Below are 57671 nucleotides of genomic sequence, written 5' to 3'. Positions count from 1 at the left end.
GTAAAGTACGCAGCAAAGCGTTAGCGCGGCTAACACCCTCGTATAGAGCCTGCCAACGGGCGTTTAGTTCACCGTTTGCGGGCGTAATCAAGTACGTTTGCAGCGGTGTGATGGCGTTGAAGTCACCGGCATTGGAGCCTTTGTTGGCATCGCCGCCCATAATGCTTCCGTACACCCAGTTGGTTGGACTTGCCGTCTGCGAATAGCCTCTACCGTTCAACTGAGCATAAGTTCCGATAAGCAGACCTTCCAGACCAGCTTTGGTGGTTAGGTCAGCATTTTGCAACTGACTAGGCGGCGGAACTTCCAGAAAGGAGTCTTTACACGCTAGCGCAATGAAGGTGAAAAGTAACGTCATCAACGTCCCTTTCGTAATCATTTTTTTCATATCGTAATCTTCTTCGATTAGTATTACTAGTTGGTATGATCAGCCTCGCTTGTTCCGAGCGAGGCTGGCTGTTTTGCTTTTAGAATCCGATGCTCAGACCGGCGTTGTAGCTCCGTGTGATTGGGTAGTTACCAAGATCAAGACCAAAGTTTTGGTCAGCTGCACCACCTACACCCGGATCCAATCCTTTGTATCCAGTAACGGTGAAAAGGTTGTTGGCACCAACAGAGATACGTACACGGCTCATACCGATCCGGCTCAACAAAGGAGCAGGCAGGTTGTAACCGAGCGTCAGGTTTTGCAACCGCAAGAATGAGCCGTTTTCTACGTAGAACGAATTTGGTACCGTGTTGGTACTTTCATTCGAAACATCCTCAAAAATTGGCTGGTCAGTATTCGTGTTCGTTGGCGTCCAAGAATCTCTTACCCGCGCGCTGATGGCTGCTCCCGGGAATGACGGATAGAAGTCGGTATACCATTTCGAGTAGTTGAAAATTTTGCTACCCAACGAAGTATACAGGTATGTTTCCAGGTCAAACCCTTTGTAGTTCAGTTTCAACGTAACACCACCCGTGAATTTCGGAACCGGGCTACCAATGAACGTCCGGTCATCGTTGTTGATCACGCCATCGTTGTTGATGTCAGCATACCGGAAACGACCCAGGCCAGCGCCCGTTTGCTTCGGAGCTCCATCGATTTCTTCCTGGCTATCGAACAAGCCAATTACCTGGTATCCAAAGAACGAGGCGATGCTCTGACCCGGTGCGTTACGCGTTGGCGCTAAGCCCAGACGGTTGGTTGGCGGCGTCAAATCGAAATAAGGAACACCCGGAGCCAAGGCTGTAATCTCGTTTTTCAGGAAGCTACCCGTCAGGTTTACTTCATACCCTACGTCTCCGGCTGCTTTTCCACGCGTGATAACCTGGAAATCAAGACCTTGGTTACGCATGCTGGCAATGTTTACTGAAGGAGCCGTTGCGCGTTGACCGACAACACCAGCGATAGGTACCTGGAACAGAAGGTCTCTGGTATCTTTCCGCCATACGTCCAAAACAACGTCCAGTCGGCCATTCAGGAAACTACCATCAATACCGATGTTTGTTGTTGTACTGGTTTCCCATTTCGCATTGGCATTTCCGATCCGGCTCCGGAAGAAGCCAGGGTCTACGCTTGAGTTTGATCCACCGATGTCGTATGAGTTAGCAATGTTCGACTGGAATAATGTAAACTGGTTGCTTGGGTTAACGTTGTTTGAGTTACCCATTTGTCCCCAGCCACCGCGTACTTTCAGGTCTGTAATGAACGGTACACTTTTCAGGAATTCTTCGCCCGTTAAGCGCCACGCTGCCGAAAGCGCCGGGAATACCCCGTAGCGGTTGTTAGCCCCAAAACGTGATGATCCATCCCGACGAATAACCCCGGTAAAGATGTATTTATCAAGCAGGATGTAATTAACCCGACCAAACATTGAATAGAAGTTAACACCGCTAAACAAATCGCTGTTTACCTGCCGGCCACCCGAAGCGGCTGTGCTGATGCTGGCGTAGTTTGGATCCGTCGAGAATGGATTGATCCCTGAACCGCTCAGGTTACGGCCCTGGCCATCGTTCAAGGCTTCGATACCAGCCAATAAATCAAGGCTGTGGATACCGAATTTCCGGCGATACTGAGCGGTGTTTGTGAACGTCCACGTCAGGGAGTAACCAGCGCCTTCATTGATCTGGAAGCCACGTCCGTTTCCTTCTGCGTTTTCGTAGGTATTGCGGTTCGTTGTTTTGTTATAATAATTGTAGAACGCACCACCAAGGCTGCTCCGAATTGTTAAATCCTGAATAACATCATATTCCAGATAAGCATTTCCGAAAAGACCAACGCCGAAGTTGCGGTTGTTTCTAGCCCCTTCCCGAGCGGCAACCGGGTTGGCCGGGTTGTTAAACCCTTTGGCAGCCGTACCGGCATATCCACCAAACTCGTCATATACTGGGATAATCGGGGCCATCCGGAAAGCCGTCAAGATGTCGCTTTCTTCCTGCGCTAAGTTCTGACCGGCGCTTCCTCCAACCTGACCGGAAGTATTGATGTAGGTTAGCTGTACGTTTTCTCCGAAGCGAAGTTTTTTGTTCTTCAAAACGTCAAATTCCGTGTTAATACGGAGCGAATACCGGTTGAAGTTGTTGTTCAACAGAATACCCGCCTGATTTTGCTGGCCAAAACTTACAAAATAACGGCTGCTCTCGGTTCCGCCTGAAAAGCCGAAGCTTTGACGCAGGATCGGTGCCGAACGCGTGATGGCATCATACCAGTTTGTACCTGCCCGGTTAGCCCGAACAACCTGATAAATACCGCCTAGCGAATTATCAACATTATAGTTAGCGCGTTCTGCAGCCAGGTCAACGCCGCCGGTAACCCCATAGCGATTACCAACCAGAATGTACTCGGGTAGTACCGGCGTATTTCCTGAACCGTACTGGCCATTGGCAATACCCGTGAAGCTTACTGGCTCACCCAAGGCAGTTTGCCGATTCCGAACGGCGTTCCAAGTCCAGTCAGCCTGTTCCTGGGGCGTCAATACTTCCGGTGCCTTGCCTGGATCTGTGAAACCGTAAAGACCATCATACGAAACGGTCAGTTTTTGCGGCGTCCGCTGTCCTTTTTTCGTCGTTACAACAATCACCCCGTTGGCAGCCCGCGCACCATATATAGAAGCGGCAGCCGCATCTTTCAATACGGTTGTGGTTTCGATGTCGTCAGGATTAATAAAGTTGATACCACCGGTAGGAACCCCGTCAACAATATAAAGCGGCTGGTTACCTCCGAATGCACCAAAACCACGCACCCGGATTGTGTTGTTTGCACCCGGCTGACCACTGGCAATAACGGTTACCCCGGCCACGCGACCCTGTAACTGGGTTTCCACGTTTGCCGATGGAACAGCCGCCAAGTCTTTTGCTTTTACGGTGGATACAGCGCCGGTATTGTCGCGTTTGCTGTCCGTTGTATAACCCGTTACGATGACTTCGCTCAAGGCCGTAGCATCTTCCTGAAGACTAATCGTCAGGGTTGACTGTGAGCCCACCGCTACTTCCTGCGTCTTATAACCAATCGCAGAGATAACGAGCACTGGATTACTGGCATTCACTGAGAGCGTAAAATCACCGTTTGCATCCGTAGCCGTTCCGGTAGTCGTTCCCTTCAGCACAACGTTAGCTCCTGGCAACCCCCCTTCAGGGCTGCTAATGCGCCCCGTAATTCGTCGGTCCTGAGCAGAAGCGCTCCCGCACCACAGCACAATTGCTACTACAAAAACAGCCTGAAAGAGCCTGTAGAACATTGCTTTCATAAGGTTAATATTATTAGGTTTTAATTTTGCACTAATTTTATAGCTTTTTAAGATATTTAAAAAATATGTTACTATAGTTCTATCAAAATATACCCTTTCTTCTATCAAATGATACCCTTGGGCCTAATTTCTGAGCCAGTTATTTAGTTTAAATTGCTCAAGTTTACAGTAGCTTAAAATACCTAGTCGACAAACCCTTTCTGTCTGAACAGCCCTGATTTTCAATTCAACTATTTGCCTATTTTTTTGTATTTTAGCCCTCCAATATTTTTAGGTCAATGATACTCCGCCGTTCCCTCTGCTTTTTAACTGTAGCTTTTGTTAGCTGGCTGATTTCTTCTTGCCAGTTCTCGCGTCAATCACTTTTTAGTTTGCTGCCCGCCGACGAAACTGGAATTACGTTTTCCAACCGGGTCACCAGCAACGATACCATGAGTATTCTGAATTTTGAATACATGTATAATGGTGGTGGCGTGGCCCTCGGCGATTTCAACAACGATGGCCTGGAAGATATTTTTTTCTCCGGGAATCAGGTTGCCAACAAGCTTTACCTCAACAAAGGCAACTTTAAATTCGAAGACATTACCGAAAAAGCGGCGGTCGGCGGCAGCGGAAAGTGGTGCTCCGGCGTGATGCTGGTCGATATCAACAACGATGGCTGGATGGATATTTACGTGGCGGCTACGGTAAGCCGAAACGCCGCCATGCGCGAAAATTTGTTGTACGTCAATCAAGGGGCCAGCAACGGAGCCGCGCCGGTTTTCAAGGAAATGGCCAAAGAATACGGCATCGCAGATGACAGCCATACGACCTGCGCCGCCTTTTTCGATTACGACAAAGATGGCGACCTGGATTTATACGTGGTTACCAACACGATTGAGCTTTACCCCAATGCCTACCGGCCTAAAGTAAACGACGGCTCCTCCCCCACCACCGACCGCCTGTACCGCAATGATTTTGACGCGAAGCTTGGTCATCCGGTTTTTACCAACGTCTCCAGACAGGCCCACATTCTGGAAGAAGGCTATGGCTTAGGCATTAACATTACCGACATCAACCGGGACGGCTGGCCTGATGTTTATGTTACCAACGATTACCTGTCGGATGACTTATTATACATTAATAATCAGGACGGGACGTTTACCAACAAAGCCAGCCAAACGTTCAAGCACACCAGTAATACGGCGATGGGCAACGACATCAGCGACATCAACAACGATGGGATGATGGATGTCGTTGTGCTGGATATGTTACCGCAGGACAACTACCGCAAGAAAATGTTCCTGGCGCCCAACAGTTACCAGACCTACCTGAACAACGATGAGTTTGGGTACAACCACCAGTATGTTCGGAATACCTTGCAGCTTAATCAGGGATTTCAGCCCGGTACACGCCAGCCCATTTTCAGCGACATTAGCCTGCTGGCCGACGTGGCCGAAACCGACTGGAGCTGGACACCCATGGTCGTTGATTTTGACCACGATGGACACCGGGATATTATCGTCACGAATGGCTATCCAAAAGACATTATTGACCGCGACTTTATGCAATTCCGGGCCAGTACTTCCTCCGTGGCAACGCAGGAATATATTCTGTCGCAAATCCCGGAAGTGAAGATCAGCAATTACGCCTTTAAAAATAACGGTGATCTGACGTTTAAAGATGCTACCTCGGATTGGGGCCTTCGTTCGCCTTCTTTCTCCAACGGGGCCGCTTACGGAGACCTTGACAACGATGGCGATCTGGATTACGTGGTCAATAACATCAACGACTCCGCCTTTGTCTACCGCAATAATTTAATTGAGCAGAAAAAACCAGACGCCAATTTTCTGCGGGTCAAATTTAAAGGCTCCGACCAAAATAGCATGGGGCTTGGTGCCTGGGTTGAGCTTCGTTACGGTTCCGGTAAGAAACAGGTTTACGAACATACCATTTACCGCGGTTATTTATCGACGGTGGAAAACATGGCTCATTTTGGTCTGGGAACCGAGGCTACCATCGCAGAGATGCGCGTTACCTGGCCGAATGGCAAAGCCCAAACGCTGCGAAACATTAAGGCCAACCAGGTGCTAACCGTGGATATTCGCCAGGCTACCGAAGCCGCGACTTTCCCCACAACTCCATCGGGCCAGTTTTTTCGGGAAGTTACCGATTCGCTGAAATTCAATCTGGTGCATCAGGAACCCGAATACATCGATTTTAATCAGCAAAAGCTTCTTCCTCACAAGTTATCACAATACGCACCGGCGATCTCAGTGGGCGATATCAATGGGGATGGGTTAGACGATATGGTAATGGGTGGTTCTCAGCAAAACGCGACCATGCTGCTGCTGCAATCCAGTTCGGGCACGTTTCAGCAGAAGCCCATTGACAACCGGGGATTGGATAAACAAGAGGAAGACATGGGAACCCTGCTCTTCGATGCCGACGGTGATGGCGATTTGGATTTGTATGTCGCCAGCGGTGGCTCGGAAGGCAACGCCAACACGGATGTTTTTCAGGACCGGCTTTACACCAATGATGGAAAAGGCAACTTTACGCTCGTTGCCAATGCCTTACCGCAAAATTTTACCAGCAAATCCTGCGTCAAAGCGACCGATTTTGACCACGATGGCGATTTGGATTTATTCGTGGGCGGGCGTGTGGTTCCGAACCAATATCCGCGCCCTGTATCCAGCTTTATTCTACGGAATGACTCCAAGGCGGGGCAGGCCAAATTCACGGACGTTACGGCTACGGTTGCCAATGGCTTGCTGAATCTGGGACTGGTTTGCGATGCACTCTGGACCGACGTAGACAACGATGGCTGGCAAGACCTGATGCTGGCGGGCGAGTGGATGCCAATTACGCTTTTACGCAACGAAAAAGGCAAATTTACCGCCCCGACGCCCGTTAGTCTGGGCTCTAGCGCCACTCCATTAAGTGGCTGGTGGAATAGCCTCATCGCTGCCGACTTTGATCAGGACGGAGACATGGATTATATCGCTGGTAATTTTGGGCGCAATTCGCTTAACCGAGCCAGCGAAAAACAGCCGATTTCGGTTTATGCCAAAGACTTTGATAACAACGGCTTTTACGACGCCATTCCCACGGCTTATTTCCCGGATGAGCGGGGCATACGTCGCGAATATCCTTTTCACGGTCGCGAAGACGTTATCAAACAGATGATTTCGATGCGGGGGCGTTTTCCTTACTTCAAGGATTTCGCGATGGCTCCGATGGAGAAATTATTGAAAGAAGAAGAATTAAAAGATGCTATTGTCCTGAAAACCAACTACCTGAATTCGACTTACCTGGAGAATAAGGGTACCGATTCCAATGGCGTTCCTCAATTTGAATTGCATGATCTACCGACCGAGGCCCAGCTAGCGCCCATTTTTGGGATGCTTGCGGATGATTTTGATAAAGATGGCCATATTGATTTGCTCGCCGTTGGCAATGATTTCAGCAATGAAACCTTTACCGGGCGCATGGACGCCCTCAATGGTCTGCTGCTTCGGGGCAATGGCAAAGGCGGGTTTGCGGCCCTGCTTCCTTCAGAAAGCGGCTTCTTTGTGCCGGGAAATGCGAAAGGACTCGCTCGTTTAACGTCTGCCGATGGCTCCCCTCTGATTGTTGCCACGCAAAACCGGGGGCCTGCCAAGTTGTTCCGTTGCCCCAAAGCGGCATATACCTTCCGTCTGCAACCCACGGATGCAGCAGCACTCGTTACATACGCTGGCTCTAAAGGAGCACCCGACCGAAAACAACGCCTGGAATTTGGTTATGGAGAGTCGTTTTTGTCCCAATCAGGCCGGAACGTAACGCTAGGGCCTGATGTGAAATCCGTTGAAGTCATTAATTACAAAGGACAGAAACGCTTGATTCCCTTAAAAGCGCTGGCTAGCAACTAACAAAAAGACCCGCCTTCTGGCGGGTCTTTTCTTACTCGTTCTGAGCAATGACTTCACTCAACGGTCGCAGGTTGGGCGGCAAAGCTGCTTCCTCATCCGTCATATACGGGAAAATATCCAGAATCTTTGTGGTATTTACATCGGTAATTTCAAACGGAATCAGCATGGTTTTCAGGCTCTGCTCCACTCGCTCGTAAGCCTGTTTGGCATTCTCAGCGTTTACCAGCATCATGTTAACGATGCGTTTCTCGCGGCCTTTGTCATCCTCTGTTACGTAAACAACCTTGCATTTATACCAGGTGTCACCGCCTTCCTCAAAATGGAAAACATCCGCCAGACGCATGGGACTGATGGTCGCTACCGAAAAATTAGGCGTATTAGCCGCCACTTCTTTGTACAGTCGGGCTTCGGCATCGGTATACGAAACAGCATCCACCAGATAGGACTCGTTGATTGTCTTCAACTTAACCTGATCTCCCCGGCGGTCCGTAACAATTTCTTCTTTTTGATAACGAATTTTTCCTTGATACCAACTAGGCATTTGGCTGATAAATAATGGATCGCAGCGCAGGCGGCCAACGATCCAGAATGAATAATGAATGAGCTAGACAAAGGTAACTTTTGTGTATTTGTTACGGAAGCAGATAATCAAGTATCTTGCTTTAACGGACACCCCATCAACGTAATCCGACGCTTCGTCAGAACGGCCTTGGCAATCCTTCTGTAGACGTCCAATTTTGCTTCATCGTTTTTTGTGTAGATTTATATGGATACTGTTTTGACCTGGTTACTTGCTGTCGATCTGGCTCCTACCGGGACTGTTCAGCCAGCCGCCGTTAATGCTTATTTTCAACTGGTTATTTTATCAGTTGGTCTGGTCGCGCTGATTACGACCGTTTGGTGGCGGGCCGATATTGCGTCGAATGAAGAAGTTTCCGAAGGCGTAACCATCACGCGCTTCGACCGACTGGAAATCAGCGGTGCCCTGAATGTGCTGGTTACTGCCGGCGTTGAACCGTCGCTCATTACCCGGGGTCCGAAGCAGGTGATCAATGGGCTGCGCATCCGGCAATACGGCAACACCCTGAAAATCAGCCAGCGTTTTCGTTTCTGGCACTGTTCGCGCGATTTACTCCTGACGCTTACAACACCGGACATGCGCAGTGCCGAAATTTCCGGTGCAAATCTGGTGCAATTCAAAGAATTTAAAAACCTGGATATGTTTGATCTGGAAGTAACCGGCGCGTCGAACGTGACGTTTGAGGGCGAACCCGCCTCGATCAACGCCGAACTAACCGGCGCATCCCGCCTCACCATGATCGGGCACAGCAACCATTTAACGGCAGAATTAACCGGGGCATCTTCGCTTCACGCTTTTGACTTCCCGGTTGAACACGCCACCATCGAGTTGACCGGGGCTTGCCAGGCCCATCTGTATGTTCACCAACAGTTGGCCGCCGAAGCAACCGGCGCCAGTCGGATTCAGTACCGTGGCGAACCCATCATTCGCATTCAGAGTGCAGGAGCCAGTTCCATTAATCGGGTCTAAGTCATGAAACCAATTTTTCGCCGCCTCTTTCTGCTCCTGCTATCCGGTTGCGTTTTAGCTGCTATTCTGCTTAAAGTAGATTCACCTTTGTCGATCAGCTTCCGCATTCAGCTTATTTTTCTAGCTCTTGGCGCGGGCTTCATTATCTATCACTCTCTGTCCTGGTCGGTGTTGTACATTGTTAACCGCTCCGCAGAATACCTGACTCCGCAGCAGCTCGTGGCCAGTACCATTACGTCTTCAGTAATCATTGCTGCTGCTGTAGGCGCCACCGCTACGTCTTCCTTACGCTGGTTCTGGGGCATTCAGTCAAGTCTTTTGGATTATGTATTCAATGCGGGATTGCTTGCCTTAATCACTGCCAGTGTGACGGGTGTGTATTCGCTGCGTTTGTTTGTAGGCCGCTGGAAAGCCCTGACCCTCATGGAGGAAGGGCTAAAGCAAGCCGTTCTAAAAGCCGAATTCGATTCGCTAAAAAATCAGGTTAACCCGCACTTTCTCTTTAATTCGCTCAATATTTTAAGCGCCCTGATTCCGGAAGATACGCGCAACGCCGTTCATTTTGTGGAACGTTTGTCAAAAGTTTTTCGCTACAGCCTTCAACACTCCGATCAGAATACGGTCGATATTGCCACCGAACTACGGGTAGCCGAGTCGTATCTGTTTATTCACGAAATGCGCTTCGGTGATAATTTCCACTACGATATTTGCCTCTCAGAAAGCGAGCAGAGCAGGCAAATCATTACGCAAGGCTTGCTGACTTTGCTCGAAAACGTCGTTAAACACAACGAAATTTCGGGCGAAAAACCTTTGCTGATCGAGATTTTTGCCGAAACAGATTACCTGGTCGTCCGAAATAACTACCAGCCAAAAAATCATTTGCAAGTTCAGTCGAGTGGTATTGGTTTGAAAAATTTGCAGAACCGCTATGCTCAACTCAACGACAAGCCGGTGCAGGTCGAAAAAACCGAAGAAACGTACACCGTAAAATTGCCCCTGTTATGAAAATTCTGATTGTTGAAGACGAGCCTCTGGCCGTAAAACGCATTGCCGCGCTGATCAAGGAAGTAGAACCCGAAGCGGAAGTGATTGGCCGCGTGGAAAGCGTGCGGGCCTTTATCCGCTGGTGGAGCCAGCACCAGATTGCCGATACGCCCGATCTTTTACTGATGGATATTCAATTAGCAGATGGCTTGAGTTTTGAAATTTTTCAGCAGATAGACGTCCCGACACCCGTCATTTTCACAACCGCTTACGACGAATATGCGTTAAAGGCGTTCAAAGTCAACAGCGTTGATTATTTATTAAAACCGATTGAGAAAGAGGAGCTTGGCAAAGCCATTCATAAGTACAAAACCCAGCGCGGCAGCGCACCCCAACCAAGCGACCTGACCAAAGTACTGGACGCCTACGGCCTGAAACCGCCAGCCTACAAAAGTCGGTTTTTGCTCCGCCAGGGCGGACGATTTGAAGTCATTGATACGGCGGATATTCTGTACCTCTATGCCGACGAAAAAGTGGTTTTTCTCCTGACCAACCAGAATCGCAAATACATTGTTGACGAAACGCTGGATGAACTGGAAGGCAAGCTGGACCCCAAAGATTTTTGCCGCATTAACCGAAAATACATCACCCACATTTCAGCCATTGAGCGGATTGAACCCCACCTGAATGGCCGCCTCCGCTTGTGGCTCCGGCACCGTCCGGCGGAAGAGGAAATTTATGTCAGCCGGGAGCGGGCCGAGGGCTTTAAAGGCTGGCTCAATAAATAATTGTTTGTATTCAAGCACGTACAAAAAAAGCCGCTCCACAAGTTGGGAGCGGCTTTTCGGTTCTCTTAACCTAAACAATAAGTTTATTTCCTTAACTCTAATTTTACCTAATTTTTAGTCAACTGTCAGAACGCGCGTTACCTCTACGGAAGGCGAAAGGATTTGGAAGTTTTTGGTAACTGTGTGTCCTTTTGTCTCAATAATCAGTTGGTACGTACCGTCTTCCAGATCGCTGATGTCGAGCTTCGTGACCATGTCCGTCTGTTTCTTGCTCATGTTCTGACGATAGAGCAAAGATCCTTTGGCGTTGCGCAGGGATAAATTGGCACAGGCTGACTCGCTTTTGCGGACGCTTACCCAAATTTTGTTGTTTACGGTTTTGAAGGCCGCTACCTCCAGCGCTGCCGCCACGTTTTTCTCGGCGGCAGGTTTAGCATCCTTGGTTTTATTGTCAGCAAACGCCGTTGTTGCAGTCAGCAGGATGGCGGCAATAAACCATTTGATGTTGGACAGGATTGCAGAATTGATGGTGTGAGATTTCATGGTGTTTGTGTATTTGTTGTTGTGTTGTTTACTAATTGACTACATCTCTCTAATGCCAATACTTGTGCCAACCCAAAAACAAATTCACAAAACACTCATTATCAGCCTATTAATTTTTTCGAAAAATCTAAAATTGTACGCTATCGGACACTTTCGTACAGAAGCGGACAATTATGTCCGGCCAGCATAGCCAGAACACCCCTAAAACGCGAAAAGGCGCTCAGCCTTCGCCTAGCGCCTTTCCATAAAGTTGAGTGGACATAATCGGAAAGATATATCAATACATACGAGCCTCTGTTCAATTTAGATTGAAGAAGTCAAAAATAATCTGACTACTGAGATTTGACCGTGATCTCATAAACAAGGGGCGAATAAGGAGGCACAATGTAAAAGCCAGTAGAGCGGTTTGGCGACCCCTGCGCACCATAGCCCCGCGCCGATGGAAAAACGAAGGTGGCTCTATCCCCTACGCGCAGTTTTAGAACGCCTTTATCAATCGCTTCGATTCCCAGTTGGTTGGCACCCGCTTCGAATATTGCATTTTCCCGCACATCAAACGGTTTATTCGTGCGCAGCACCTTTCCCGTAATTGCTACCGTTACGTTCTTTCCACTAACGACCCTCGCACCAGTTCCGCGCTCGGTATAATACACCCGAATGCTATCACTTCCCAGCGAATCGGTGGTGCTTCGTAAGCCATTTGCTCGAAGGTAATCCTGAATCTGCACGGCTTCATTTCTCGATTTCAACAGCCGAACGTCAAAGATAACCGCACTGTATTTTGGAATATTAGCCCGCACGGAGTCGCTGAACGCCAGGTTATTGGGCAGAAATAATCTAGCCCGTTCGCCAACGCGCATTAGCCGCAGCCCTTCATCCAAACCGGGAACCATTACCCCAATCCCGATGGGCAACCGAAGGGCATTATCCGTTGTCACGCTGTCAACGCGGCGAGCTACCGTATTGTCCAGGTAAGAGAGCACATACGTAAACTCTACCTCCTCACCCGTTTGTGGACTTACGGTAGAGCTACTAGGCTCATCAATAATGTAGCGCATGCCCGAGCTGGTCGCCCGAAATTCAGTAGCTAAATTATTAGCAATTAAGTAATTATCTATTTCCTGTATGTTTCTTGCTACCTGCCCTTCAGCCGGATTATCGAAATCATTTTTGCAGGCAAGAAACGCCAGGCCCAGTAAGCCAAACAAGAATAAGGTAGAAAGCTTTGACGCCATGTTCTTCTAAAATTCGTCTTTACAAAATTGACACCTTTTCGGGTATAAACGTTGGAAAATATTTTTTCGGTGAGTGATTTTTTCCAAGCTGGCGAAAAAATAAAGCCGCTGCAGGCAGCAACCGTTCTCCTACGGATTCATGGCGCATAAAAAATGCGGCAAAGCTGTTTTCCAACTCCTTTGCCGCATTTTTGCTCAGCAGGTTAACCGCTGATTAGAGCACCAATCCACTCCGACGCAACATGGCCTGTGGCGACGGCTCACGGCCCCGGAACTTCTTGTAAAGCTCCATCGGCTTCTCGCTACCGCCTTTTTCCAGCACATTCCGACGGAATTTGTCGGCTACTTCCTTATTGAAAATGCCTTTTTCCTTGAACGCTTCGAAGGCATCGGCATCCAGTACTTCCGCCCATTTATAGCTGTAATAGCCTGACGAATAGCCGCCTGCGAAGACGTGCGAGAACGCCGGACTTGTTGCTACGCCCGCCGGAACCGGAATCAAGCTTGTTTTCTGGTCAATTTTCTTCTCCACATCCGCCACCGATTCACCCGTTGGCTGCTGGCTGTGCCAGTACATATCGATCATGCCCAGTTTCACCTGACGCATGGCACCAATTCCGGCCAGGAAGTTCTGGCTAGCGCGAATTTTGTCAATCAGTTCCTGCGGAATGGTTTCGCCGGTTTGGTAATGCTTGGCAAACAGTTTCAACGCTTCCGGCTCGTAGCACCAGTTTTCCATCACCTGTGAAGGCAATTCAACAAAGTCCCAGGCAACGCTCGTACCCGACAGGCTTGAATATTTCCCTTTGGTCAGCATGCCGTGTAAGCCGTGGCCAAATTCGTGAAATAGCGTCGTTACTTCGTTGAAAGTCAAGAGCGAAGGCTTCGTTTCAGTCGGACGTGTGAAGTTACAAACGTTCACTACATGCGGACGGATATCAACTCCATTCAGCATCTCCTGGCTCCGAATACCATTCATCCAGGCCCCGGCGCGCTTGCCCGGACGCGGATGGTAGTCTCCGTAGAAAACCGCTAAAAACTTACCGTTTTCGTCAAATACATCGTAAGCTTTTACCTCCGAATTATAAACCGGAATGTCTTTATTTTCCTTGAAGGTCAGGCCATAAAGCTTATTCGCTACCGTGAAAACGCCATTTAGCACATTGTCCAGTTTGAAATAAGGCTTCAGTGTCTCGTCATCGAGATTATAGCGTTCTTTTTTCAGCTTTTCTGAATAGTAGCCAAAATCCCACATTTCCAGGTTCTGGCCTTTGAAGCCCTGCGATTTTGCGTAGTTGGTCAGGTCGGCCAGCTGGCGCTCAGCAACTGGTTTAGAATGACCCAGCATTTCGTCCAGAAACTCCTTCACCCGGTCGTTGGAACCCGCCATCCGGTCTTCCAGCATGTAATCCGCGTGCGTTTTGTAACCCAACAGTTTAGCGCGGTCGTAGCGCAGCTGCACCAGCCGCTGGATGGTTTGCTCGTTGTTGTTTTTGTTGTTCTGGAAACCGCGTGAGTTGAAAGCCAGATACAATTTTTTGCGCAGCTCGCTATTGTCGGCGTACTGCATGAATGGGCCATAGCTAGGCGCTTGTAGCGTAAACAACCAACCTTCTTTGCCTTTCTGCTTCGCCGTTTGCTTGGCGGCTTCGCGGGCAAATTCAGGCAAGCCAGCCAGGTCTTTCTCGTCCGTAATCAGCAGCTCATATTCGTTGGTTTCGTTCAGAACGTTTTCCCCGAATTTGAGCGATAACTGCGACAGCTCTTTGCTGATTTCCCGGAATTTAGCTTTATCTGCTTCCGACAAATTAGCGCCGTTACGGGCAAATCCTTTGTACGATTTTTCCAGCAACATCTTGTCCTGGCCGTCGAGTTTCAGCTTATCGCGCTGCTCATAAACGGCTTTCACGCGTGCGAACAACTTTTCGTTCAGGGAAATGTCATTGCCGTATTCGGTCAGGAGCGGCGACGCTTCGCGGACGATGCCTTGCAGTTCAGGCGATGTTTCTGAACTATTCAGGTTAAACAATACCGCCGAGACCTTATTCACGTCATCACCCGCCCGCTCTAATGCAACAACGGTATTTTCGAAGGTAGGCTTAGCCGGATTATTGACGATGGCATCAATTTCTTTTTTTCCCCGCACAATCGCTTCTTTCAAAGCGGGCAGGTAGTGTTCGTTCTTTATCAGATTGAACGGTACCGTCTCGTGGGGTGTACGATACGGTTGCAGGAACGGATTCTCACTCATTTTCGCTTGTTGAGCAAATACCGGCTGGGCAAAAGCTACCGGAGTAACTGCCGCCAGCAGGAGTGCCCGACTGGTTAGTTTTTGGAGAGATAACATACAGGTTTGTTGATTGGGTTTCGTTAACTCAATTGTTCACCAATTTTTAGGGTTACTAATTTACCAATAAATTGGGTGAGGATACTAATTTTGGGTTGAGCGGTTGAAAAATCACGCAGATTATGGGAGAAAGCCAGGCTAAACTGTTCTTTACGCCGTTGATTGCAGGCGTAATTTGTTAGTCGGATAAAAAAGTTTTACGCTTCGGTTAATCCTTCTTCACCAAAAACGGGTGGAAACGTACACCATGAATCCGGTTAAACTCCAGAGAGGGAGCCGCGATTTTCTGAAATTGCACCGTTCCGATAAACCGCCGCCACGAGTCATCCAGTGTGCCAATTCGCGAAAGGTCGGCGTCAGGAGAAACGTAAAACTGCCGATAGCGCTCAAATTTCACTTCACGGCCATCTTTGTCAAAAATCTGCGGATTTTCGTGCCCCCCGACCATGCCGCTACCGCTGTAGCCAACCGCCAGATTCAGCCATTTAGGAAACGACGGCCCAACAGGTGCAATTGAGGCGATATTAAATGAAACCCAGTATTGTTGCGCATTGTAATCTTTTAATAACTGAACGCCCGTTGTTTTCCCCAGCACATTGGGGCGGTAAGGCGCGTAGATGCTTTTTCGCCAGCCAAAGCGCATGGTTGCTTTCTGTTCGCCAAATCCGTATTGCTGGCCCATAAAGAGGGCCGTTCCGGTGATGTTAGCCAGCATATCGCCCCTGGAAAATCCCCAGCCTTCGGAATAGCCGTCAAACACTTCGATAGTGCTTTGAAATAAAAGCGCCAGTAACCCGCCCGTCAGCACCGCAGGCCCTTCTCGAACGCCGCTCCATTTCATTAATTCATACCCTCCCCGGGTGAACAGATAGGCCGTAGCAACGTGCCCTACCTTATCCATTTGCAGCCACTCCCGATTGTCATTAAAGCTGTGAAAAGGCACCGATTTTTTGTACCATGCTTTCTTGAGCATGAATAAGGTTACGCCATAAAATACGGTTGTACCTATAATGACCCCCGTCAGCCGCCCACGGTTAAAACTTTCTGGCTGGGGGGTGGTTAACGTGATTGGTGGTTGAGCACGCGTGATCGAAGCCGTTGTCAGGTGGCAGAACCAGCTAATAAGTATCGTATAAATCCAAAACTTCATGCGACAAAGTACGCGAAAACTCCTTTGTCCTGAAAACAGATACCCGTAAACTTCCACCACTACGGGCGGCTTCCTAGCGGAATTTTCGGTGGGACCGAAGCCGGAGTTAAACAGGTAATTATGATAAGGTTCAGCGCTAAAGTTAGGGATGGTTAAGGGCACTGTTCGACAAAACCACGAACTTTTTTCAATAATCCAAGACTTTTCTGACAAGGTGTTCCTTAGGGAACAAGAGTATCACAGATTTTGTATTATTTTGATAATCGACAACGTACTGTCCAATCATGGCTAGAACTAGTAAGTCTATAAAAAGTAACCCCGATGTTGTTCTGATTGGGGCTGGTATTATGAGTGCCACCCTTGGAGTGATGCTGAAAGAACTCCAACCGGACTTGACCATTGAAATTTTTGAACGGCTGGATATGGCCGCCGCTGAGAGTTCCGATGCCTGGAATAATGCCGGAACGGGCCACTCTGCCTTCTGTGAATTAAACTATACGCCCGAAAAAGAAGACGGGTCGATTGATACGGCAAAAGCCATCAAAATTGCGGAATCCTTTGAGGTTTCCAAGCAATTTTGGGCTTATCTGGTCCAGCAGGGTTTCCTGACCGATGCGCCCGATTTCATTCGTCAGATTCCGCACATGAGCTTTGTGTGGGGCGCTGAAAATGTAAATTACCTGCGTAAGCGGTACGAGGCCCTTCAGCAAAGCCCGCTTTTCAAGGGAATGCAATACACCGAAGATAAGGAACAACTCAAAAAGTGGGTTCCGCTGGTGATGGAAGATCGCGATTCGACGCAACCCGTGGCGGCAACCCGCATGGAGATTGGCACCGACGTGAACTTTGGCGCGCTGACGCGGGCCATGTTCTACCGCTTGCAGAGCATGAAAGGCGTGAACATCCACTTTGCCCACGATGTACGCGACATCTGGCGCTCGAAAAGCATGGGTGGCTGGAAAATACGCATTGAAAATACAACGACGAACCAGGTACAGGATGTTCGGACTTCGTTTCTGTTCATTGGTGCCGGTGGCGGTTCATTACGACTGCTGGAGAAAGCTGATATTCCCGAGAGCCGGGGTTACGGTGGTTTCCCGGTCAGTGGCCAATGGCTGAAATGTACCAACCGGGATGTCATTGAACGTCACCAGGCTAAGGTCTATGGAAAAGCTTCCGTTGGTGCGCCTCCTATGTCGGTTCCTCACCTGGATACGCGCATTATTGGGAATCAAAAAGAGCTGCTTTTTGGCCCCTATGCCGGTTTTTCAACGAAATTCCTGAAACACGGATCGTACTTTGATTTGCCAAAATCCATCCAGTTGAGCAACATGGCTCCTATGTTGATGGCTGGGATGCATAACCTTCCGCTGACAAAGTATCTGATTCAACAGGTGATGCAATCGCCGGAAGATCGGCTGGCAGCCCTTCGGGAGTATTTCCCCAACGCCCGGATGGAAGACTGGGAGTTGGAAATTGCCGGCCAACGGGTACAGGTCATCAAAAAAGACGAAGAAGAAGGCGGTGTACTGGAATTTGGTACGGAAGTAGTGAGTGCAGCCGATGGTAGTATTGCGGCCCTGCTGGGTGCTTCGCCGGGTGCTTCGACTGCCGTTTCCATCATGATCGATTTGATGAAGCGCTGTTTTAAAGAACAGATGGCTTCGGCAGAATGGCAGGAGAAATTGAAGCAGATGATTCCATCTTACGGAATATCAATCGCCAACAATCCACCGCTGATTGATGAGCTTAGAGCCCAGACAAGTGAAGTTCTGGGACTGGATGTTGCCGTTTATACGACGGACGATAACTAAAATTTTTGGGTCATCGGATGATTGGTAAATTATCTGATGACCCAAAAATAAAATGAGATTATACGTTGATGTCGCCAACCATATCTTCTGGCTTCACCCATTCGTTAAACTCGTCCTCAGTCAGGTACCCCAGCTTAATGGCCGTTTCTTTCAGTGTTGACCCTTCACGGTGCGCCGTCTGGGCAATTTCAGCCGCTTTGTAGTAACCAATTTTCGTATTCAGAGCCGTAACCAGCATCAACGAATTGTTAACGTGCTTGGTAATGTTCTCCTCAATCGGACGGATACCTTCTGCACATTTGTCATTGAACGACACGCAAACATCCCCAATCAGGCGGGCTGAGTGTAGGAAGTTGTAGATCATCACGGGTTTGAATACGTTCAGCTCAAAATGTCCCATTGAGCCACCTATATTAATCGCCACGTCGTTGCCTAGCACCTGCGCAGCTACCATGGTCATCGCTTCGCACTGCGTTGGGTTCACCTTACCCGGCATAATGGACGAACCAGGCTCATTATCGGGAATGAAGATCTCCCCGATTCCGGCGCGTGGTCCTGACGACAGCATCCGAATGTCGTTGCCTATTTTCATGAGGCTAACCGCTACCGTTTTTAAAGCTCCGTGGGCTTCCACAATAGCGTCGTGGGCAGCGAGGGCTTCAAATTTGTTTTCGGCGGTAACGAACGGCAAACCCGTCAGGTCGGCAATGTGTTTCGCTACGTTTTCCGAATAGCTGGGCGGTGTATTGATGCCCGTTCCAACCGCCGTTCCGCCCAGAGCTAGTTCCGAAAGGTGGGCCAGCGAATTGTTGATGGCCCGCAAGCCGTGGTTTAACTGCGAAACGTATCCCGAAAACTCCTGACCCAACGTCAAGGGCGTTGCATCCATGAAGTGCGTCCGGCCAATTTTGACCACGTTCTTAAACTCTTTCGCCTTGGCATCCAGCGTATTGCGCAGCTTCTCAATGCCCGGAATCGTTACTTCGATCAGGATTTTATAAGCCGCAATGTGCATCGCCGTTGGAAACGTGTCATTCGACGACTGCGACTTGTTCACATCATCATTGGGATGCAACGCTTTTTTCTCGTCCGTTAATTGACCGCCTTGCAGCACGTGAGCGCGGTAGGCAACCACCTCGTTGACGTTCATATTCGACTGCGTTCCTGAGCCAGTCTGCCAAACCACCAGTGGAAACTGATCATCTAACTTACCTTCCAGAACCTCGTCGCAGGCCTGCCCGATCAGGTCCGACTTTTCCTGTGGTAATACACCGGCGTCCAGGTTCGTCAGGGCAGCGGCTTTCTTCAGATAAGCAAATGCCCGGATGATTTCGCGGGGCATTTTATTAATATCCTGGGCAATTTTGAAATTTTCAATAGAGCGCTGGGTTTGCGCGCCCCAGTAGACATGAGCAGGCACTTGTACCTGGCCCATTGTGTCTTTTTCAATGCGGTATTCCATTGTTGGAGACGTTTACGTTGGAGGTTAGCTCCGTTCGAGCGAACGAATGGCTAATCGTTTCGACGTCAAAGGTAGAACAGAACGCTAAATTTATCTTTCTGTGTGACGCGATTGCGCTGCATTTTGGCGAATTTTAATTCATTGAAACCCCAGGCTCCCGCCCGAGCCCTTTGCTGAATTGGTCTCTTTTTTATTATTTCTTTTAACTAAGACGACTTTACTGATTACTACGTTAAATCCTATTTGTCCATCAATTCGCTCTGTCCCTATACGTTAACGGATACCTGAGACTTATTTGATTCTTTACATGTGACAAAATCGGGCTTTTGGCATCTAAACAGGGTGATGATTTTTCACGGTCTGATCCGTCATCCTATTCAAAAATTACAAATTATGTATCTTTTTTATCCGTTTTATCCTGATCATGAGCGAATTAGTAATTTGATCGAGACCCATCGAGAAACGAGAAACAGGCTGAAAGAATTAAGAAATATCGGACGACAATATTTGTTGAAAGAATTGGAGCTCTCCCGTTTAGAGGATAAGTTACGCCTTCAGATTGCTCAGCCCAATCGTAAGAAAAAGCAAGAATCAGTATCGCAACTGGAAGAAAAAATTCAGATGATTCGGCACCACGAACTCCCGGTTATGACGTTTTACCGCACCGAGATGCGGCAAAAAACAGCGTACATCCGGCAGTTAGAAAAAGAAATCCGGCAATTGCTTTCCTGCTATAGTTTCCGTCACCCAAATTAACATTACCTGGTTTAAAACGTATAATTACCCAACAAGCGAAGGGTGCTGCCTGATCAGGCAGCACCCTTCGCTTGTTGGGCCTTTTTTTCAAGCCTACCGATTACGAAAAGAAGTTGAAAAAAGTTACCTTTCTTTCGGATTTCTAGTATGTTTACTGGCCTTCAACCGCTTGCTTTATGTTGTTCAATAGTGGTGCTTTTGTCGTACTAGCCGTAACTACGTTTGTTTTTTATTACCTCCCTATTGCCAGAAAATGGCAGCTTTCTATTTTAATTATTTCCAGTTTAACTTTCTACGCCTACAACCAGCCTGATTTACTGACGCTCCTACTCTTATCGGTTTCTCTTAATATCGTTGCTAGTTATTTGGTTGTTTATGGCTCCCCTAGCCGGCAGAAATTTCACGCAACCTGGGGTGTAGTCGGCAATCTGCTTATTCTGCTTTTTTTCAAATACAGCCCACTCATCGGAGGCACTTTTTTCGGTTCGTATAATCCGGTAGGTTCTTTTCTGATGAGTATTCCGCTGCCGATTGGTATTTCTTTTTTCACTTTTCAGGGCATTAGTCTGGTGATCGACACCTATACCGCCCGAGATAAATCGGAGTTTCGCTCCTATATTGCCCGAAACCTCTACCAGCATGCCGAACGCGTTTTGTTTTTCAAGGCCTTTTTTCCGCAGCTCGTCTCCGGCCCGATTGTTAAAGCGCACTATTTTCTCCCCCAAATTCAGCCAAAATACCTGAAAGATATTCGCTGGGAGTACTGTTTCCGGACTCTGGTAATGGGGTATTTTCTCAAAATGGTCATTGCTGATAACTTGAAAGACCATACAGCTTATATTGCTTATCCCTTTTTTGAAAGCTTCTCATCGTTGACCTTGGTCGCATTGCTGTTTGGCTACTCCATGCAGATTTTCGCTGACTTTGCGGGCTACTCACTCATCGCCCTGGGGTTTGCAGGGCTGTTTGGCTATCAATTCCCGACCAATTTTAACTATCCTTATATCGCTGCTTCTTTTTCGGATTTTTGGCGGCGTTGGCACATTTCGCTCTCTAGTTTTTTGCGCGAGTATTTGTACATTCCTCTGGGCGGCAACCGAAAGGGGCCCCTCCGAACCTACGCTAACCTGATGATTACGATGGTTTTGGGCGGTTTATGGCACGGAGCGGCCTGGAGTTATGCCATCTGGGGATTGGCGCACGGTCTGGCGCTGGCGCTGGAACGGCTGCTGTCTGATAAAGTACGTTCTCCGTTGCTTCGTCTGCATCCCGTTCTAAAAGGCACGATGGTCTTTTGTTTTGTTTCTTTGGCATGGCTCTTGTTCAAGCTTCCTGAGTTCAATCAGGCGCTGGCTTACCTGCGGGCCATTGCTACCAATACGCATCGCCCCCACGACGGCCTGATTATCAGTTTCATCATGATCTATTCGACACCCGTTGTTCTGTATCATTTTCGTGCCTTAGTGCGCGAGCGGGTGGCCTCTTATGACCAGCCTCGGTGGGACTATGCCTTGTATGGTTTTTTACTTTTCTTGATTATTACCAATAGTGGTTCTAGTGATTCATTCATTTATTTCCAGTTCTAATGGTTGGAAAAGCTCTACTCGTCACCTTTTTTCTTCTCTTAGGCTATGGACTGCTCATCGAGCGGTACCAAAAGAAAATTCAGCGCACGGCCCAAACCATCGGGCAGCGTAATCTGGTCAAAGGAGAGGAGTATCTTTTTGAAGCCAGTTCCTGGGCTGATACCGTCATTCTCGGTTCGTCCATGAGTGAAATGCTGCTTTCCGAGCAGCCGTCGAAGCATCGGTATAACCTGGCCATGCCGGGTTTGTCGGCCCATGAGGGGCTACAGCTGATGCAGCTGGCGAAGCACATTCCCCGTGTTTTGCTGATCGAAATTAACACGCTCGTCAAGGTTCAAAAGCTCTCCTTGATGGACGAGTTCAAACAACCTGCTACATTGCGTCTGAAGCAGTATCTTCCCTTTACCCGCCAAAAATACCAGCCTGCCGGTGTGCTGAAAGCGGTTCTCCGTGATTGGTTTGGTACGCCTACGACACCTGCGATGGTTGTTAGCGCGCCCGACTCGGCCTTGCTGCAAAAAGGATTTCGAGCTTATGGGCCTTTTATTAAACCCCTTCCGCCCGATTCGGTTTTTCGGCAGACCTTTACCCAGCTCCGCCAGACGCTGGACAAATTTCATCGCCGGGGAACGCGCATTATTTTTTATGAAATGCCTAATCACCCTGTTATTCAGAGCATTCCGCTAGCGCAAAAAACGCGGCAATTTGTTCAGATTTTTTTCAACGCTCCGGGATATCATCGAGTTGCCTTGCCGCACGAAATCTACCAAACCTCCGACGGAGTTCATCTATTACCCCCAGAGACGGTTCGTTACAGCGTCTTTCTGAACCATCAATTAGCTCAGTTACCACACCAGCTGCAATTAGCCCAAAGCAAAATGGATTGACCTATAAAACCGGAATTGGATTGCGGTGGTCGTCAATGGCAACAAACGTAAAAGCACCCGTGATGGCTTTTTTGCGGATTTCACTATACATTTCCTCCACATAAATATCAACCTGCACCTGCAAGCTGGTTCGGCCAATGGTGTGCACTTTTGCAATCAGCTCAATAAAAGTGCCGCTGGGAATGGGCTGCTGAAAACTAATTTTTTCGGAGCTGACCGTCACCATCTTTTTCCGGCTGAAACGCGTGGCGCAGATAAAAGCCGCTTCATCCATCCATTGCAGCGCCGTACCGCCAAAAAGGGTGTCATGGTGATTGGTGGTGTTGGGAAAAACCATCTTGAACAGATGGGTTACAGAGCGCTCAATCCGCTCCTGAACGGGATTCATGTCAGTTGTATTCGGTACCATATTCTTATCACAGCGGTCTATTTTTGTAAGACCCACCGCCACAAAAGTACGTCCATTTAACTGATTCCGCACGTTTACCGCTCCTCAAGCGGTTCACCTCAGTAGGGCCATTGCCTTTTCAAACACTTTATCATTGCTCACGGCGTAACCATTTGTTTCCGAAGCGTTGCCTTTCACTGCTCTGGCTTTCAGGAGCATCATGTACCCAAAACTGTTACCTTTAACCGCATGAATCCACTACTGGCCCTTGTTCAGCAGCTTAGCCCCTTATCGGCCGAAAGTCAACGGGCGTTTGAGCAGATTATTCGCTTTGACCGCTTCCCCAAAAATACCGAACTGCTGTCCATCGGGGCCGTCTCCCGCCATCTCTACTTTATTCATCGGGGATTGGCGCGGGTTTTCTATTACAAAGAAGACATCGACGTTACGGATTATTTTGCGGTTGATAATCAGTTTATTGGTGCCGTAGCCAGCCTTTTTACCGGTGCACCTTCCAACAAAGGCATTCAGGTTCTGGAAGATTCCGAGGTTTATTATTTAAACAATGTCGATTTTGAGCAACTGGCCGATAAACACCACGACTTGGAACGAGTTGCCCGAAAACTGGCCGTTTTTGGCTTTCTGGAATCACAAAGCCGGCTGGAAAGCCTCCAGTTTCTGAGTGCCAAAGAACGTTATCAGGAGTTAAACCGCCAGTACCCTGGCCTAACAAATCGCGCGCCGCTAAAATACATCGCCTCCTATCTGGGCATTACCCAGGTTAGCCTCAGCAGAATTCGCGCTGAGCTCTGATTTTTTAACATTTGTAAAAAGATCTTTCCGTATCTGCCTGCACTTTTGCACCAAGCAAAAAACAACAGATACGCATGAAAACAGTCATCATTGGAGCCGGAATCGGCGGACTTTGTACCGCCATCGCCCTACAGAAAATAGGAATTGAGGCCGATATTTACGAAGCGTCTCCCGTTATAAAGCCCGTCGGGGCCGGCCTGGGGCTCGCCGCCAACGCCATCAAAGCCTTCCAAAAAATTGGCATTGCCAACGAAGTGATGGAGGCGGGCCGATTTCTCGCTACGTTTTCTATTCTCGATCAACAAGGGCGCGTTATTACCCAAACCGATAGCCTGGCCGTTAGTCAACGCTATGGACTTGATAACTTCACCATCCACCGGGCAGACCTCCACCGCATTTTACTGAATCACCTGGATTCGCGCCGCATCTTTACCAACAAAAGGGCGGTTTCCATTGAACAGCTTGGCTCGCAGACCAGTATTCTGTTTCAGGATGGTACAACCTGCCTCGCCGACCGCCTGATCGTGGCCGATGGCATCCACTCTCCCATTCGCCAGCAGCTTCGGCCCGATGCCAAACCGCGTTACGCGGGCTATACGTGCTGGCGGGCCGTTGTTGATAACAGTCAGCTAAACATTCAGGAAGCCACTGAAACGTGGGGAACTGCCGGACGAATTGGCTTTGTTCCACTGGCGAATAATCAGTTATACTGGTTTGCCTGCGTAAACGCGCCACAGCAAGACGCGCGCCTGAAACAATTTAGTGTTAAAGACCTACAGCACCATTTTCGAGGCTATCACCACCCGGTCGCTGCGGTTCTGGAGCAGACGCGCAATGAGCAATTGTTGCATAATGACATTATTGACCTGGCCCCGCTGTCTCAGTACGCTTATGGAACTATTCTGTTGCTAGGCGATGCGGCTCACGCCACCACGCCCAACATGGGGCAAGGGGCCTGTCAGGCCATTGAAGATGCGGCGGTGCTGGCCGATGAACTTAGAAACGAAGCGAATACGGCGGTGGCTTTTAAGCGATTTGAGCAACGGCGGCTGGACCGAACTCATTTTATCGTCAATCAATCGCGGCGAATTGGCCAGGTTGCGCAGTTGGAAAACCGTTTTTTAGCCTCACTGCGGAATGGATTAATGCGTTTGCTGCCGCCCAAAGTGAATGAGCAACAACTAGAAAAACTGTATACGGTCGATTTTTAGGCTTCTCCTGGATGGGGCTACTTTCCCATCCAGGAAATCACCTCCTACATACCACTGAATTCCAACACTTTAGTAAAAAACTTACAAAGTTCTTTATTTATTTCTTGCATCGAATTACCTGAGCCTGTATGTTTGTTTAAAATTAGTCTAAATAAGATCACAGACCAAAACTTGATCATTTCTAGACAAACGGTCTACCAACTGACAAGCATGACTAAAACTAGATAACATAAAACATTAAGCCCTGTGTACCATGCAGATTCAACGAAGTCTACCGCGAATTACCTGTTTCTGGACACAGGCACAATTTACTCACCGACCCACGCCATAACACCATGAATACCTGTCAGCCAAAAATACTCATCAGCCAGGACGGTTTTTGCATTGCTCAATGCCAACATTGCCAGCGCATTGGCCTTACGTTCCGAAATCTCCTGATAGGCTTTGAACAAACGGAGTTTCTGGATTTGTGCCAGACAGTAAGTAGGGTAAATTTTGATGAATCATCAACCGTTTTTCCGGGTGGGCAACTGCAACTGGTGATAAATACAGGTCACCCGGACATTCAGTTTATGCTGTCGCGCCAGGAGTTCACCACGTTTAGCTCGGGGCTTTCGCAGGCTTCGCGCCGGATTGAAATGCAGCAATTGTTGAAAATACAGTCGAACTGACCCAGCAGATACAGAATAACTAAGCTAGGACACGCATGGAACACGAACATCGGTTACGAACACTAACAGAGCGGGAAAACGGTTACATTGGCTATTGCGCAGGCTGCCAGAGCTATAATGTAGCTTATAAAAATTCGCTGTTTGTCTTGCAGGAGTCTGAATTTTCGTGTTACCGCCAGGTTTTGGTAAGTCGTGTCGGCATGCGACCCTTTTTCACGACTCACGGGAAAGAATGGCTTTTGAAGACCCCTATGCTCAACTATTTTCTGCTGCTTACCGACGAGGAAATTGACGAGGTAGTAGCCATGATGGACGAAGCCAGCCTGCTTCGGGAAGTTGCTCAGATTCTGCAAACACCAATCGAAAAAAAACGCCATGAAGACCTTTAACGAGTCAAGCGGAACAATCGAAATTCTGTATCAGGGCGCTCCCCTAACGCTGAGTCTAAACGACGTCGATACGTTGCTCAATTTCAGCCTTCACCCGCGCTGGTCAGCGTTTTATCAGATTGGGCTTCTGGATGTGCGGGATACGTGCGTGCGGACTGTTTTCCAGGGCAGAAGGCTATCCATAACTCTTAAAGAGTTTGAAGAACTGCGGCAGGAGCTACTTGCCTTTTTCTTAAAAACAGATTGATTATCAACAAAAAACAACGACTTTAAATATAATTCATAGGTTAAATACAAGAAAGGACCCGGTTTTTGACCGGTTCCTTTTTATTCTTTCAGACAATTCTCATGCATGAAACAAACGCATTAATTGCCACGGCCAGGGCCAAACTGGAAGATCATCTGCTGACGAAGGGATTTCGGCGGTCGGCGGAACGCTTTGCGATTTTAGACGAGGTTTATTCACGAAACGACCATTTCGACGCCGAAGATTTATACCAGGCCATGCAGCAAAAAGCGTATCCCGTTAGCCGGGCAACGGTTTACAACACGTTGGATGTGCTCGTCGACTGCGGCCTCGTGCGTCGCAACCAGTTTGGTGAGGGCGACAGCATAAAAAGCCGTTTTGAGAAAGCACTGGGTCGGCAGCAACACGCTCATTTGATTTGCACAACCTGCCACCAGGTAAAGGAGTTTTGCGACCCCCGCCTGCACCTGATTAAAACCAACGTTGGTGATACGATGCAGTTTCAGGTCGAGTCGCACTCGCTGGTCTTTTACGGCGAATGCGAAGAATGCACGGCCAAGTCCCAATCACCCACCACCGATTCTACTATTTTATAAAGAAAGTCTATTTACTCAACGTTCCTTTCGCCACGCCGCAGGGCATTCACCAGCAGGTGAGCCCTGCGCGTTGGCTCTGGCAGCCGATATCCGCCGTCGCAACGCAGGGTTAAATCGATGGCCGTCTCCAGATCAATCAAGTGCCCGGGCGAAATATAGACCGGATTAACCTTGTTTTTCGTCCGTAGCGCAGCGCCAATCAGCTCCCGGTAGTGCGTCATCGGCGACCACGAACCTCGCTCCGGCGCGGGCTCCTCGTACTTTCCCACCAGTACTGATTTTCCGCAGCCAAAAGTGGGCCTGTTCAGAAACAAACCTGCGTGTGAGGCAATACCGATGCGGCGGGGGTGCGCAATACCGTGACCGTCGAACATCACCACATCCGGCTCGGACCGTAGCTTTTGCCAGGCCATCAGCAGAGACGGAATCTCCCGAAAAGACAGCAGCCCCGGCACGTACGGAAATTCCGTTTCGCTAACGACACCCGCTTCCTCCACCACTTCCAGCGTTGACAGCCGCAACACCACAATACCGGCATAAACGGTCGTCTCGTATTTGTTAAACGAAATATCACAGCCTGCAATAAGCTCCGGCGGCTTCGTCAACGGGGTAATTTTAATTTGTGAACGCAGCTCCTTTTGCAACGCAACGGCCTCCGCAGGCGTCACTGTCCACGTATGTAACTCCTGATAATTAGCCATTTAGCTTTTTATGCTTGGGTATGGTAAAATTCTATTCTGTTCTACAGGGCTTATATATTAGAAAAACCTTATAAATTTATTAGAAAATAACCCAGCCATTCTAATATGTTGAAAGAGGCCCATGCAGTTGAAACCCCTAAGGACGAGGTTTTCAGGGAAGAAATTCAGAAAGTATCTGATTTTAAGTTCGGAACGACGGTTGCCAATGTCTTTGATGACATGGTAAATCGCTCTGTGCCTTTTTACGAAGAGTTTCAGCGCATGTTGGGTGAATTGACCGCCGATCATGCCCAGCCCGGAACCGATGTTTACGATTTAGGCTGCTCTACGGGTACTACGCTGATTCATATGGACAGCCTGGTGGACAACAATATCCGGTTTATTGGCATTGACGACTCCCGGCAAATGCTGGATAAATGCGACCGTAAGCTGCGCGAATTTGGCTTTACCCGCCCTTTCGAGCTACGCGTTGCCGATTTGAACCAGCGCGTTGAGGTGAGCAATGCGTCGGTGGTTGTTTTGTGTCTGACTCTACAGTTTGTTCGCCCGCTTTACCGCGAGAAGCTGCTAAAAAACATCTACGACGGTCTGGTGCCGGGCGGTGCGTTGCTCCTGGTCGAAAAGATTTTGGCGGAAGACAGCAACATGAACCGCGACTTCATCAAATATTATTACGACATGAAGCGGCGCCATCAGTACAGCGAAATGGAAATTGCCCAAAAACGGGAAGCCCTCGAAAACGTCCTGATCCCCTACAAGCAATCCGAAAACATTCTGATGCTCCGTGATACGGGTTTTGAGACGATTGAAACTTTCTTTAAATGGTATAATTTCTCTGGCATTATTGCGGTAAAAAAACCGGCTTAATTCATGATTCCAATTGGTAATTTTTTCTTTAAGTACCGAAACGTATTATTCATCTTTCTTTACTTAGCCCTGTTCATTCCTTCCCCGCCCCTTTTTTCCGCCGCCAATTTTGGTCCTACGTATTACATCTGGCCGATCGCTCTGGGTTTGCTCATCACCGTTACGGGGCAGCTCGTTCGGGGTGCAACCATTGGGCTGGCCTACATTGTGCGGGGTGGACGCGATAAAAAAGTATACGCCGATCATCTGGTAACGGAAGGAATTTTCAACCATTGCCGCAATCCGTTGTATGTTGGTAATATCCTGATGCTGGCGGGCGTGGGCGTTTTGGCAAATTCGCTGCTGTATGTCGGTGTCTTTATTCCTTTGTTTTTATTCATCTACCAGGCCATTGTACTGGCGGAAGAAAACTTTCTGCGGGGCAAATTTGGTCCTTCTTTCGATGCTTATTGCCAACGCGTTCACCGCTGGTTTCCGAGCTTGAGTGGTTTGGGAAATACATTTTCGGGCATGCACTTTAACTGGCGGCGCTGGATTTTGAAAGAATACAACACCCAGTTTGTCTGGCTTACGGGGATCACGCTCATCATTTTGCTGAAATACGATGAAGTTACCAGCAATGATCCTGCGGTACGCAACACGGCCCTGGCGATCATCCTGCCTTTGTTGCTGTTGATCTACCTTCTGGTACGTTACCTGAAAAAATCGGGTAAAATGACTGATAAAATCCCATCATGATTATTTAAAACGCCAACGCCGCAGCAATTGCGGCGTTGGCGTTTTGAACTACTTCCCTTTAGTGTTTTTTTCCTTTTCCTTCTCTTTGGCCAGCTCTGCCTTCTGGTCTTCACGTAGCGTTGGGTATTTGATGCCTAGCTGCTCCAGATACGTTTTATACTTTGTCGGATCGTAGTAATATTTCTTCAGTTCCGGCTTGTATTTCGTCATGATCTCCTTGTTCAGGTAAACAGCGGGAACCTCTTTTGGAGAGATGAGCGGCGTATATTTAATGTCTTTAGTCTGCTCATTTTTGTAATAATCCCAGGCATTTTTGATGATTTCAGGCTTCATCAGCATATCCAGAAGGGTCATGGCTTCCACTTTGGCACCAGCAACCACGCCTTTGTGCGCAATGGGCGTCGCCATCGAAATGGCGTTGGACCAGTGGTGCCCCGGCAGCCCCGGAATATTCGACGGGTACCGCAAAACCACCGTTGGCAGCGACCACGATATGTCAGCAATGTCGTCGGAGCCACCGCCCATCGACGTCATGGCCTGCCCTCCCATCATCACGGTCGGTGCCGTAGACGGTTTTAGCGAATCGAGTTTCATGGCCAGCCCTTCCACTTTCGGCGCCTGCAATTCTTTCTGCGATGCTTTGGCCAGCATCTGGTCTTCTTCCGACCAGGTCGGCAAGCCTACCTTCAGAATGTTCTCATTCATGGCTTCGGCAATGGGTCGGTTGAAATGCCCCGGCCAGGCTGAACCCAGAATTTCGTACGTAAATTTCGTGTCGGTCATCAGGGCGGCACCTTCCGCAATTTTGACGCCGGTTTCGTAGAGCTTTTTGATTTTTGGGTACGAGCGTTCGCGGAAATAATACCAGACCGCTGCTTTAGAAGGTACGACATTGGGCTGGTCGCCGCCGTCCGAAATGACGTAGTGGGAGCGCTGGGTCAGCTCGAGGTGTTCACGGCGGAAATTCCAGCCAATGTTCATCAACTCCACGGCGTCCAACGCGCTTTTACCCCGCCAGGGAGCCCCCGCCGCGTGGGCCGCCTGCCCTTCAAAGTTGAATTTTACCGATACCAGACCGTTGTTCCCCGCATCACCATGCGACACGGCCAGGTTGTTGCCAACGTGGGTAAAAATACAGGCATCCACATCTTTAAAGTAGCCGTCACGCACATAAAACGCCTTTGCTCCCACGAGTTCTTCCGCCACGCCCGGCCATAACATTAGCGTTCCTGACAATTTCTCGCGTTCCATGATCTGCTTGACCACCAGCGCCGACACAATGTTGAGCGCCTGCCCGGAATTGTGCCCTTCGCCGTGACCCGGTGCGCCTTCTACCAACGGGTCATGGTAGGCAACGCCCGGTTTTTGGCTGGCTTTGGGAATACAGTCGACATCGGAGCCGATCGCAATAACCGGCTTGCCACTCCCCCAGGTCGCAATCCAGGCGGTTGGCATGTTGGAAATTCCTTTTTCGACTTTAAAGCCTTCCTTTTCCAGCAGCGTGGTCAGGTATTTGAACGTTTCTTCCTCCTGAAAGCCCAGCTCCGAAAAACTAAAAAGCATGTCGTTGATCTGCTGCGCCAGGTCTTTGCGCTTATCTACTTCAGCCAGGGCTTCTCGTTTTAGTTTTTCTAGTCGGGTATTGTCCAGCTTATTCCCGGCTTTTGGCTTTTTTGATTGCGCCAAAACCAACGTGGGGACCACAATCAGGCAAAGCAAGATTTTTGTAAATTTTTTCATCGAATAACCAAATTTTATACTAACATTAGTTTATTGACTTGCTAAATATAAGGAGTAGCGCGCATAAGCCATTCTTTTTCATCGGCGATAGGTTGTTTATTAAATGACTATATCCTAAAAATTTCGTCCTTCTTTCCTAATAATCCGCTTTCGTTTTCCTGAAACGCCATTCTTGGCTACCTTTGCCTTTAATTTCCCGTATTGTTTCACCGATTGATAACTAACACACAATGGCGAAAATTAAAGTGGCGAATCCAGTTGTTGAGCTGGATGGCGACGAAATGACCCGAATCATTTGGAAGTTCATTAAAGACAAGTTGATTCTCCCCTACATCGACGTTGATATTAAATATTATGACCTTGGCGTTGAATACCGTGATGAGACGAATGACCAGGTAACAGTTGATGCTGCCAATGCCATTCGAGAATATGGTGTCGGTATTAAATGCGCGACGATCACGCCTGATGAAGATCGCGTGAAAGAATTCAACCTGAAGCAAATGTGGAAATCGCCAAACGGTACAATCCGGAACATTCTGGATGGTACGGTTTTCCGCGAGCCCATCGTTATCAACAATGTTCCTCGTCTAGTTACAAACTGGTCGGCTCCGATCATCGTGGGTCGGCACGCTTTTGGTGACCAGTACCGTGCTACTGACTTTATCGTACCGGGCAAAGGCAAGCTGACGATGAAGTTTGAAGGCGAAGACGGAACCGTTCAGGAATACGAGGTATACCAGTTCAAAGGAGCGGGTGTAGCGATGGGTATGTATAACGTGGACGAGTCAATTCGCGGTTTTGCGCAGGCTTGTTTCAACATGGCGCTGCAAAAAGGCTGGCCGTTGTACCTCTCGACGAAAAACACGATCCTGAAAAAATACGACGGTCGTTTCAAAGATATTTTCCAGGAGATCTACGAAAACGAATTCAAAGCCAAAGGAGTCCATTACGAACACCGTCTGATTGACGACATGGTGGCTTCAGCGCTGAAATGGGAAGGTAACTTCGTATGGGCGTGCAAAAACTATGATGGTGACGTTCAGTCGGATACAGTTGCTCAAGGCTTTGGTTCACTCGGTCTGATGACGTCGGTACTGGTTACGCCAGACGGCAAAACGATGGAAGCCGAAGCGGCCCACGGAACCGTTACGCGCCACTACCGCGAGCACCAGAAAGGTAACCCAACGTCGACGAACCCAATCGCTTCGATTTTTGCCTGGACGCGTGGTCTGGCTTTCCGGGGTAAACTGGACGAAAACCAGCCCCTGATCGACTTCTGCCAAGCGCTGGAGCAAGTTTGTATCGAAACGGTAGAAAGCGGCAAAATGACCAAAGATTTGGCCCTTTCTGCGTATCCAGCCGGCACGAAACTGGTGGCAGGTGAGCACTACCTGAACACAGAAGACTTCCTGGAAGCACTGGATCAAAACCTGAAAACGAAGTTAGCGTAAGCCACTTTGTTTCCCATAAAAAATGCCGCCTTGAAACAGGGCGGCATTTTTTATGCCTTATTAATGAGAGACTATACTCTCCTCAACGGTACAAAACCGAAAGCGGGATGACTGGATGGCGGTAGGATACGCCAGCGCCGCCGCATAGTCTGTGGCAACCAGGCAGGTACTCACGCACAAATCGCTGGTTGAACCCAGTAAATCACCAGCTAGGCTATGCTCGCCCTCCAGCGAGGGAATTTGGGCGAAATCATCATCAATGCCCTTGCCCGTCGCCTTCACTAGTGCTTCTTTTCGTGTCCAGAGTTGGTAAAATGCCCCCGCAGGGTCCGCGCTTGCTTCGATTGCCTGCTGTTCTTCCAGGCCAAAACTATGGGTGACTACCTCCTGAAAAACAAACGAAGGATTTATTTTTTCGATGTCCACGCCCACACTATGCTTAGCCAGCGCCATTAAGATCCAATCGCCCGAATGTGATACGCTGTAATGCACGGCTGGAAAATCCCTAAGCATCGGTTTTTGGTTAGCCCCAACTACCAACTGAATTTCCTTGTGGGGCTGGCCAGTGTGCATTCCCAGAAGGACTCTTAGCACGCCTCGGGAAATAACAAACCGTTGCCTGTCCGCATCCTGGTGATACCGTTGTGCGCGCGCGATTTCTTCGTCCCGCAAAAGCGGTTGCAAAGCAGAAATCAGGGGAACGAAGCGAGAAAGTTGCACGCGGAAAAGCACTAGTTCATCGCTATCGGTGTATGGGCGAAACGGTTCCCAATTAATCGCTGGCAGTACCTGACAGAACACAGTGATGAATTTCATGCAGCCTCAGCTATTATCCAGCGCATCCTGTAAAATTCGGGCAAATTCTTTGTCGTTGGGTGGCTGCAACATCACACTGTGATCGCCCGGAACCTCGTGAATACGAACGCCTTGCAACGCGTACTCTTTCCAGCCAAGGTATTCAAAATCATCGACGAAGTAAGGCCGTTCCTGCGCCCGAAACAGATCAATTACGCCATCGTAGGGCACCATTTTATAGTTACGCAGGGCAGCGTTGTACTTTTCAATCAGGCTGTCCATGAAGCTGAAAATGCTCTCTCCTTCCGGCTTCGCTTCCGCCTTGATGCCCGCCGATTCCAACAGATTTTTAAACTGGCGCTCAAAGTAATCCTGCTGGTATTTGATCGTTGACGAAGGATCTTCACTGAACGATTTAGATATCCAGAGCATTTTGTAAAACTGCCGGACAATCTTTTTATTCAATTTTCCGATGGGCGAACTTTGGGTATTTACTTCGTTGGCGTTTGTATCGAACATGGCCAGCATTTTTACTTCTTTACCCATTTTTTTCAGTTGCTGGGCCATTTCCATCGCCACGTAGCCCCCAAACGAGTAACCAGCCAGCGCATACGGACCCGCCGGATTCTGGCGAATTATTTCGCTATTGTAAAAAGCGGCAATCGCTTCAATCGTTTCCAGCGGTTCATCCGTTCCATCCAATCCTTTGGCCTGTAGGCCGTAAACGGGCTGATCAGCTTCCATTTGGTTGGCTAATCCATAGAAGGTCAATACATTCAGGCCGTTCCCATGAACGAGATAAATAGGCGTTTTGCTACCCGATGGTTTAATGGGCACCAGTGATTTGTACTGCGTTTTTTGTTCCTCGACGCTAAGCAGCGAGGCTAGTTTCTGAATGGTCGAATATTCAAACAAAGTGGATAAGGGCAGGCGCTTTTTCGTTGCTTTCTCCAGGCGGGCCATCACCTGAACCGCAATCATGGAATGCCCACCCAATTCGAAGAAATCATCCTGAATATCAATCCCATCTTTCCCTAATTCCTCTACCCAGATGGCTTTTACCAGCTTTTCCATTTCGGTCAATGGAACCGCTTTTTCAAGGGAATTAGACTGGTTTCCAGACGTTGGCTTGGGCAGTGCGTTCCGATCTACCTTGCCGTTTGGCGTTACCGGCAGCTTCGCCAGATTCACAAAATCAGAAGGGACCATGTAACTGGGCAATGCTTCTCTTAGTTGCGCTTTCCAAGTAGCCGCTTCCGCCTTGAACTCCACTTCTGCGAGTGCTTTTTTACTGACGACATAAGCCACTAAACGCTGATCCCCGGGCCGGTCTTCCCGAGCTAGTACAACGGCTTCTTTGGCGTTTCCTTTGGTGACTAGTAAATGTTCAATTTCGCCCGGCTCGATGCGATATCCACGAACTTTGATCTGCTGGTCGATTCGGCCCAGGCAGTGAATTTCGCCCGTGGCGGTGAACTTACCCAGATCACCCGTGCGGTACATGAGTCCGGTGCCAAACGGGTTCTTAACAAATTTCTGTTCATTCAGCTCAGGGCGGTTCAGGTACCCCCGCGCCACGCCATCGCCCGCAATGTAGATTTCGCCAACGACGCCTTCCAGCAAAGGTTTTTCCTGTTCATCCAGGATGTACACCTGCGTGTTGTGGATGGGTCGGCCAATGGTGATGATTTCATCTTCCCGCAAAATCTGCTTCCCGGTCGAATAAATCGTCGTTTCGGTAGGCCCGTACATGTTCCAGAGCGATTCACAGCGGGCGGTCAGCTTTTCCGCCAAATCCTTCGACATGGGTTCCCCGCAGCACAGCACCTTTACCGGCAACTTCTGCTCCCAGCCCGCCGCCAGCATCATTTTCCAGGTTACGGGCGTGGCCTGCATAATCGAAATTTGCTGTTCGTCAATGGCTTGCACCAGAGCGCGACCGTCTTTAGCTGTTTCAGCATCGGCCAGAACAACCGTAGCGCCAACGAGCAAAGGCAAATAAAGTTCCAGTCCTGCGATGTCAAACGAAACAGTCGTTACGGCCAGCAAGCGATCTTCCTTGCTAATTCCCGGCATGGAAATCATGCTGTGCAGCAGATTAACCAAATTTCGGTGTTCAATCAAGACGCCTTTGGGCTTCCCTGTCGAACCGGAAGTGTACAGAATGTAAGCCAGATCATGGCCCGCCACGACCCGATTCGGATTTTTTGGCGTATCTTCTTTTGTTTCAGACAGGATATTTTCAACTAAAACTTCAGTAGCCCGGCTTTCCAACCGACCCTGGTATTTTTTGGAAGTAAGCAGCATTTTAGCGCCCGAATCCTCCATCATGAACGCGATGCGGTCTTGCGGATAGTCCGGGTCTAGCGGAACGTAAGCGGCCCCCGCTTTCAGAATGGCCAGCAGCGCGATAAGCAGCTCCGGCGAACGATCCAGCACCAGCCCAATCACATCACCAACCTCCACGCCTTCTGCCAAAAGGTAGTGCGCTAGTTGATTCGCCCTGGTGTTTAGCTCCTGATAACTCATCGACTTGTCTTTAAAAACCAAGGCCGTTTTATCGGGATAACGAGCTGCTGTCTGGGCAATTAACTGGTGAACAGGCGTATTTTTTGGGTAACTAGCCTGCGTCTTATTCCATTCGTCTAATTTTTCAAACAGTTCAACCTGATCCGTAAACTCAATCGCTTCGAGAATGACCAACGGGTCAGTTACAATCGCCCGGAGTACCGCCTCGAAGCTATCCATCATCCGACTGATGGTGCTGGCTTTGAACAACTGCGTGTTGTATGACCACTCCAGAACCGGGGCCTGCTCAGCCCCGTTGATATTTAAAAACAGGTCAAAGTTTTCGTACTCTCTGGGGTTACTGATCAGCGCGTGTTCCAGCCCGTAAAAGGCAACGCCATCGCCTAAACCCATATCAATGTTGAACACCACCGGCACCATCGGCACCCGCGAGGCATTCCGGGTTAACGGCAATTTTTTAAGCAGGCGTCCGAACGTAAGTTGCTGGTGCTCATAGGCGTCGAAAATTTCGCTTTTGCGCTGCTTTAGAAAATCGAGAAAACGTAAATTCTTTTGGGCCTTGCTCCGTAGCGGCAGCAAATTCACACAATGACCCACCAAACGGTAATTTCCCGTGGCCGATTGCCCCGCCGTGGGCAACCCCACAATAATGTCTTCCTGGCCCGTCAAGCGCTGCAAAAATACCTCAAACGCGGCCACAAGCGTTGTCACAAAGCTACAACCGGCTTTTACACCAACCTTTTTTATGGCCTGCGCCAACTCTTTGTCCAACACAAAATCAAGGCGCTTGCTTTTGAAAGTGCGTAAGTGAGGTCGCGCAAAATCGGTGGGTAAACTCAATTCGGGCACCGCATCCTGGTATTGCTTCAACCAAAATGCCTCAATGTGCTGGTATTCTTCGCTTTGGGCAAACTGAATCTGCTCCTGGGCGTAGGCACTGATTTGCTCGGCTTCGGGCAAATTGGGGAAAATTCCCTTTGCGTAAGCCGAATAAAAGGCGCTCAAATCTTGCAGCATCAGCCCCAACGACCAGCCATCAGCAACGATGTGGTGTACCGTCAGGACAAAATGATGTTCTTCTTCCGACAGTTTGCTCAAGCCAGCCTTGCACAAAGGGCCATTTTGCAAATCGAACACATGCAAGGCATCCTGCATGACATAATTCTGAATCAATTGCTCTTTCTTCGAAGCAACTTTAGCCGAAATATCCTGAAACGCAATGGGCAGAAATAGGTCTTTAAAAATACAGAGTTGCTGGCCGTCCGCACTGAACGCGGAGCGGAGCGCCTCGTGTCGTTGAATAAGCGACTGAAAAGCCTGTTCCAGAGCAAACCTATTCAAAAGTCCTTTAAGACGAATTGTAACAGACTCATTATAAGCCCTGTTAGCGTCATCGCCGCCCAAAATACAGGAAGTCCAGATTTCCAGTTGTGGCTCAATGGTTGGTGTTAAACGTACCATTTCCGGACCCGCAAAAGGATCAAAATCAACTTCTGTGAGTGTAAGTTTAGGATACGTATCAACCATTGTTGTCTATTTTATCTCAACCTTCAAATATTTACCGGGCTGATCGGGATTTACAATAAACCAGGCCGGATTGCCCGCTGCATCTCTTCCCAACCGAGCTCCTTCTACTGGCGGTTTGTTCGGGATCAACTGAGCCTTGGCGGGCGCTTCGCGAACCGGTTTGGCTTCGAAAAAACCAACCTCTATCATTTCATCCACACTTTTGATGAATGAGCTGATCACAAAGTCGATTTCGTCGACGGTATGTGCTTCGGTCATAAAGCAAGGAAAGCCGTCCCAAATATGAATTCCTTTTTCGCGCAGCAAAGTAAACAATAACTCACTGTACGGAATCTCTTTGTTCATTTTAAGCTTCCAGAGCGAGCCAAATTGTGCAATAAAGAAAGGCAACTGGCGGCGCTCAAAATCAGCGTTCAGGGCATCGGCTAGTCTTTCGGCTTTTCGGGTAAGGCTTTTTTGCAGTTCCGGCCCCTGTGCTTTCATGTGTTCCAGAGACGCCTTGCTGGCTGCCAGAGCGAGCGGATGACGAACGAATGTACCCGCAAAATAGGTCACCCCTACTTCGGGAAATGATGCGTCACCGTACTGCCAAAAACCGCCATCCAGCGCGTCCATGAAGCTTTTCTTGCCCGCAATGGCGCCGATGGACAGACCTCCGCCAATCACTTTGCCATACGACGCCAGATCGGCGTCGATTCCGAAGAGCGCCTGGGCTCCACCGGGATGCATGCGAAATCCGGTAATAACTTCGTCGAAAATCAGGGCCGTTCCCGACGCTTCCGTGATTTCGCGGACTTTTTTCAGGAAGTCAACCGGGCGAAATTCAGGCCGACGACTTTGCACCGGCTCCACTAAGACGGCGGCTAACTCGTGCGCCCTTTCCCGAATAATGGTTAGCGATTCTTCGGTTCCATAATCCAGAATCAGCATGTTTTGTACGGCTTCTGGCATAATGCCCGGAGCCGCCGGGAAAGACTTCAATTTCTTCGTTCCCCGCACAATCACCTCATCCACAATGCCGTGATAAGAGCCCGAAAAAGCCACAATCAGCGAACGCCCCGTTACCGTGCGGGCAATGCGCATGGTTCCCAGCACCGCTTCTGAACCGGTATTACACAAGGCCGCCCGATCAAAATTTGTGAACTCGCAGATTAGTTTGCTTACATCGCCCGCCAGATCGTGCTGCGGCCCTACTTCAAAGCCTTTTTCTACCTGATCGTGCAGGGCATCTTTGATGAAGTCCGGCTGGTAGCCGAACAGGTTGGAACCGAAGCCACTCAGTACGTCAATGTATTCATTGCCATCCATATCCCACAGCCGACTTCCCTTCGACTTGTTGACTACCAGCGGATAAACTAATTCTTTGGTCAGCGGCCTGAAGCCCGACACAACCCGGGGGTCAGCCATGTGCTCCCGATGCTCCTGCGCGTAGTTTTTGCTCGCGCTAGTTTTCTGGTTATATCGTTGCGTCAGTTCCTGAATAAACTGGTGCTGTTTTGGACTTAAATCCGTCGATTGACGCTCGATGCGGGCGGTAGCTCCGAATGGCTTTTTAATTTCAATCGCTTCTTCCGGCGTCAAATCAGCCACTTTGGGTAGATTCGGCTTTCCGTTTGCGGATGTTGGACCCATCGACATTGCTGGTGCCGGGGCGTGTTGTATTGTCGGTGCGGCTGGTACAGAAAGCATGGCCCCAGGTGTGCTTTGAGCTATTCCCTGCCCTTGAATCAGCGTAATTTGCTTCGATAGGAGTTCCAGTTGTTGCGCAATCAGACTCAGCGCCAGATTACCACCCGGCTGCACGGCAAGGTCACCTTGCGGCATCAAATCAGCTGCTCCAGAATGACTAACAACCAGCTGAACAGGCGGCGCTTGCGGCGCAGGAACTGGTGCTGGCTGGTACGCTTCGGCAGGTAAATGCTGGTCGAGGTAGTCGGCCAGTAAATCGAGCGTTGCGTATTCTTCGTTTAGCTGCCGGAACGTAATCGGCAGGCCAAACTCTTTTTTGAATGTCAGGGCAAGCTGGGTAATCAGCAGTGAATCCAGACCTATTTCTAGAAAACTCATGTCAGGAGTGACCCGATCCATCTCAATCCCGGATGCATTTTCCAGTATTTCCTTGATTTTATTGATCAGATTCCCTTTTCTCATAACACTGTTTTCAAATGGACTTTCAACGGCTAATTGGACGGAAGCTTCCGGTTTAACGGACAAAGGTACAGATTCGATCTGGACAGTTTTGGGCGCTGGCTCCACCCAGCAACGTTTTTTGTCGAATGAATAGGTGGGCAGCTTTAGTTTAATCCGCTGCTGGTTTTCGTAAAATTTCTGCCAGTCAGGCCTTACACCCGCCAACCAGAGATGTCCCAGAGCTTTCAGAATAGACTGGTATTCGGTCTGATGGCCCTTTGTATTTTCCAAACTGGCTAATATGGTTGCCGGACGGCTTCCTGTCTGCTGCCGGGCGAGCGTTGATGTTACCGTTCCTGGCCCTACTTCCAACAGAAGTGGATTATCCTGGCCGAAAATCGTTTCCAGCGCATCGGAAAAGCGAACAGTCATTCGAAGGTGTTTGGCCCAGTAGCTCGGATCAGTAGCCTGAGCATCGGTTAACCAATCACCACTAACGGTTGAAACAATCGGCTTTTGCGGACGTTTTAGCGGTACTTGCCGAACAACGGCTTCAAAATCGGCAACGATGGAATCCATCATGGCGGAATGAAAAGCGTGGCTGGTCAGCAAAACCCGATTGGGAACGCCCGAAGCAGCCAAGGTTTTAACAAAAGCGCTAATGGCTTCGTCTGGCCCCGCTACCACACATAAATTAGGGCTGTTGATGGCCGCTATGGACAGGGTTTCGGGTAATATCGCCAATAATCGACGGGCTTCCAACCGAACCGACAACATGCTTCCTTCAGGCAGATCGCTCACCATCCGGGCGCGCGTTGCAATGAGCTTTAGCGCATCCGGTAAGGTAAAGACTCCCGCCAGGTGAGCCGCCACAAATTCGCCGATGCTATGGCCACAGAAAACAGTTGGTTCAACGCCCCAACTCATCCATAATTTGGTCAGTGCATATTCTGTAACGAACAAAGCGGGTTGCGTATAGCGCGTGTTTTTAAGCTGCTCTTCTGCCGCCAAACCACTAACTTCGGGATAAAGCACAAAGCGGATGTCTGGCGACTGCTGATTGAGTAACAAACGTGCACACTCGTCAACGGCCTGCCGATAGACGGCTTCGTTTTCGTACAGATCGCGTCCCATATTGAGGTACTGCGAACCCTGACCCGGAAATAAAAAGACAACCTCACCCGGGCTTTCGGTGAGTTTTTTTGCGGTCGATAAAGCGGTGGTATCGGTTAGTAAATTAGCGATCAATTCCGTTTCATCCGCCGCTATCACAAATCGGCGCTCATTGAAATCAGCCCGGTTGGTTTGCAGTGTATAGGCAATATCCGCTAGGTTACGAGGGTTATTTTTTCGGACATATTCCGCTAAGGCATGGGCGTATGCCTCCCGACTCGCTTCGGTTCTAGCCGACCAGGTAAATAGCTGCAAAGGCCGCCCTGGCCATGAGGCTGGCTCTGCATTTTCGTATTCTTCCAAAACGACGTGCACATTGGTACCGCCAACACCAAACGAACTTACCCCTGCGCGACGAACTGATTCTGACAGCCAGTCGCTTAGCTGCGTATTTACGTAGAATGGACTATTGGCAAAATCAATGGCCGGATTGGGTTTCTTAAAGCCCAGCGAGGCCGGAATTTGCCTGTGATGCAAGACCAATGCCGTTTTAATCAGACCGGCCACGCCCGCCGCCTGCGTCAGGTGGCCCATGTTGCTTTTGATGGAACCGATGGCGCAAAACTGCTTTCGCGCCTGTTCGCCAAAAGCCATCGTCAGGCCTTCCATTTCGATGGGATCACCCAGGGGAGTTGCCGTGCCATGCGCTTCTACATACTGGATCGTTGCCGGATCGATCTGGGCGTCGGTCAGCGCATGAACAATCGCCCCGGCCTGCCCTTCCGCGTTAGGAGCGGTAAAACTGCCTTTGCCTCCCCCATCGTTGTTTACCCCAACGCCTTTGATGACGGCATAAATAACGTCGCCATCCCGCTTGGCAGCTTCCAGGCTTTTTAACAACACCACTCCGGCACCATCGCTAAAAACAGTGCCCTGCGCTTCAGCATCGAATGAGCGGCAATGTCCATCGCCGCTCAGCATCGCACCGTCCTGATACAGATAGCCGCTGTTGATCGGAGCTGTGATGCTGGCTCCACCCGCCAACGCTAGGTCACATTGGCCATTTCGAATGCTTTCTACCGCCTGCGCGATAGCCAGTAGAGACGTCGAACAAGCCGAATAAACGCTGACCGCTGGCCCTCTCAGGTTCAACTGGTACGCAGTACGGGAAGCGATGTAATCTTTCTCATTCAGCGTCGATACCTGAAAACCACCAATCTGATCAACCAATTGTGGGTTTTGCAGAACGTTATTCAAGTAATACGTATTATTTCCGCAACCCGCATAAACGCCAATAGACCCGCTATAGGTCTGAGGGACGTAGCCTGTTTGCTCCAAGGCTTCCCAGGCGATTTCCAGAAAGATGCGCTGCTGCGGGTCCATCAACTCAGCCAGCTTGGGATTCAGGCCGAAAAAGGCATAATCGAATTGATCAGCATCTGCGATAATGCCTCTGGCTTTTACATAAGTCGGATCATTTTTTACCGCATCCGGAACCGATGGATCGAGTTCATCATCTGCAAAAAACCGGGTTGTTTCCCGGCCTTCCTTGAGCAACTCCCACAATTCTTCAATCGAATTGGCCCCCGGAAAACGTCCCGCCATGCTAATCACAGCAACGTCATCGCCTTTTGCTTTCTGACGATTTCGTTGTGTATGGTGGCTGGGTAATGCACTTTTTTGGGTTAAATACTGCGCAATGCCCGTTACAGTGGGGTACTGGTACAGTTTGGTGATGGGTAGTATGTAATTAAACCGGCTTTTCAGCGCGGCCACTGTTTTTTGGGCCAGCAACGAATTTCCACCTAATTCAAAAAAGTTGTCGTCTAAACCTACCTTATCGATTCCGAGCAGGTCGATCCAGATTTCAGCCAGGTTTTTCTCCGGCTCAGTTACTGGTTTTCGGTAGATCGTCCCCAGGTCAGCCCGTTTTGCTTCGGGAGCCGGCAGGGCCTTTTTATCCACTTTCCCGCTGCTGGTTTTCGGAAAATCGTCCATCCAGACAAAAGCCGACGGGATCATGTAATCCGGGACTTTCTGCTCCAATTCCTTCCGCACGGCCAGGCTGTCTTTGTGCTGGTTATCCGAAACCAGATACGCCACCAGTTGCTTTTCGCCTCCCCGCTCGCGTGCCACCACAACCGCCTGTTTTACGCCATTGAACGCATTGAGAATCACTTCAATCTCGCCCAACTCAATGCGGTATCCCCGAATTTTTACCTGATCGTCTTTGCGACCTAAGAACTCAATATTCCCGTCGGGCAGGTAACGGGCCAGATCACCCGTTCGATAAATTCGAGTTGGCTCGCCTTCGGGGCTTGTCCAATGCACAAACTTCTCCGCCGTTAGCTCAGGCTTGTGCAGATAGCCATCTGCCAGACTGTCGCCCGCAACGCAAAGCTCGCCAATCTCGCCCGCTGGCAACGGGTTCAGGTTTTCGTCGGTAATGTAAATGGTTGTGTTATCGATCGGTATCCCGATGGTTGGCAGCAGTGGCCAATCGTTAGGGTCACCTTCCAGCGTTAGTTGAGTTACAACGTGGCACTCGGTAGGCCCATACTGGTTATATAAAATGCAATCCGGCAAAGCCGAGAAAAAGGCAATTAGCTGAGGAGTAATTTTTAGTTGTTCCCCCGCCGTCATGATTTCCTCTAAACAAGCCGGGAACCGCTGCGCACTCACGGCTGCTTCCGCCAGATACTGAAGCGCCACAAAAGGGACATACAGCCGATTAACTGAATTTTTGTCAATAAAATGAAGAAGGTTGGCCAGGTCCAGCCGCAACTCTTCCTTGATCAACACCAGCGTACCGCCCGATAGGAAGGTATCGAAAAACTCCAGAAACGAAGCGTCAAAGCTCAGCGGAGCGAAGTGTAGGGTCCGGGTTCCAACGCCAGCTCTCGAGTGCTTACGCTGCCACCGCAAAAGATTGACCAGCGGACGGTGGCCCATGCTAACCCCTTTGGGCTTTCCGGTAGAACCTGACGTATACAGCACATACCCTGTATCGAATTGTTTATCAACCGTTTTCCCCGTATAACCGGTATAGTTAAAATTGTCGTCGGAAGCCAACACGGCGAGGTCCACCTTTTCGAAAAGGGACACTTCTTCGGAGCGTGTGAGGCAGAGATCCACCCGGGAGTCGGAAATTAATTCCTGCAAGCGGGCAGCGGGGTATTTCGGATCAAGCGGCAGGTAGGCCTTACCAGCTTTAAGGATGGCCAGCACGCTAATCACCATTTCCAGGCTGCGCGATGTGCTTACCCCAATTAACTCAGCGTCGGGCCGATGGTGAAGAATAGCCTGGCTAAGGCCGTTCGCTTTATCGTTTAATTCTTTATAAGTTACAGACTTTTCTCCGAACACAAGGGCCGTCCGGTGATAATGCTCCGGAATAACCTGTTCAACCAGTTGATGTATAAACAAAGGATTGTACCCATCTTTATCTAGTTCATGTTCAGAAGAAAAAGCCATTCTTTTAGTTGTTTTCTGGCAATCAAAACCAATGCTGGTAACGCCGGGATTACGTTGTATGATAATTAGACCCTTTCCGGTTTTTTTAACGCTGTGTTACCTTCTAACACATAAAAACAAGGAATTCTCGTAATTACGCTTATCTTTCTCTTTATCAAGTAGCTGAAGACAATCTAGGCAAATATAATTAGTCATTCTTTCCTTACTCAGATTCTGAACTAATTAAATAATATATTATGACTCTTGACTGACAAATAGTGTCACTCAAAAAATTTGTTTTTTTTCGGTAACCTATTCAAAGCTTGCTGTTTATATAATTAATTCGTTTATCCATATAAGCCTTAGACATCAGCTATTCCCATGAAAACAATCCTTGTCAATCTGCTAGCGCTGACATTGCTGAGTGCGTCCTGCGAGAAAAACCCAACGGGCGATCAGGTAACTCTTAGCTCGGAGTGTCCTTCTTACAATGAGTGGCAAAAAGCGGCAGACCTAACCCAGGTTCCGGGAACTGTCATTAACGAAAGTGACACGTCAAAAAGCAGCACCTGGATGTATATTCAGGCTGGTGATAACAAGCGTTATTTTGCCTGCAACCTGCCTGCTTCGGTGCAGAAAACCGGAACACGCGTTATTTTTGATGCGGTCGAATTTATGCCCCCGCCCAACGTTCGGCTGGCGGGTATACCCATCAAACTGACCCGGCTTCAGGTTTTAAAATAGGTGCGGGATAGTCTTTCCAGCTTGAAATCCATATTTTAGGCGCCAGATTTGTCTTATTCCTCCTATGCGATTTCTTCTGGCTTCTTTGCTTACGCTCACGGTCTTGACAGCCTGGGCGCAGAAAGGCATTCTTGTTACAAACCTTCGCTGCGAAAATCAAGCGAATCCACTCGGCATCGACGTGGCGCAACCCCGGCTTGGCTGGCAAATCAGCAGCTCGGCTCGGAAATCACCAATTCGGGAGATTGAACAGCAGTCGTACCAGATTCTGGTTGCCTCAACGCCGGAAAAACTGGCGGCCAACGAGGGCGATTTGTGGGACTCGGGCGTGGTTAAAAGCGAGCAATCTGTGTTTATACCCTACGGCGGAAAGCCCCTGGAAAGCCGCCGGGCCTGTTACTGGAAAGTAAACGTAAAGACCATGAAAGATACCGAGGTCTGGAGCGAACCTGCCTCCTGGACAATGGGTCTTTTGCGGCCTTCCGACTGGTCGGCCAAGTGGACCGGCCTGGATTCTTCTTTCGCCTGGGAAAAGCCAAAGGACGTTTTCACCCGCGTTGCAGCGCGGTATTTCCGGAAAGAAGCCGATCTGCCAAAAAAAATCCGCAAAGCAACCGCCTACGTCAGTGGACTCGGCGTGTACGAACTGTATCTCAACAGCCGCAAAGTCGGGGACGCCGTGCTGGCTCCGGCTCCAACCGATTACAACAAACGTATTTTTTACAATACCTACGACGTAACCAACTACCTCAAGCAGGGACGCAACGCACTGGGAATGCTGCTCGGCAACGGACGTTTCTATACTTTACGCTGGGGTTACAAAGAGTTACCAGAAATTGCGCACTATGGCTTCCCCAAAATGCGTCTGCAAATCGAAGTGACGTACGAGGATGGCAGCACGGAGCGCCTGATCTCCGATGAATCCTGGAAAGTAACCGCCGCCGGTCCCATTGTTGCCAACAACGAATTTGACGGGGAAGAATACGACGCCACCAAAGAACTAAGCGGCTGGGAAACGGCTGGTTACAACGATAGCCAATGGCTAAAAGCCCAACTTGTTTCCGTACCCAGTCAGGTATTGGAAAGCCAGCCTACGCCCCCGATTCGGGTGACGGAGACCCTGAAGGCACAGGCAATTAAGGAAGTAAAGCCGGACACGTTCATCGTTGATCTGGGCCAGAATCTGGTTGGCTGGGCACGTTTGCACGTCAGGGGGCCACGTGGCACAAAAGTGACGCTTCGCTTTGCCGAGCGTGTCAACGAAGATGGGACTTTGTACCTGGATAATTTGCGGTCGGCCAAAGTAACCGATGTGTATACGCTTAAAGGAGACGGCGAGGAAGTCTGGGAACCCCGGTTTGTGTACCACGGCTTCCGCTACGTCGAAATTACGGGCTTCCCCGGCACGCCGACCGTGAACAGTCTGGAAGGCCGGGTGGTGCACGACGACCTGCCCATTGTTGGCTCGTTTGCTTCGTCCAATTCGTTGCTGAATCAGCTTTATAAAAATGCCTTCTGGGGGATTCGCGGCAATTACCGGGGTATGCCGACCGACTGTCCACAACGCGATGAGCGCATGGGCTGGCTCGGCGACCGCGCTATCGGATCGAAAGGTGAAAGTTTTGTTTTTGGTCACCATGACCTGTACGCCAAATGGCTGACCGATATTGAAGATGCCCAGCTCGAAAGCGGCAGCATCCCCGACGTAGCGCCCGCCTACTGGAAAATGTATTCTGATAACATGACCTGGCCCGCAGCTTATATCATCATTGCCAACATGTTATACGAGCAGTACGGCGATGATGTGCCCATCCGCAAGCATTATCCATCCATGAAAAAATGGCTGACCCACATGCGTACCAAGTACATGAAAGACTACATCATGACCAAGGATACGTACGGTGACTGGTGCATGCCCCCCGAATCGCCGGAGCTGATTCACTCCCAGGATCCAAAGCGCAAAACGGATGGCACTTTTCTGGGAACGGCTTTCTACTACAACATGCTCACCATCATGGAGCAGTTCGCGGAAATCACGGGAAATTCAGCCGATAAACGGGAGTTTGCCGAGTTGGCGGGACACGTCAAAAAAGCCTTTAACGATAAATTCCTGAACAGAGATCGGCAGTTTTACTCAAACAATACGGCTACGGCCAATTTATTTGCGCTGGCTTACGGCCTGGCCCCCGAGGAACTGCGAAGCGGCGTTTTTGAACAATTGGTTGAGCGAACCACGGTTGAGCACAAGGGCCACATCAGTACGGGTCTGGTGGGTGCCCAGTGGCTTATGCGAACCCTCAGCGATAATGGCCGGCCCGACCTGGCGTACCGCATTGCGACCAATACCGACTACCCAAGCTGGGGATACATGATCCAAAACGGAGCGACAACCATCTGGGAGCTTTGGAACGGCAATACGGCCAATCCGGCCATGAATTCGGGAAACCACGTCATGCTTCTTGGCGATTTAATTATCTGGATGTACGAAAATCTGGCGGGCATCAAAGCGGAAGAACCGGGCTTTAAGCGCATCATCATGAAACCAACGATAACCGGTGATCTCACCAGCGTAACTTCCTCGTTTGAATCGTTTCACGGACGCATTGGCAGCGAATGGGAACGCAAGGGCGGCAAGTTCAACTGGAAAGTAACGGTTCCGGGTAACACCCGAGCGACCCTTTATATTCCGGCTACCGATCAGAAAGCGGTTCGGGAAGGACGCAGTCAGGCTTCTTTGGCTCCAGGCGTCCGCTTTGTCAAGATGGAAGGAGGCAATGCCGTCTTTGAGGTAACATCCGGCGCATATAATTTCCGGGTAAAATAAATCCAGGCCCCTATCAAGCGTGGCCCAGATTTATTTTAAAAGCTATTTATGTCTGAAAATCAGTTTTTAATCGTTATTCTCATAAACCCACTCTTTGCTTCCGGCCTTTTCGCCTAACTGGAAGCAGCGGCGGCAGCGGGCTTCGTAGCTATCGGTTTCGCCCAGCAATACTTTTTCTTTGGAAGTCACCAGCCGGTAGGAATAACTCGCAATGTCGCCGCAGACCACGCAAATGGCGTGTACCTTCGTTACGTATTCTGCGATGGCCATCAACTGCGGCATACAGCCAAAAGGCTTGCCTTCAAAATCCATGTCCAGCCCGGCGAGAATAACCCGTTTTCCGCTGTTAGCAAGGAGATTACAAACTTCCAGTAATTCTTTATCATCGAAGAACTGCGCCTCGTCGATCCCCACAACTTCACTATCGCCCGCCAGCTCGAAGATCTGCTGGGCCGACTGCACGGGCCGGGACTGGATAACGCTGTCGTTGTGCGAGACAATATTCATCTCGTGGTAGCGCGTATCGATGGCAGGCTTGAAAATCTGCACGGATAATTTAGCAATAAAGGCGCGGTTAAGCCGTCGGATAAGCTCTTCTGTTTTGCCCGAAAACATAGACCCGCAAATAACCTCAATCCAACCCGTCCGCAAGTGCGGTGGTTCTCTTCGCCGACTTGGCTCAATAAACATAGGCTATGCTCGTTTCAGTGGTTGATGAAACTCAATGACGCTGATTTCAAATGGCATTCTTTTTGGTAGGCACGGAATAAACCTGATCCTGATAATTTTATCCAATACCCACAAGATTCATTCTGAAACCTATATCTTTACAAAGCAACGAGATTTTGTTATGTCGAACAAGTTCAATTCATCTTCTCTCTCCGAATATAGTAAGTCATACGCCCGTAAAATAGCTGGTGATTTTTTTGCTACCCATACCGTTATCTCGGGTCAGGAATTGTTAAAATTATCCCCTATTGGGCAAGTTAATTTATTTGTCATTAGTACTTTATCCGAAAAATGGCGTGCTGATGCCGAACGCTTCCGCAGTCCTTTTTTTGATTTTGAAAACCCCGAAGTTCAGCAGGCCTTGCAGGCTTTTATGAACACGGTTTCGCAGCATATTTGTATGCGGCGGGAACACCTCGAACCCCTGCTGGCAGATGCTACCCGCAAGACCCTGACGTTGCTGTTCGACCCACGGAATTACTTCGATGAAGCCCTCCGCAACCAGCCTGATTTTATGCTGACGGCGGAGGCCGTTCGGAACCTGAACCGCTATACCCAAATTAATAAGTTTGTTCCGACAGCGTTGGAGGAGCGCATGAAAGGCAAGGATTTCATTTACGTGAATCACGCCCTGAACGTACTGGATGAGATCATGACGCAGCGCTCCCGCGAACTCGAAAAGCCGGATAAATACATCGCGCAGTTTTCCGAAAAAGTGTTGCTCGACCAGTCGGTATTGCTTCGTAAATCGGCACCAGACTACCATCCGCAGCCACCGCTGGCTCCCGTAGCCAATCGTTCGTTCTTTGAAACCGATCTGGAAAACAACAATTCCGAAAAGGCAGCGCCAACGTTTCAGCCTAGCCCGGTTGTTTCCGAAACGCTGAGTTCTGGCTCGTCGGGCGGGGCGCTTTTTCTGGGCAATTCGTCGTCCACGGAGCCGTCTTCGCCTTCGATGCAAACAAGTCATGCGTCCACCCGGATTGAAACAACGCACCATACGCCCGATATTCCGTCGGCACCCCAGACCGACGACGAAGCCCCAACGGGACCACCTACCATCGGCGAATCGTTTTACCGGGCTCCAATTGAAAGCATTTCGAAAAGCATTTCGCTGAACCAGAAATTTATGTTCATCAACCAGCTTTTCAACGGAAACGCCAATTCATACAATCAGGCCATCGAAGAGCTGGACCGCGCTTCTACCTACGACCAGGCCCGCGACCTGATTTCGTACCGTTATGCAGCCCAGTACATGTGGGACATGAGCAGCGACGAAGTAGCCATGTTGATCGAAATTTTAAAAAGACGGTTTTCACTTTGATTTTCGGACAATACCTAGATCTTTTTGTAAAAAAATGCTATTACACCGAATAGCATTTTTTTATGTTTTATCTTTATTCATCAGATGATATGATGAATAAGGACACCACTTTATTAAAGCGCTACAGCCTGGCCGATGCTGTCGTTCATAATCTCCAGCAACAAATCACTTCGGGTCAATATACGGTTGGCGACAAGTTACCTACTGAACCGGAGTTGATGCTTCAGTTCGGCGTTGGCCGTTCGACCATTCGGGAGGCGATCCGAATGCTAGCTAATAGCGGGCTGGTGCGTGTACAGCAGGGTCTGGGCACGTTTGTCGAATTGCGGCAAAACGCCATTGAGCCTTTTCAGCAAAGTTTGCAACGCGCGGAAGGCGACGACCTCAACGAGGTGCGTCAGTTATTGGAGCTGAAAATTGCGGAAAAAGCGGCCTCGAATCGCACAGAAGAAGACATTCAGTTGATGAAGCACTACCTGCAAAAGCGGCACGAAGCGGCTCTGCAAAACAAGCCGGAGGAATGCATCGAAGCGGATATTGAATTTCACATTACGCTCGCAAGGGCCGCGAAAAACGAGGTTTTGGTCGATTTGTACAAAATTATTGCCAACAAAATGAAGAAATCCTTCATGGCCGTCTTTATCACCACCGAGACGCTGCTGAGCAAACAAAGCCTGCACACGGCGCTTTTGCAAAGCATTATCGACCAGAACCCGCAGAAAGCCTGGTATTGGGCCGCTAAGATTACGGGGCAAATTCGTTAACTTTTAGGAGCAATCATCAGATGATATGATGTATTCTGGAAAAAATTGGGTTTTATTCAATTAGAGGGGTTCATAGAGGGAAAGCTGCACTTAAAACCATACAACCAGGTTAGTTGAGTTATGAATTTAATACGATCCGCGTTACGTAAGCCAATTACAATTCTGGTTTTGGTAGCCAGCCTGTTTTTTTTCGGGATCAATGCCGTTCGCAACATCAAGATTGACATTTTCCCGAACCTGAATCTGCCGGTTATTTACATTTCTCAACCGTTTGGGGGGTATACGCCCAATCAGATGGAGTCTTTTTTCGGGAAACAATACGTAAACCTTCTGCTTTATGTATCCGGGGTAAAAAGCATTGAGACGAAAAATATTCAGGGCTTGACGCTGCTCAAGTTGACCTTTTACGAAGGGACCAACATGGCCCAGGCCGCCGCCGAAGTTACAGCTTATTCAAATCGGGCGCAGGCTATCTTTCCGCCGGGCTCGCAGCCGCCTTTCATTCTGCGTTTTGATGCGTCGACCCTGCCCGTCGGCCAGTTGGTTTTGAGCAGTCCCAAACGCACCAACAACGAATTACAGGATTTAGCCAACGTCTATATTCGCTCCGGGTTTAGTGCTATCCCGGGATTGGTGGCTCCCGCTCCTTTTGGCGGTAACTCCCGAACCATCGTGATCAAGGCTGATCCGGCTTTGCTGCGCTCACACAACCTGACGCCCGATCAATTGGTAGCCGCCCTGCGGATTAACAACCAGGCCAGTCCCGCCGGAAACGTGCGGATTGGCGATTTGAATTATTTTACACCGGCTAATACAACCATCCAGAATCTCAAAGATTTTGAGAGTATTCCGCTGTATACCGGATCGGTGCAAAACCTTTACCTGCGCGATGTGGCCACGGTTGAAGACGGGGCAGACATCACGGCGGGTTACGTGCTAGTCAATGGCAAACGGTCGGTTTACCTGCCCATCACCAAATCGGCGGACGCCTCGACCTGGGAGGTGGTGCAAAACCTGAAAGCGGCCCTCCCCCGCTTCCAGTCCCTGCTGCCCGAAGATGTTACGCTAACGTATACATTCGACCAGTCCGTATACGTGATTAATGCGGTCGAAAGTCTCCTGACTGAAGGCGCAATCGGAGCTATTTTGACCGGTTTGATGGTCTTGCTTTTTTTAGGTGATGCCCGCGGCGCCTTAATTGTTATCATCACCATTCCGACCTGTATTATTTCCGGGGTTTTGTTCCTTTCGCTATTTGGGCAAACCATCAACATCATGACCTTGAGTGGGCTTTCGCTTGCCATCGGGATTCTGGTCGATGAATCTACGGTAACGATTGAAAACATCCACCAGCACCTGGACATGGGAAAACCCAAGGCCGTCGCCATTTGGGACGCCTGTAAGGAAATTGCCTTTTCCAAGTTGCTCATTTTGTTCTGTATTCTGGCGGTATTTGCTCCGGCTTTCACCATGACGGGTATTCCGGGTGCCTTGTTCCTGCCGCTTGCACTGGCGATTGGTTTCTCCATGATCACGTCCTACCTGATGTCTCAAACGCTGGTTCCGGTCTTGGCCAACTGGATGATGAAAGAACATAAGCACAGCAAGCAGAAAACGGCGGTGGCGCACAATGCTTCGGCTAACGGTAAGCTATTCAAAACCAACGGCGTTACGGCAGCTAATGGAAACGGCCACGAACCACACGATATCCTCACGGAAAGAGAGATCCAAGCTAATCGGGTAGATCTCAACAACGACGGAAAAATCAGCTTTTTTGAACGGGTACGCGCGCGTTTTGTGCGTTTCGTGGAGCGGATGTTGCCTTATCGAAGATCAATTGTTCTAATCTACGTAGCTGTCGGATTGGGCATTGCGGCACTGCTGATTACCACCATTGGCCGGGACGTGTTGCCCCGGGGTAATGCGGGACAGTTTCAGGTTCGGTTGCGCTCTCCGGATGGCACCCGACTGGAAAGAACCGAAACAACGATGCTGAAAGCCATCGGCGTGCTGAATGAACTGGTAGGTAAAGAAAATGTGGAAATTACGTCGGCCATGGTGGGGATGCACGGAGCCCAGTTCTCGACCAGTCCTATTTACCTGTTCATGGCGGGTCCGCAGGAGGGCGTGGTGCAGGTCAGCTTGAAACACGATTACCACGTGGACATGGACGAGCTGAAAGATAAATACCGCGCTCGCATGAAAGAAGCGCTGCCCGACGTTAAGCTTTCTTTCGAGCCGATTGAGCTTACCGACAAAATTCTTAGTCAGGGGTCGCCCACGCCGATTGAGGTCAAAATTTCAGGAAAGAATAAACAACAGAACGAGGAATACGCCAATAAGATCATTGCCAAACTAAACCAGATTTCGTATCTGCGGGATGTTCAGATTGGTCAGGCAACGAAATACCCAACCATTAACGTCACCATTGACCGAACAAGGGCGGCTCAGTTGGGAACGGATATTTCGGCAATTTCACGTTCGCTGACGGCCTCTACTTCTTCGTCCCGCTACACGGAGAAAAGCGTCTGGATTGATCCAAAATCCGGGCAGAGCTACAGCGTGCAGGTGCAGATACCTGAAAACCAGATGACCAGCGTCAATGATGTAGGTGAGATTCCTATTTTACCCAATACTAATCGCCCGGTTTTGAGTGATGTAGCCACCATCCAGAAAGGAACCACTTACGGCGAAAACGACAACCTGGGCGCAATTCCTGTCTTGTCCGTGACAGCTAACATGAGCGACATGGACCTTGGCACCGCCGCCACAGACGTACAGAAAGCTGTCGATTCGCTGGGTGAGCTTCCACGCGGTTTGACGATCAAAGTAACGGGACTTACTCAGGTCCTGAACGAAACGCTGGATAGCCTGCAAACGGGACTTTTAACCGCAATTGTGGTTATCTTCCTGATGTTAGCAGCTAATTTTCAGTCCTTTAAAGTTTCACTGGTCGTTTTGTGTACCGTTCCAGCCGTGTTGGTCGGTTCGCTGGCCCTGCTGATGCTGACCGGCTCAACGCTTAATCTGCAATCTTACATGGGCATGATTATGTCCGTGGGGGTTTCCATTTCCAACGCCGTTCTGCTGGTCACCAACGCGGAAGAACTACGGATGCGAAACGGCGACGCGCTGCTCTCGGCCAAAGAATCGGCTTCCCTCCGGCTCCGGCCCATCCTGATGACCAGCGTAGCCATGGTGGTTGGTATGATTCCGATGGCGTCCGGTTTGGGCGAGGGTGGCTCGCAGGCGGCCCCGCTGGGACGTGCTGTAATTGGTGGCTTGATTGCCTCTACGTTTGCGGCCTTGTACATTTTACCGCTGGCATTTGCCTGGGTTCAAGAAAAAACCACAACCGATTCAGTATCACTGGATCCTGAAGATAAAGAAAGTAAATACTACTCGCCATCGTCTTATGAAACGATCAACTCATAAATCCTTGTTCAGTTTGCTGGCTGTTGCTGGTAGCTTATTTATTGCGAGTGCCTTAACTAGCTGTCATTCGTCTGACAGTAAAGCGGAGACAAAGGAGACAACCGAAGCTCCTGCTCCGACGGAAGTATTTGCTTTACAACGGGGTAAATTGGCTTCGTCCCTGCAAATTCCGGGTGAATTGGTCGCTTTTCGCGATGTTGATATGTACGCCAAGGTGAGTGGATTCATTAAATCACTGCACGCCGATGTCGGTTCGGAAGTAAAAAAAGGGCAACTGCTGGCCTTGGCCGAAGCCCCGGAATTGAACGCGCAACAGGCATCCGCCCAGTCGAAACTGAAAGCGCAGGAAGCCCTCTACATCGCTAGCAAAGCCAGTTACGATCGCGTGTTCGAAGCGAGCAAGCTAACTGGTGCAGTATCGAAAAACGACATTGATCAGGCACTGGCCAGACGCAATGCCGACATGGCCCAGCTAGAAGCAGCAAAAGCCTCTTACCGGGAAGTTTCTGACCTGAAAAAATACCTGGAAATTCGCGCACCCTACGACGGAATTATCAGCGTTCGTAACGTGAGCACGGGAGCTTACGTGGGCCCGTCGGGGAAAGGCTCCGAGTTGCCGCTGTTCGTGCTGACCGAGCAACGAAGACTGCGTTTGGTGATATCGGTTCCAGAAGCCTACACGGGTTATATCAACCTGAACAACGAGGTTAGCTTTAGCGTCAAAGCGTTTCCCGACCAGAAATTTACCGGAAAAGTAAAGCGTCAGTCGGGTGCGCTGGACAAACGCCTGCGCTCGGAACGGGTAGAAGTAGATGTCACCAACGACAATAAAAAGCTACTGCCGGGTATGATTGCCGAAGTTAATATTCCGCTACCGACTAAGGATAACACGTTTATTGTGCCAAAATCAGCGGTGGTCAATTCGTCAACGGGTGTTTTTGTAATTCGGATTACGAATCAGAAAGCAGAGTGGGTTCCGGTAAAAAAAGGGCTGGAAGCAGACAACAAAGTTGAAATATTTGGCGATTTGAAAGAAGGCGATCAGCTTATTACCGAATCTACCGAAGAAATTCGGAATGGTTCACCAATCGCCTCTGTCAAAAAGACCGCCTGATTCAGGCTTGTTATTTTCGTTTGGCTGCCACCACGTGCTCTTGTGCTGGCAGCTCTTTTACGTTAAGTTCTTTTTCCTGCTGTTCCACATAAACCGCATAATCAGCCGGTTCAATTTTAATCCCGTATAGGTTGGCGTAAGCCTGGGTAAACTCGGCCCCAAAGTAGAGAATAGCGGCAGTATAGTAAATCCAGACCAGAATGACGATTAACGCGCCGGCAGCCCCGTACGTTGAGCCGGTACTGGTCGTTTCGATGTAAATGCCAATCAAATAGCGACCAACCATAAACAGACCAGCCGTAAAGATAGCCCCCCAGCGAACATCTTTCCAGGCGATCTTGGCATCGGGCAGCACCTTGAAAATAACCCCAAACAGCACAGCGATTACCCCAAAGCTAATAGCGACATTAAGCGCTTCCACAAAAATAACGGCAATATCAGGGAATAAACGGGTCAAACGGTCATTTAACGCCAGAATCAATCCATTAATGATCAACGAAACGACCAGTAAAAAACCAAGGCTTACGATCAACGAAGAAGATAAAAGCCGGTCTTTCAATAGCTTAACCCAACCTCTTTTTGGTTTAGCTTTGACCCGCCAGATCATGTTGATCGAATCCTGAATCTCAATGAAAATACTGGTGGCACCAATAATCAGCGTAACAATCCCGGAAATAAGCGCAACGTTGGTTTTCCCCGAAAGCTCCACGCTTTTCAGCATGTCCTGTACCTGTTTGGCCCCTTCGTTCCCAACCAGGCCATTAATCTGCGAAAAAACTTGTCCGCGGATGGCTTCTTCTCCGTAGAAAATACTGGTCAGAGAAATAAGCAGCACCAGCAAAGGAGCCAGCGAGAAAACCGTGTAATACGCCAGGGCAGCACTCAGCTTGAGGCCGCGGTCGTCCATAAAGCCATTAAAAGAGGCCAGTAGCAACGTCCAGGCATCTTTGAAAAAGCGTTTAAATTTATTTTGTTCCATCAGGTCGTGTGAAAAGGTTCGTACTTAGCTAGCAACCAATAAACTAATGTGCTAAGGCGTTGTTTGTTATTTCTGCGCAACGACACCGAATGCTCACTTCTCCTGGAACAGATAGTAATTAAGTTATGCTATTGATAATGTTGGCCTTATACGTTTAAAACTCTCACTTGGCCGATAATTGCTCAATCTCACTGAATAAGGTTCGGAAGCAGTTGGCCGCTGTATTTTCGCCTTCTTCCGTGTTCTTTTTCCGACCGTAAAATTCATCCAGAAAAGACTCCGCTCCCGACCAAACCGTCTGAATCACACCCTGGAAACGCTCCTTCATGGGCTTCGTTGCCGCCGCCCTGAATTTCACCACGTCCTGCACCTGCGTGACAGCATTTTTGGGATTACGCCACGGGCACGTTGCAACCTTTAGGCCTTTCATGGCAAAATAAACCGGCGTCTGGTCCGGGCGTTCGTAGTGCCAATCGCAAATCATGACGTCTTTGGGAATCAGATCAATGGCGCGGTGCGTATTGTTCATGCTGGCTTCCCACATGCCAATTCCGGTTGTTTTACCGTCCAGGAGCCGGTCGCCCCAGATCCACAAAGCGCGGTTTTTCTGGGCCAGATGATCACGGATGGTTTTCACTTCACCGGCAAACAGTTCGGCCTTATCGCGCCCCGAACAACGCGGACATTTGTCGTCTCCGATGTAAAATACTTCGTCCATACCCGCATGAAACGCATCGGCTTCGAAAGCGTCGCATACTTCATCAACCAGCTCAAAAACAATGGGATGCACTTCCGGATGCAGCGGACAATAGCTTTTGCAATACAGCCCGTCGGCGTTGGGCCAAACGTATTTTTCCGGCATCTTCACGTGGGGCGTCTCGTCAAGGTGGGGATAAACACGCAGCAGATTATGCGTTTGGTTGGCCCAGGATTGATGCCCTAGTAGATTAATCTGCGGAATAAGCCGGATGTTGTTTTTCTGACAAACCTTAACCAGCTTTTTCACGTCCTTTTTCGACAGCGTATTTTTGTCTCTTAGTTCCGGATGGCTCTTGTATTCGTAGTTGAAATCCACCCGCAAAATCAGGGTGTTCACTTTTCGGGGGGCCAGCTCCTGGTCGATAAAGGTGATGAAACCATCTAAATTCTGCGATTGCGGAGCGCCAATGCAAAAGCCGCGCACGGGCAGCAAACTGTCGGGATGCGTCTGAGCGCCCGCCCATCCGTACAAAAAGAAGGAGCAGGCGATCAGCCACGTTTTAAGAAGATTCATAAGTAAGGGTTTAGGAAAGATGTTACTCTATCACGCGCACTTTCAGCAGGCTACCGGCGTGTACCTTGTGCGTTGCTTTCTGGAAATCAGCTTCGTTTGCGTTGGGAATGCTGGGCACAAATTTCTGCGGATTTCGGTCGAACAAAGGGAACATGGAGCTTTGTACCTGCACCATTACTCGGTGGCCTTTTTTGAACGTGTGCAAAATATCAATCAGCTCGTAATTAACGGCGGTAACTTCACCGGGCTTGAAAGGCTTCGGTTTCGCCCGATCCTCCCGGAATTTTCCGCGAAACCCATCGTGCCGTACTAGTTGCTGAAAGTTACTCATTTTCTGTCCTTTGGCCGTGTTAGGGTTATCTTTCGCGTCGCCGGGATACACGTCAATGAGCTTGACAATCCAG

At 49.4% G+C, this 57671-nt stretch carries 41 protein-coding genes (2 of these 41 only partly in view); 23 read left to right on the top strand and 18 right to left on the bottom strand.

Features of this window, described 5'->3' with window-relative positions; translation table 11 throughout:
• Both L0Y31_RS10230 and L0Y31_RS10225 read right to left on the bottom strand, forming a co-directional pair.
• A protein-coding gene (locus tag L0Y31_RS10230) for a RagB/SusD family nutrient uptake outer membrane protein (RefSeq protein ID WP_234737033.1) crosses the window boundary here: on the bottom strand, nt 1-388 show its start. It extends 1367 nt beyond the left edge of the window; only the first 388 of its 1755 coding nucleotides appear in the window; its start codon is at nt 386-388; its stop codon lies off the left edge, out of view.
• Nucleotides 389-467: 79 nt separating this feature from the next.
• Nucleotides 468-3728 (bottom strand): SusC/RagA family TonB-linked outer membrane protein, encoded by a 3261-nt coding sequence (locus L0Y31_RS10225; protein WP_234737032.1) that lies wholly within the window; start codon nt 3726-3728, stop codon nt 468-470.
• Nucleotides 3729-4006: 278 nt separating this feature from the next.
• Here L0Y31_RS10225 and L0Y31_RS10220 point away from each other — a divergent pair, with 278 nt between their 5' ends.
• Nucleotides 4007-7621 carry a VCBS repeat-containing protein gene (locus tag L0Y31_RS10220; RefSeq protein ID WP_234737030.1) on the top strand — a complete coding sequence of 1205 codons (3615 nt, stop codon included), beginning with the start codon at nt 4007-4009 and terminating at the stop codon, nt 7619-7621.
• A 31-nt stretch (nt 7622-7652) separates the two neighbouring features.
• On the opposite strand, the gene L0Y31_RS10215 is transcribed toward L0Y31_RS10220, so the two are convergent.
• The gene (locus L0Y31_RS10215; RefSeq protein ID WP_234737029.1) at nt 7653-8162 is read right to left on the bottom strand and encodes a DUF4494 domain-containing protein; all 510 of its coding nucleotides are present in this window, start codon (nt 8160-8162) and stop codon (nt 7653-7655) included.
• Nucleotides 8163-8387: 225 nt separating this feature from the next.
• Between L0Y31_RS10215 and L0Y31_RS10210 the strand changes: the two genes are divergently transcribed.
• The 3 genes from L0Y31_RS10210 to L0Y31_RS10200 are packed head-to-tail and all read left to right on the top strand — an operon-like array spanning nt 8388 to nt 10942.
• Nucleotides 8388-9170, top strand: coding sequence for a GIN domain-containing protein (locus tag L0Y31_RS10210; RefSeq protein ID WP_234737027.1), 783 nt, complete (start codon nt 8388-8390; stop codon nt 9168-9170).
• A gap of 3 nt (nt 9171-9173) precedes the next feature.
• Entirely contained in the window at nt 9174-10175 is a 1002-nt protein-coding gene (locus tag L0Y31_RS10205) for a sensor histidine kinase (protein ID WP_234737025.1), read from the top strand.
• A complete protein-coding gene (locus L0Y31_RS10200; RefSeq protein ID WP_234737024.1) occupies nt 10172-10942 on the top strand; it encodes a LytR/AlgR family response regulator transcription factor in 771 nt (256 codons plus the stop codon). Before L0Y31_RS10205 ends, L0Y31_RS10200 begins: the two co-directional genes overlap by 4 nt.
• Nucleotides 10943-11056: 114 nt before the next feature.
• Here L0Y31_RS10200 and L0Y31_RS10195 read toward each other — a convergent pair whose 3' ends face one another.
• From L0Y31_RS10195 to L0Y31_RS10180, 4 genes are all read right to left on the bottom strand, one after another.
• Nucleotides 11057-11485: a T9SS type A sorting domain-containing protein gene (locus tag L0Y31_RS10195; RefSeq protein WP_234737023.1), complete on the bottom strand. Its 429-nt coding sequence runs from the start codon at nt 11483-11485 to the stop codon at nt 11057-11059.
• Between the two features lie 332 nt (nt 11486-11817).
• The gene (locus L0Y31_RS10190; protein ID WP_234737022.1) at nt 11818-12720 is read right to left on the bottom strand and encodes an FKBP-type peptidyl-prolyl cis-trans isomerase; all 903 of its coding nucleotides are present in this window, start codon (nt 12718-12720) and stop codon (nt 11818-11820) included.
• Between the two features lie 214 nt (nt 12721-12934).
• Nucleotides 12935-15067: a M3 family metallopeptidase gene (locus L0Y31_RS10185; protein ID WP_407084071.1), complete on the bottom strand. Its 2133-nt coding sequence runs from the start codon at nt 15065-15067 to the stop codon at nt 12935-12937.
• A 208-nt stretch (nt 15068-15275) separates the two neighbouring features.
• Nucleotides 15276-16217, bottom strand: coding sequence for a DUF2279 domain-containing protein (locus L0Y31_RS10180; protein WP_234737021.1), 942 nt, complete (start codon nt 16215-16217; stop codon nt 15276-15278).
• A gap of 284 nt (nt 16218-16501) precedes the next feature.
• On the opposite strand from L0Y31_RS10180, the gene L0Y31_RS10175 reads away from it, so the two are divergent.
• Complete coding sequence (locus L0Y31_RS10175; protein WP_234737020.1) at nt 16502-18031, top strand: malate:quinone oxidoreductase; 1530 nt, start codon at nt 16502-16504, stop codon at nt 18029-18031.
• Between the two features lie 58 nt (nt 18032-18089).
• Here L0Y31_RS10175 and fumC read toward each other — a convergent pair whose 3' ends face one another.
• Nucleotides 18090-19493, bottom strand: a complete 1404-nt coding sequence (fumC, locus tag L0Y31_RS10170) for a class II fumarate hydratase (protein WP_234737019.1) — start codon at nt 19491-19493, stop codon at nt 18090-18092.
• Between the two features lie 345 nt (nt 19494-19838).
• Here fumC and L0Y31_RS10165 point away from each other — a divergent pair, with 345 nt between their 5' ends.
• From L0Y31_RS10165 to L0Y31_RS10155, 3 genes are all read left to right on the top strand, one after another.
• On the top strand, nt 19839-20249 hold the full coding sequence (locus L0Y31_RS10165) for a hypothetical protein (RefSeq protein ID WP_234737018.1): 411 nt from the start codon (nt 19839-19841) through the stop codon (nt 20247-20249).
• A 176-nt stretch (nt 20250-20425) separates the two neighbouring features.
• Nucleotides 20426-21835, top strand: coding sequence for an MBOAT family O-acyltransferase (locus L0Y31_RS10160; protein WP_234737017.1), 1410 nt, complete (start codon nt 20426-20428; stop codon nt 21833-21835).
• Nucleotides 21835-22722 (top strand): hypothetical protein, encoded by an 888-nt coding sequence (locus L0Y31_RS10155; RefSeq protein ID WP_234737016.1) that lies wholly within the window; start codon nt 21835-21837, stop codon nt 22720-22722. The genes L0Y31_RS10160 and L0Y31_RS10155 overlap by 1 nt, the downstream gene beginning before the upstream one ends.
• A gap of 1 nt (nt 22723) precedes the next feature.
• Here L0Y31_RS10155 and L0Y31_RS10150 read toward each other — a convergent pair whose 3' ends face one another.
• Complete coding sequence (locus L0Y31_RS10150) at nt 22724-23110, bottom strand: acyl-CoA thioesterase (RefSeq protein WP_234737015.1); 387 nt, start codon at nt 23108-23110, stop codon at nt 22724-22726.
• 249 nt (nt 23111-23359) lie between these two features.
• On the opposite strand from L0Y31_RS10150, the gene L0Y31_RS10145 reads away from it, so the two are divergent.
• The 6 genes from L0Y31_RS10145 to L0Y31_RS10120 all read left to right on the top strand — a co-directional run bounded on the left by L0Y31_RS10145 (nt 23360) and on the right by L0Y31_RS10120 (nt 27037).
• Complete coding sequence (locus L0Y31_RS10145) at nt 23360-23923, top strand: Crp/Fnr family transcriptional regulator (RefSeq protein WP_234737014.1); 564 nt, start codon at nt 23360-23362, stop codon at nt 23921-23923.
• Nucleotides 23924-23997: 74 nt separating this feature from the next.
• Nucleotides 23998-25134, top strand: coding sequence for an FAD-dependent monooxygenase (locus L0Y31_RS10140; RefSeq protein WP_234737013.1), 1137 nt, complete (start codon nt 23998-24000; stop codon nt 25132-25134).
• 335 nt (nt 25135-25469) lie between these two features.
• Nucleotides 25470-25805, top strand: a complete 336-nt coding sequence (locus tag L0Y31_RS10135) for a DUF6686 family protein (RefSeq protein ID WP_234737012.1) — start codon at nt 25470-25472, stop codon at nt 25803-25805.
• 35 nt (nt 25806-25840) lie between these two features.
• Nucleotides 25841-26194, top strand: coding sequence for a DUF6686 family protein (locus L0Y31_RS10130; RefSeq protein WP_234737011.1), 354 nt, complete (start codon nt 25841-25843; stop codon nt 26192-26194).
• On the top strand, nt 26181-26441 hold the full coding sequence (locus tag L0Y31_RS10125; RefSeq protein ID WP_234737010.1) for a hypothetical protein: 261 nt from the start codon (nt 26181-26183) through the stop codon (nt 26439-26441). The genes L0Y31_RS10130 and L0Y31_RS10125 overlap by 14 nt, the downstream gene beginning before the upstream one ends.
• A gap of 101 nt (nt 26442-26542) precedes the next feature.
• A complete protein-coding gene (locus L0Y31_RS10120; protein ID WP_234737009.1) occupies nt 26543-27037 on the top strand; it encodes a Fur family transcriptional regulator in 495 nt (164 codons plus the stop codon).
• An 11-nt stretch (nt 27038-27048) separates the two neighbouring features.
• Here L0Y31_RS10120 and nfi read toward each other — a convergent pair whose 3' ends face one another.
• Nucleotides 27049-27738 (bottom strand): deoxyribonuclease V, encoded by a 690-nt coding sequence (gene nfi, locus L0Y31_RS10115; protein WP_234737008.1) that lies wholly within the window; start codon nt 27736-27738, stop codon nt 27049-27051.
• Between the two features lie 105 nt (nt 27739-27843).
• On the opposite strand from nfi, the gene cmoA reads away from it, so the two are divergent.
• Entirely contained in the window at nt 27844-28605 is a 762-nt protein-coding gene (gene cmoA / locus L0Y31_RS10110) for a carboxy-S-adenosyl-L-methionine synthase CmoA (RefSeq protein ID WP_234737007.1), read from the top strand.
• 3 nt (nt 28606-28608) lie between these two features.
• Complete coding sequence (locus tag L0Y31_RS10105; protein WP_234737006.1) at nt 28609-29343, top strand: methyltransferase family protein; 735 nt, start codon at nt 28609-28611, stop codon at nt 29341-29343.
• Nucleotides 29344-29391: 48 nt separating this feature from the next.
• On the opposite strand, the gene L0Y31_RS10100 is transcribed toward L0Y31_RS10105, so the two are convergent.
• The gene (locus tag L0Y31_RS10100) at nt 29392-31083 is read right to left on the bottom strand and encodes an amidohydrolase (RefSeq protein WP_234737005.1); all 1692 of its coding nucleotides are present in this window, start codon (nt 31081-31083) and stop codon (nt 29392-29394) included.
• Nucleotides 31084-31313: 230 nt separating this feature from the next.
• Between L0Y31_RS10100 and L0Y31_RS10095 the strand changes: the two genes are divergently transcribed.
• Complete coding sequence (locus L0Y31_RS10095) at nt 31314-32534, top strand: NADP-dependent isocitrate dehydrogenase (RefSeq protein ID WP_234737004.1); 1221 nt, start codon at nt 31314-31316, stop codon at nt 32532-32534.
• A 60-nt stretch (nt 32535-32594) separates the two neighbouring features.
• Here the strand turns inward: L0Y31_RS10095 and L0Y31_RS10090 are convergent, their stop codons facing one another.
• From L0Y31_RS10090 to L0Y31_RS10080, 3 genes are read right to left on the bottom strand one after another with little or no spacing between them, the layout of a single operon-like run.
• Entirely contained in the window at nt 32595-33350 is a 756-nt protein-coding gene (locus tag L0Y31_RS10090) for a 4'-phosphopantetheinyl transferase family protein (RefSeq protein ID WP_234737003.1), read from the bottom strand.
• A gap of 6 nt (nt 33351-33356) precedes the next feature.
• Nucleotides 33357-37385 carry a non-ribosomal peptide synthetase gene (locus L0Y31_RS10085; protein ID WP_234737002.1) on the bottom strand — a complete coding sequence of 1343 codons (4029 nt, stop codon included), beginning with the start codon at nt 37383-37385 and terminating at the stop codon, nt 33357-33359.
• A 6-nt stretch (nt 37386-37391) separates the two neighbouring features.
• Nucleotides 37392-44102: a polyketide synthase gene (locus L0Y31_RS10080; RefSeq protein WP_234737001.1), complete on the bottom strand. Its 6711-nt coding sequence runs from the start codon at nt 44100-44102 to the stop codon at nt 37392-37394.
• 360 nt (nt 44103-44462) lie between these two features.
• Between L0Y31_RS10080 and L0Y31_RS10075 the strand changes: the two genes are divergently transcribed.
• Together L0Y31_RS10075 and L0Y31_RS10070 are read left to right on the top strand one after the other, a co-directional pair.
• Nucleotides 44463-44825 carry a hypothetical protein gene (locus L0Y31_RS10075; RefSeq protein ID WP_234737000.1) on the top strand — a complete coding sequence of 121 codons (363 nt, stop codon included), beginning with the start codon at nt 44463-44465 and terminating at the stop codon, nt 44823-44825.
• A 64-nt stretch (nt 44826-44889) separates the two neighbouring features.
• On the top strand, nt 44890-47649 hold the full coding sequence (locus L0Y31_RS10070; RefSeq protein WP_234736999.1) for a glycoside hydrolase family 78 protein: 2760 nt from the start codon (nt 44890-44892) through the stop codon (nt 47647-47649).
• Between the two features lie 66 nt (nt 47650-47715).
• On the opposite strand, the gene L0Y31_RS10065 is transcribed toward L0Y31_RS10070, so the two are convergent.
• Nucleotides 47716-48339, bottom strand: a complete 624-nt coding sequence (locus L0Y31_RS10065) for a thymidine kinase (RefSeq protein ID WP_234736998.1) — start codon at nt 48337-48339, stop codon at nt 47716-47718.
• A 160-nt stretch (nt 48340-48499) separates the two neighbouring features.
• Between L0Y31_RS10065 and L0Y31_RS10060 the strand changes: the two genes are divergently transcribed.
• From L0Y31_RS10060 to L0Y31_RS10040, 4 genes are all read left to right on the top strand, one after another.
• Nucleotides 48500-49702 carry a hypothetical protein gene (locus L0Y31_RS10060; protein ID WP_234736997.1) on the top strand — a complete coding sequence of 401 codons (1203 nt, stop codon included), beginning with the start codon at nt 48500-48502 and terminating at the stop codon, nt 49700-49702.
• Nucleotides 49703-49791: 89 nt separating this feature from the next.
• Nucleotides 49792-50466: a FadR/GntR family transcriptional regulator gene (locus L0Y31_RS21025; RefSeq protein WP_305067609.1), complete on the top strand. Its 675-nt coding sequence runs from the start codon at nt 49792-49794 to the stop codon at nt 50464-50466.
• Between the two features lie 120 nt (nt 50467-50586).
• The gene (locus tag L0Y31_RS10045) at nt 50587-53901 is read left to right on the top strand and encodes an efflux RND transporter permease subunit (protein ID WP_234736996.1); all 3315 of its coding nucleotides are present in this window, start codon (nt 50587-50589) and stop codon (nt 53899-53901) included.
• Nucleotides 53882-55015, top strand: coding sequence for an efflux RND transporter periplasmic adaptor subunit (locus tag L0Y31_RS10040; protein ID WP_234736995.1), 1134 nt, complete (start codon nt 53882-53884; stop codon nt 55013-55015). Before L0Y31_RS10045 ends, L0Y31_RS10040 begins: the two co-directional genes overlap by 20 nt.
• Nucleotides 55016-55025: 10 nt before the next feature.
• Here the strand turns inward: L0Y31_RS10040 and L0Y31_RS10035 are convergent, their stop codons facing one another.
• The 3 genes from L0Y31_RS10035 to L0Y31_RS10025 form a co-directional block, all read right to left on the bottom strand.
• The gene (locus tag L0Y31_RS10035; RefSeq protein WP_234736994.1) at nt 55026-55994 is read right to left on the bottom strand and encodes a YihY/virulence factor BrkB family protein; all 969 of its coding nucleotides are present in this window, start codon (nt 55992-55994) and stop codon (nt 55026-55028) included.
• A 163-nt stretch (nt 55995-56157) separates the two neighbouring features.
• Complete coding sequence (locus L0Y31_RS10030) at nt 56158-57267, bottom strand: family 20 glycosylhydrolase (RefSeq protein WP_234736993.1); 1110 nt, start codon at nt 57265-57267, stop codon at nt 56158-56160.
• Between the two features lie 22 nt (nt 57268-57289).
• Nucleotides 57290-57671 carry the 3' end of a CocE/NonD family hydrolase gene (locus L0Y31_RS10025; protein WP_234736992.1) on the bottom strand. Its footprint extends 1481 nt past the window's final position, so 382 of the gene's 1863 nt are visible here — the last part of the coding sequence; its start codon lies beyond the right edge, outside the window; the stop codon is at nt 57290-57292.

The sequence above is a fragment of the Tellurirhabdus bombi genome (assembly GCF_021484805.1).
GTDB lineage: Bacteria > Bacteroidota > Bacteroidia > Cytophagales > Spirosomataceae > Tellurirhabdus > Tellurirhabdus bombi.
Note: the sequence above shows the minus strand (reverse complement) of the source record. Positions and strands in the feature narration are given on the sequence as shown.

Coding starts and splice junctions, on each gene's coding strand:
- L0Y31_RS10060 (WP_234736997.1), top strand. CDS start 48,500: ATGTCGAACAAGTTCAATTCATCTTCTCTCTCCGAATATAGTAAGTCA.
- L0Y31_RS10175 (WP_234737020.1), top strand. CDS start 16,502: ATGGCTAGAACTAGTAAGTCTATAAAAAGTAACCCCGATGTTGTTCTG.
- L0Y31_RS10075 (WP_234737000.1), top strand. CDS start 44,463: ATGAAAACAATCCTTGTCAATCTGCTAGCGCTGACATTGCTGAGTGCG.
- L0Y31_RS10040 (WP_234736995.1), top strand. CDS start 53,882: ATGAAACGATCAACTCATAAATCCTTGTTCAGTTTGCTGGCTGTTGCT.
- L0Y31_RS10045 (WP_234736996.1), top strand. CDS start 50,587: ATGAATTTAATACGATCCGCGTTACGTAAGCCAATTACAATTCTGGTT.
- L0Y31_RS10220 (WP_234737030.1), top strand. CDS start 4,007: ATGATACTCCGCCGTTCCCTCTGCTTTTTAACTGTAGCTTTTGTTAGC.
- L0Y31_RS10085 (WP_234737002.1), bottom strand. CDS start 37,385: ATGGTTGATACGTATCCTAAACTTACACTCACAGAAGTTGATTTTGAT.
- cmoA (WP_234737007.1), top strand. CDS start 27,844: ATGTTGAAAGAGGCCCATGCAGTTGAAACCCCTAAGGACGAGGTTTTC.
- L0Y31_RS10185 (WP_407084071.1), bottom strand. CDS start 15,067: ATGTTATCTCTCCAAAAACTAACCAGTCGGGCACTCCTGCTGGCGGCA.
- L0Y31_RS10165 (WP_234737018.1), top strand. CDS start 19,839: ATGATTTTTCACGGTCTGATCCGTCATCCTATTCAAAAATTACAAATT.
- L0Y31_RS10105 (WP_234737006.1), top strand. CDS start 28,609: ATGATTCCAATTGGTAATTTTTTCTTTAAGTACCGAAACGTATTATTC.
- L0Y31_RS10070 (WP_234736999.1), top strand. CDS start 44,890: ATGCGATTTCTTCTGGCTTCTTTGCTTACGCTCACGGTCTTGACAGCC.
- L0Y31_RS10080 (WP_234737001.1), bottom strand. CDS start 44,102: ATGGCTTTTTCTTCTGAACATGAACTAGATAAAGATGGGTACAATCCT.
- L0Y31_RS10195 (WP_234737023.1), bottom strand. CDS start 11,485: ATGAAATCTCACACCATCAATTCTGCAATCCTGTCCAACATCAAATGG.
- L0Y31_RS10135 (WP_234737012.1), top strand. CDS start 25,470: ATGAATACCTGTCAGCCAAAAATACTCATCAGCCAGGACGGTTTTTGC.
- L0Y31_RS10210 (WP_234737027.1), top strand. CDS start 8,388: ATGGATACTGTTTTGACCTGGTTACTTGCTGTCGATCTGGCTCCTACC.
- L0Y31_RS10120 (WP_234737009.1), top strand. CDS start 26,543: ATGCATGAAACAAACGCATTAATTGCCACGGCCAGGGCCAAACTGGAA.
- L0Y31_RS10180 (WP_234737021.1), bottom strand. CDS start 16,217: ATGAAGTTTTGGATTTATACGATACTTATTAGCTGGTTCTGCCACCTG.
- L0Y31_RS10095 (WP_234737004.1), top strand. CDS start 31,314: ATGGCGAAAATTAAAGTGGCGAATCCAGTTGTTGAGCTGGATGGCGAC.
- L0Y31_RS10215 (WP_234737029.1), bottom strand. CDS start 8,162: ATGCCTAGTTGGTATCAAGGAAAAATTCGTTATCAAAAAGAAGAAATT.
- nfi (WP_234737008.1), bottom strand. CDS start 27,738: ATGGCTAATTATCAGGAGTTACATACGTGGACAGTGACGCCTGCGGAG.
- L0Y31_RS10130 (WP_234737011.1), top strand. CDS start 25,841: ATGGAACACGAACATCGGTTACGAACACTAACAGAGCGGGAAAACGGT.
- L0Y31_RS10145 (WP_234737014.1), top strand. CDS start 23,360: ATGAATCCACTACTGGCCCTTGTTCAGCAGCTTAGCCCCTTATCGGCC.
- L0Y31_RS10150 (WP_234737015.1), bottom strand. CDS start 23,110: ATGAATCCCGTTCAGGAGCGGATTGAGCGCTCTGTAACCCATCTGTTC.
- fumC (WP_234737019.1), bottom strand. CDS start 19,493: ATGGAATACCGCATTGAAAAAGACACAATGGGCCAGGTACAAGTGCCT.
- L0Y31_RS10065 (WP_234736998.1), bottom strand. CDS start 48,339: ATGTTTATTGAGCCAAGTCGGCGAAGAGAACCACCGCACTTGCGGACG.
- L0Y31_RS10090 (WP_234737003.1), bottom strand. CDS start 33,350: ATGAAATTCATCACTGTGTTCTGTCAGGTACTGCCAGCGATTAATTGG.
- L0Y31_RS10155 (WP_234737016.1), top strand. CDS start 21,835: ATGGTTGGAAAAGCTCTACTCGTCACCTTTTTTCTTCTCTTAGGCTAT.
- L0Y31_RS10035 (WP_234736994.1), bottom strand. CDS start 55,994: ATGGAACAAAATAAATTTAAACGCTTTTTCAAAGATGCCTGGACGTTG.
- L0Y31_RS10125 (WP_234737010.1), top strand. CDS start 26,181: ATGAAGACCTTTAACGAGTCAAGCGGAACAATCGAAATTCTGTATCAG.
- L0Y31_RS10225 (WP_234737032.1), bottom strand. CDS start 3,728: ATGAAAGCAATGTTCTACAGGCTCTTTCAGGCTGTTTTTGTAGTAGCA.
- L0Y31_RS10200 (WP_234737024.1), top strand. CDS start 10,172: ATGAAAATTCTGATTGTTGAAGACGAGCCTCTGGCCGTAAAACGCATT.
- L0Y31_RS10190 (WP_234737022.1), bottom strand. CDS start 12,720: ATGGCGTCAAAGCTTTCTACCTTATTCTTGTTTGGCTTACTGGGCCTG.
- L0Y31_RS10205 (WP_234737025.1), top strand. CDS start 9,174: ATGAAACCAATTTTTCGCCGCCTCTTTCTGCTCCTGCTATCCGGTTGC.
- L0Y31_RS21025 (WP_305067609.1), top strand. CDS start 49,792: ATGATGAATAAGGACACCACTTTATTAAAGCGCTACAGCCTGGCCGAT.
- L0Y31_RS10160 (WP_234737017.1), top strand. CDS start 20,426: ATGTTGTTCAATAGTGGTGCTTTTGTCGTACTAGCCGTAACTACGTTT.
- L0Y31_RS10100 (WP_234737005.1), bottom strand. CDS start 31,083: ATGAAAAAATTTACAAAAATCTTGCTTTGCCTGATTGTGGTCCCCACG.
- L0Y31_RS10140 (WP_234737013.1), top strand. CDS start 23,998: ATGAAAACAGTCATCATTGGAGCCGGAATCGGCGGACTTTGTACCGCC.
- L0Y31_RS10030 (WP_234736993.1), bottom strand. CDS start 57,267: ATGAATCTTCTTAAAACGTGGCTGATCGCCTGCTCCTTCTTTTTGTAC.